Raw genomic sequence first — 56670 nt, forward strand, 5'->3', positions numbered from 1 at the left:
TGTCCGCCGGGCCGGGGCGCGGCGGCCGGGCCCGCCGCGCCCTCCCCTGAGGTCCGGTCGGGCCACCACTTCGGGTGCGATCCGCTGCTCGGCGTCCGCAGAGTGCTCCCGAGGACCCGGGACGGCCGGTCGAATGGCCGGTATTGCGGTGGGCTGTGCGCATCCTGCCGGGGGCTGGTCCGTACCGAGTTCCGTCCCGGGGAGGGGAAGCGCCTCGGAACATGGCAGGCTTGGCACATGGCCGTTCAGATCAATCCCAGCATCCTCTCCGCCGACTTCTCGCGACTGGCGGAGGAGGCCGAGGCCGTCGCCGGCGCCGACTGGCTCCACGTCGACGTGATGGACAACCACTTCGTGCCCAATCTGACCCTGGGCGTGCCGGTCGTGGAGTCGCTCGCCAAGGCGACGGACACCCCGCTGGACTGCCACCTGATGATCGAGGACCCCGACCGCTGGGCTCCGCAGTACGTCGAGGCCGGCGCCGGCTCGGTCACCTTCCACGTCGAGGCCGCCGCCGCTCCCGTGCGTCTCGCCCGTGAGATCCGCGCCAAGGGCGCGCGCGCCTCCATGGCGCTCAAGCCCGCGACGCCGATCGAGCCGTACGAGGACCTGCTCCCCGAGCTCGACATGCTGCTGATCATGACCGTGGAGCCGGGCTTCGGCGGGCAGGCGTTCCTGGACATCATGCTGCCGAAGATCCGCCGCACGCGGGAGCTGATCGCCAAGCACGGTCTCGAGCTGTGGCTCCAGGTCGACGGCGGGGTGTCGGCGTCGACGATCGAACGGTGCGCGGAGGCGGGCGCCGACGTCTTCGTGGCCGGCTCCGCGGTCTACAACGCGGACGACCCGGCCGCGGCTGTGCGAATGCTCCGCGACCAGGCGTCGGCGGCCACCGCCTCGGCCGCCTGGGCGTGCGGCCACTGAGGAAGCGCTCCGTGGCCGGGCTTGTTCAACCGATGTTGGCCCATCAGGGCTGATCAAGGACCGGCGGATCTGACAGGATGGCCGGACCCGGGAGTATGTGTACGTGTGTACAGCAGTGAGGAGATCGCGGTGACTGCTAGGCCGGCGGGACGGTCCGCCCTGCGGATGGGGCCCGCTGAGCTGGTGCAGGCGGCGGCCATGGCGCGTCGCTTCTATCTCGAGGGCAAGTCCAAGATCCAGATCGCGGAGGAGTTCGGCGTCAGCCGCTTCAAGGTCGCGCGGGTCCTCGAGACCGCCCTCGAACGTGATCTGGTACGGATCGAGATCCGGGTGCCCGCCGAGCTCGACGCCGAGCGTTCGGACGCGCTGCGCGCCCACTTCGGACTGCGGCACGCGGTCGTCGTCGAGTCCCCGGCGGAAGCGGACGAGTCACCCGACCCGGAGAACCTGGGCGAGGTGGCCGCGGACCTGCTCGGCGAGCTGGTGAACGAGGGGGACGTACTGGGTCTGGCCTGGGGCCGTTCGACGATCCACATGGCGGCGGCCCTGGACCGGCTGCCGCCGTGCACGGTCGTGCAGCTGACGGGCGTCTACGACGCGGGTACCGCCGAGCGCGGCTCCGTCGAGGCGGTACGGCGGGCGGCCCAGGTCTCCGGCGGCGAGGCCCACCCCATCTACGCGCCGATGCTGCTGCCGGACCCGGCGACCGCGGCGGCGCTGCGGCACCAGACGGGGATCGCCCGTGCCTTCGACTACTTCGACAAGGTGACCGTCGCCTGCGTCTCCATCGGCTCCTGGGAGCCGGGCATCTCGACGGTCCACGACATGCTCTCCGACGAGGAGCGCGCCCACTACGCCTCGCTCGGCGTGGCGGCGGAGATGTCCGCGCACCTCTTCGACACACAGGGCCGCCGCGTCGGGCGCGACCTGGGGGAGCGGTGCATCACGGTCGAGGCCGACCGGCTCCGGCGCATCCCCGAGGTCGTGGCGATCGCGGGCGGCCAGCGCAAGGCGGAGGCGATCGCGGCGGTGCTGCGCTCCGGTCTCGTGACCAGCCTGGTCACGGACACCGCGGCGGCCGACCAGCTGCTGACGTCGGAACCGGGCCAGCGGCCCGCGCTGGAGCGCGCGGACCCGGACGACTGACGGGGCGGTGGGCCGCGCGTCGCAGCGCGGTCCGCCGACCCCCGTGACCGGTGTTTGGAGGATCCGCTCGACGCACGGCGCCGTGACTGGAGCTTTCGCCGGGGCATGACAACGGACCCGGCATGGGAGAATGAAGTACGTGCGTTTTCCCCGGCTGCAATGCCCGGGGATCCTCCGATCGACTGGGATGTTCAGCACGTGCGTTTCCTCAATGACCAGAAGCCGCCGTACGACCTGACGTACGACGATGTGTTCATGGTGCCGAGCCGTTCGGCCGTGGGTTCCCGCCAGGGCGTGGACCTGTCCTCCCCCGACGGCACCGGTACGACCGTCCCGCTGGTCGTCGCCAACATGACGGCCATCGCCGGCCGCCGGATGGCCGAGACCGTCGCCCGCCGCGGCGGACTCGTCGTGATCCCCCAGGACATCCCGATCGACGTCGTCACCGACGTCATCTCCTGGGTCAAGACGCGCCACCACGTGCTCGACACCCCGATCGTCCTCGCGCCGCACCAGACCGTCGCCGACGCCCTGTCGCTGCTGTCCAAGCGGGCCCACGGCGCCGGTGTCGTCGTCGACGACGAGCACCGCCCCATCGGCATCGTGACCGACCACGACCTGGCCGGCGTGGACCGCTTCACCCAGCTGTCCGAGGTCATGTCCAAGGACCTCCTGCTGCTGGACGCGGACATCGACCCGCGCGAGGCGTTCAACCGGCTCGACGGCGCCAACCGCCGCTACGCCCCCGCGGTGGACGGCGACGGCAGGCTCGCCGGCGTCCTCACCCGCAAGGGCGCGCTGCGCGCCACGCTGTACACCCCGGCCGTCGACGCGCAGGGCAAGCTGCGCATCGCCGCCGCCGTCGGCATCAACGGCGATGTGGCCGGCAAGGCCAAGCAGCTGCTGGACGCCGGTGTCGACACGCTCGTCGTGGACACCGCACACGGCCACCAGGAATCGATGATCAGCGCGATCAGGGCCGTGCGGGGCCTCGACCCGCACGTGCCGATCGTCGCGGGCAACATCGTGGCGGCCGAGGGCGTGCGCGACCTCGTCGAGGCCGGCGCGGACATCGTCAAGGTCGGTGTCGGACCGGGCGCCATGTGCACCACCCGCATGATGACCGGCGTGGGCCGCCCGCAGTTCTCGGCCGTCCTCGAATGCGCCGCCGAGGCGAAGAAGTACGGCAAGCACGTCTGGGCCGACGGCGGTGTCCGTCACCCGCGCGACGTCGCCATGGCGCTGGCCGCCGGCGCGTCGAACGTGATGATCGGCTCCTGGTTCGCCGGGACGTACGAGTCCCCGGGCGACCTCCAGCAGACCGCCGACGGACGCCTGTACAAGGAGTCCTTCGGCATGGCGTCCAAGCGCGCCGTGCGCAACCGCACCAGCGAGGAGTCCGCGTACGACCGGGCCCGCAAGGCGCTGTTCGAGGAGGGCATCTCCCACTCGCGCATGTTCCTCGACCCGGCCCGCCCGGGCGTCGAGGACCTGATCGACTCGATCATCGCGGGTGTGCGCTCCTCCTGCACGTACGCCGGTGCCGGCTCCCTCGAGGAGTTCGCCGAGAAGGCGATCGTCGGCGTCCAGAGCGCCGCCGGTTACGCGGAGGGCAAGCCGCTGCACGCCAGCTGGAGTTGATGCGGCCGCGTGGCCGGCACGTCCGGCTTCCGCGCCAGTCGCGGGGGTCGGACGCCGTGTTCCCGCCCGGGTTTTTCGCTTCCTCCGAAATCCCGTGCATGGGTGGGGACATCGGGGGTAGGCGCGCCTTCGCACTGACATCGGAGCAGGGGAGGACGAAGTGTCCACGGCGAGCACGGTCCCGACCGAACTCACGCAGCCTGGAGTCCAGCGCCCGGATATGGCGGAGCTGAATCTTCCGGATGTGCGGAATCCGGGGGAGGTTGCACCCAAGGACGCCCGCGAGATCTCCAAGGTCTTCTTCGAGCGGCTCGACTCGCTCGAAGAAGGCACCCATGAGTACCAGTACGTCCGCAACACTCTGATCGAGCTCAACCTGGCCCTGGTCAAGTACGCGGCCGGCCGCTTCCGCAACCGCGCCGAACAGATGGAAGACATCGTCCAGGTCGGCACCATCGGCCTGATCAAGGCGATCGACCGCTTCGAACTCAGCCGCGAGGTCGAGTTCGCGACGTTCGCCGTCCCGTACATCGTCGGTGAGATCAAGCGGTTCTTCCGCGACACCAGCTGGGCCGTCCATGTGCCGCGCCGGCTCCAGGAGTTGCGGATCGACCTGGCGAAGGCCGTCGACGAGCTCTCCCAGAAGCTGGACCACACGCCGACCACCGCCGAACTCGCCGAGCACCTGGGGCTGGACGAGGAGGAGATCATCGAGGGCGTCGTCGCCAGCAACGGCTACACGGCCGGATCCATCGACATGCCCATGGACGACGCCTCCGACCACGGCGCGGCACCGCTGTCCGACCGCCTGGGCGCACCCGACGCCGACCTGGAGACGGCGGAGAACGTGCAGGCGCTCAAGCCGCTGATCGAGGAGCTCGACGACCGCGACCGGCGGATCCTGCGCATGCGCTTCGGCGAGGAGATGACGCAGTCGGAGATCGGCGCGGAGCTGGGCGTGTCCCAGATGCACGTGTCGCGGCTGCTGACCCGGATCACCGGGCGGCTGCGTGAGGGGCTGCTCGTGGTGGAGTGACACCACCGCAGGAAACGGGCGGCGGGACCACCGCCGCCCGTCCCGGAACCACATTCCCCCCACGGCAGAAACGGCGTCCTGGCAGACCAGGACGCCGTTTCTGTACGTGAGGGCGTCAGCAGGATGCCTTGTGTACGTGAGAGCGTCAGCAGGTTGCCGCCGACGGACGCATCCAGGTCGCCTGGACCGTCTTCCCGTACGGCTGCGGGCAGACCTCGACGCGGCCCGCGAGCCGCTGCACCATGTGCCAGCCGAATCCGCCCTCGCCCGAGAAGGAGGGCGGGCGCGCGACGGGCGGCAGCGGGCTGGAGTCCTCGATCTGCACGACGAGCGTGTCCGCACCCGCCGTCAGGTGCAGGCGCCACCAGCCGGCCGTATGCCTGACCGCGTTGGAGACCAGCTCGGAGACGACGAGCAGCACGGCGTCCGGGTCCGCCCAGGGGCAGTGGTGCAGCAGGAACTCCGCCGTGGCCGTACGGGCCCCCGCGGTGTGTCTGCTCTCCGGATGCGGCAATTCCTCGATCACCACATCGCGCTGTGCGTTCATCACCGGCTCGTCTACCCGGTCCGCGCGCGTCTATGGGAGTGTCTCGCCGCACACCCCCTGCGACGCCTCCCGTGATCTTCTCGTTCACCCGGGCGCAATGTTTCCCCGTGTGCCGCGTCAGCGCGCAATGATCGGCCGCCGATGCGCAACAACGGTGCATTACGGCTGTGAGCTGCGGACTCGTAGGCTCGGGCCCCGTACCAGGAGTGGCGGTGACCGTCTGCTCGGCGGTCCCTTCCCCCTGCGTGGTTCCACGCCTGCGGGCCGCCGGAGGTCCCCCTCGCCGATCCCCGCAGCGATGAAGGAGCCCCGACGTGCTGGACCACGGAGCAGCGCCGCCCGCGACCGAGTCACCGTCCTCCCCGAACCCCACTCGCGGCCCCGGCCTCGGCGCGCGGCTGATGCGCCGCAAGCCCGTCGAGCGGCTGGTCGCCGAGGGCGGTCAGGGGGAGGGCGGAGCGCTCCGCCGCTCGCTGACCATGTGGCAGCTGACGATGATCAGCATCGGCGCGACGCTCGGCACGGGCATCTTCGTCGTGCTCGGCGAGGCCACCCCGCTCGCCGGCCCCGCCGTCGCGGTCTCCTTCGTCCTCGCGGGCCTGACCGCGCTGTTCTCGGCCCTGTCGTACGCCGAGCTCGCCGGGTCCATCCCGGTCTCGGGCTCCTCGTACTCCTACTCGTACGCCACCATGGGTGAGCTCGTCGCCTGGATCTGCGGCTGGTGTCTGGTGCTGGAGTACGGCGTCTCGGTCGCGGCCGTCGCGGTCGGCTGGGGCGAGTACGTCAACGAACTGCTCGACGGCACGATCGGCGTCACGATCCCGGACGCGGTCGCCGCGCCCCTCGGCGAGGGCGGCTTCATCAACCTGCCCGCGCTGATCGTCGTCCTGCTCGCCATGGTCTTCCTGATGGGCGGCGCCAAGGAGAGCGCCCGCATCAACACGATCATGGTCGTCATCAAGATCGCGACGCTGCTGCTCTTCTGCGGCATCGGCTTCCTCGGTATCAAGGCCGGCAACTACACCCCGCTCGCCCCGCTCGGCGTCACCGGCATCAGCGCGGCGGCGGCGACGCTCTTCTTCTCGTACATCGGCTTCGACGCCGCGTCGACCGCCGGCGAGGAGGCGAAGAACCCCAAGCGGGACCTGCCGCGCGCGATCATGCTGTCGCTGCTCATCGTCACCGTCCTGTACTGCCTCGTCGCGCTGATCGCCGTCGGCGCCATGCCGTGGCAGGACTTCGAGGGCACCGAGGCCGCGCTCGCCCAGATCATGAAGGACGTCACCGGCCACAGCTTCTGGAGCGTGGTGCTCGCGGCGGGCGCCGTCGTCGCCATCGCGAGCGTCGTCTTCGCCGTGCTGTACGGCCAGACCCGCATCCTCTTCGCCATGTCCCGGGACGGCCTCGTGCCCAAGGCGTTCGCCAAGGTGGACGAACGCACCGGAACGCCCCGCGCCAACACCTTCATCGTCTCCGCCTTCTGCGCGGTGCTCGCCGCCACGATCCCGCTTGGCGAGCTCGCCAACGCCACCAGCATCGGCACGCTCTTCGCGTTCGCGCTGGTCAACGTGGCCGTCATCATCCTGCGCTACACCCGGCCCACCATGAACCGGACGTTCCGGGTGATGCTGTTCCCGCTCACACCGCTGCTCGGCTTCGGGTTCTGCCTCTGGATGATGATCAGCCTTCCGGGCGCGACCTGGGTGGTCTTCGGTGCCTGGATGGCCGCGGGCCTCGTGTTCTACTTCCTGTACGGCCTTCGCCGCTCCCGACTCGCCACAGCAGAGAAGTGATCCACCCGCAGTGCGACTGAACGATCTCGACGAACGCATCGTCCACGCCCTCGCCGAGGATGCCCGCCGCTCCTACGCCGACATCGGAGCGATGGTCGGCCTGTCCGCCCCCGCCGTGAAGCGCAGGGTGGACCGGCTGCGCGCGGAAGGCGCCATCACCGGATTCACCGTGCGGGTGGACCCGGCGGCGCTCGGCTGGGAGACCGAGGGCTTCATCGAGATCTACTGCAGTCGCAACACCTCGCCCGAGGCCATCGAGCGCGGGCTCAAGCGCTACCCGGAGATCGCGTCCGCCTCCACCGTCACCGGTGACGCGGACGCGATCGTCCAGGTCTTCGCCGCCGACATGCGCCACTTCGAACGGGTGCTGGAACGGATCGCGGGCGAGCCCTTCGTAGAGCGCACCAAGTCGGTGCTGGTGCTCTCGCCGCTGCTGCGGCGCTTCTCGTCGGGCGCGCCCGCGTAGCCTCGGCGGAGAACCGCGCAACGAATCGCCGCGGGAGGCACCGGCCACGCAACGGATCGTCCATCGGTCCGCAACGGTTGCGTCTTGTCCCCGCCGAGCGCGAAAACGTACCGTTTTTGACGTCTCACCGACACCTTCTCCTCCGCCCCCTTCACGACAGAGGTCTGCCGATGCCGTCGCTGCGCACCGCCCTGCTCCAGAGCTCCGGACGGCCCGGTGACGTCACCGAGAACCTGAAGGCGCTCGACGAGGCCGCGGGCCGCGCTGCCGCCGCCGGCGCGCGCCTGCTGGTGTGCCCCGAGATGTTCCTCACCGGGTACGCGATCGGCGACGACGTGCCGAAGCTGGCGGAGCCCGCAGACGGCCCCGGCGCCCGTGCCGTCGCCGAGATCGCGGTGCGCCACGGCATCGCCGTCCACTACGGCTACCCGGAGCGCGCCGGCGACCTGATCCACAACTCGGCGCAGCTGATCGGACCGGACGGCGAGAGCCTCGCGAACTACCGCAAGACCCACCTCTTCGGCTGCTTCGAGCAGCAGTGGTTCACCCCCGGTGACACCGCCGTCGTGCAGGCGGAGCTCGACGGCATCCGCATCGGACTGCTGATCTGTTACGACGTGGAGTTCCCCGAGAACGTGCGGGCCCACGCGCTGGCCGGCACCGACCTGCTCCTCGTGCCCACCGCCCAGATGCACCCCTTCCAGTTGGTCGCTGAATCGCTCGTGCCGGTCAGGGCGTTCGAGAGCCAGATGTACATCGCGTACGTCAACAGGACCGGGCCCGAGGGCGAGTTCGAGTTCGTCGGACTCAGCTCGCTCGCGAGCCCCGACGGCGCCGTCCGCACCCGCGCAGGACGAGGCGAGGAACTCGTCGTCGGCGACGTCGACCCCGCACTCCTCGCCGCCTCGCGCGAGAACAACCCCTACCTGCGCGACCGGCGGCCCGGCCTCTACCGCTCCCTGGTCTGACCGCCGCCCCCTCCCCGCCTCCCCCCGCTTCATCGTTTTCCGTGCAAGGAGTCCGTACCCCATGACGTCCACGGTGCCCACCACCGCCGTCCAGCACAGCGACGAGCAGCCGCCGATCACCATGTTCGGTCCGGATTTCCCGTACGCCTACGACGACTTCCTCGCCCACCCGGCGGGGCTCGGCCAGATACCCGCGACCGAGCATGGCGCCGAGGTCGCCGTCATCGGCGGCGGTCTGTCCGGCATCGTCGCCGCGTACGAGCTGATGAAGATGGGCCTCAAGCCCGTGGTCTACGAGGCGGACCGCATCGGCGGACGCCTGCGCACCGTGGGCTTCGAGGGCACCGGCACGGACGAGCTGAGCGCCGAGATGGGCGCCATGCGTTTCCCGCCCTCCTCCACGGCCCTGCAGCACTACATCGACCTGGTGGGCCTGACCACCAAGCCGTTCCCCAACCCGCTCGCGCCCTGCACCCCCTCCACCGTCGTGGACCTCAAGGGCGAGTCGCACTACGCCGAGACCATCGACGACCTGCCGCAGGTCTACCGCGACGTGATGGACGCCTGGAACGCCTGTCTGGAGGAGGGCGCCGACTTCTCCGACATGAACCGCGCCATGCGCGAGCGCGACGTACCGCGCATCCGCGAGATCTGGGCGAAGCTCGTCGAGAAGCTGGACAACCAGACCTTCTACGGCTTCCTGTGCGAGTCGGAGGCCTTCAAGTCCTTCCGCCACCGCGAGATCTTCGGCCAGGTCGGCTTCGGCACGGGTGGCTGGGACACCGACTTCCCGAACTCCATCCTGGAAATCCTGCGCGTCGTCTACTCCGAGGCCGACGACCACCACCGCGGCATCGTCGAGGGCAGCCAGCAGCTCCCGCTGCGCCTGTGGGACCGCGAGCCCGAGAAGATCGTCCACTGGCCGCTCGGGACCTCGCTGTCGTCGCTGCACGACGGCGAGCCGCGGCCCGCCGTCACCCGGCTGAACCGCACCGCGGGCAACCGGATCACGGTCACGGACGCCTCCGGCGACATCCGTACCTACCGGGCGGCCATCTTCACCGCGCAGTCGTGGATGCTGCTCTCCAAGATCGCGTGTGACGACTCGCTCTTCCCGATCGACCACTGGACGGCGATGGAGCGGACCCACTACATGGAGTCCTCCAAGCTGTTCGTCCCGGTGGACCGGCCGTTCTGGCTGGACAAGGACGAGATCACCGGGCGCGACACGATGTCGATGACGCTCACCGACCGCATGACCCGCGGCACGTACCTGCTCGACAACGGTCCCGACAAGCCGGCCGTGATCTGCCTGTCGTACACCTGGTGCGACGACAGCCTGAAGTGGCTGCCGCTGTCCGCGAACGAGCGGATGGAGGTCATGCTCAAGTCGCTCGGGGAGATCTACCCGAACGTCGACATCCGCAGCCACATCATCGGCAACCCGGTGACCGTGTCGTGGGAGAACGAGCCCTACTTCATGGGCGCGTTCAAGGCGAACCTGCCCGGCCACTACCGCTACCAGCGCCGCCTGTTCACCCACTTCATGCAGGACGGGCTGCCCGAGGACAAGCGCGGCATCTTCCTCGCCGGCGACGACATCTCGTGGACGGCCGGCTGGGCCGAGGGCGCCGTGCAGACCGCGCTGAACGCCGTCTGGGGCGTCATGACCCACCTCGGAGGGTCCACCGACCCGTCCAACCCCGGTCCCGGCGACCTCTACGACGAGATCGCGCCCGTCGAACTGCCGGAGGACTGAACCGCCGCCCCGGCTCCGCGTGCCCGTGGAGCCGGGGCGCGTCAACGCCAGGGGGTCAGCAGGCAGCGGCCCACCAGACCGACGCCCGCGTCGAGGCGCTCGGTGAACTCCTCGGCCAGGTCCGGCAGATCGCGCAGCCCCCACAGCAGCCGCGCCGCCGACCACGCGCCCTCCCTGGCGCGGTCCAGGCTCCACGAGCCGACGAGATGCGTCAGGGGGTCGGCGATCTGCAACAGGTCGGGCCCGGGCATCACGTCCTCGCGGATGCGTTCCTCCAGCAGCACGAGCACGTCGCCGACCCGGTCGAACGCGCCCTCCAGGTCGGCCGGTTCGCAGCCGAGCACATGGCAGGTGTCGACGACGGCGAGCGCCAGGTCGTGTCCGATGTGCGCGTTGATCCCGGCGAGCGCGAACTGGAGCGGCCGTACGCCGGGATGGCGGCGGTACTGGAACAGCGGCCGCCAGCAGGCCGGCGGGCGCAGCCCCTCCGACGCCGTGTCGACCGCCGACAGGTAGCGGCGGGCGAACAGCACGTCGAGCGTGACGGCGGCCCGCCGGTCCGCGAACAGGCCGTCGTCGATGTGCCGGCCGATCTCCCGGGTGACCGCGAGATAGACACGGTTGAACACCGCGAGGCCGTCCCCGGCCGGCCAGGCGGAGCCGTACGCGAGCATCCGCCGCACCACCGAGTCGACCGCCGCCGGGACGTCGCCCGGGAGCACTGCGAGCTGTTCACTCTGCGCCATGGAGGCAGGGTCCCAGGCCGCGGCCGGGCGGCGCGGTGACGGGCCGCGGCTTCCCCGGAAAGGAGGACGAGGCGCCTCCAGGAACCCGCTCCGGGCGCGCTCCGGGCGTCCTCGGCGTCCTTCGCGTCGTACGAGGAGGTCCCGGAGCCCAGCAGGGGCTCCTGCTCCTTCATCCGCTCCTTCATGTGCGCCGGGGCGAAGGCGCGCAGCACGTGGTAGCCCGTGATGACGACGATCGTGCCGAGCGCGATGCCGCCGAGCTCGAAGGTGTCGGTGATCTTCAGGCTGACGCCGCCGCCGCCGACGCCGACCCGAAGCCGCGCTCCTGAACCGGACCCGTGGCGAGCGACGCTCTGAGCGACCGCACGACGACGTACGCGCACGGCTCGCGGGTGCTCGTCCGGCTGGACGCCGGCAGCCCGCGGCCCGCGCCCGGGAGCGAGCGGTTCAGGGACGCCGGCCGGGCACTGGCGCGTCCTGCGGACTGACGACCTTCAGGCTCTCCCGGCCTGCCGTCCGCAGCACGCCCGCGCCCGGCACCAGCCCGAGCGCGAGCGCGGTCACCAGGCCGAAGGAGACGACGAGGCTGGTCGCGTCGGCGACGGCGCCGATGGCCGAGGGCGCGATGAGTCCGGACGTGTACGTGATGGTGGCGACGCCCGCGATCGCCTGGCTCGGGTTCGGCCCGCTGCGGCCCGCGGCCGCGAACGCCAGCGGCACGACGACCGCGACCCCCAGCCCGATCAGCCCGAACCCGCACAACGCCACCCCCGGACGGGCTGCGACGACCACCAGCAGCCCGCCCGCCGTCGCCAGCGCACCGCCGACGCGCACCGTGCGCACCGGCCCGAACCGGTCGACGATCCGGTCGCCGGCGAGCCGCGCCACCGCCATCGTCAGCGCGAAGGCCGTGGTCGACGCGGCGGCGAGCCCCGGCGACGTGTCCAGCACGTCGCGCAGGTACACCGCGGACCAGTCCAGGCTCGCGCCCTCCGCGAACACCGCGCAGAATCCGATCGCGCCGATGACCAGCGCCGACCTGGGCGGCAGCGCGAAGCGCGGCGGCGGCTCCTCGTCGGGGGTGCTGCGCAGGTCCAGTACGCCCTGACAGGCGATCAGCCCGAGCGCGGTGAGCGTCGCGGCCGCGAGCACGTGGTGGAGGCGGGCGTCGCTGCCCAGATGGGCGGCGAGTGTGCCGCCCGCCGAGCCGATCAGCGCGCCCGCACTCCACATGCCGTGCAGCCCGGACATGATCGAGCGGTCGAGGCGGTTCTCGATCTCCACGCCCAGGGCGTTCATCGCCACGTCCGACATGCCCGCGGTCGCGCCGAACGCGAACAGCGCGGCGCACAGGGTGAAGAGGTTCGGCGCGAGGGACGGGAGGACCAGGCTCAGGGTCCACAGCGCGAGGAGTCCGCGCAGCGCGGTCCGCGCCCCGAAGCGGTGACTGATCGCCCCGGCCAGCGGCATCGCCACGGACGCGCCGAGCGCCGGGAACGCCAGCGCCAGTCCCAACTGGCCCGCGCTGACGCCCGCGTGGTCCTGAATCCAGGGAATGCGGGTCGCGAAGCTGCCGGTCACGGCGCCGTGCACACAGAAGACGGCGGCGACGGCGACGCGGGCGCGCTTCAGCCGGCCCGGCTCCGTGGCCATTTCCCTCGACATGCGGATATCCCTCCCCGAGTACGTGAGCCGTAAACTATCAGGGACCCTTCCTGATAGTGATGGATTTCGTGCTCCTCGTCCCTGAGCGGCCGGGGCAGTCTGGAAGGATTCCGGCATGCCCGCATCCCCGAGCACCGCCCGGGCCATCAACGACCGGCTCGCCCTGGAACTCCTCCAGCAGGAGGGCCCGTTGACGGCAGGTCAGCTGAAGAGCCTCACCGGCCTGTCCAGGCCGACGGTCGCCGACCTGGTGGAGCGGCTCCAGGGCTCCGGCCTCGTCCGCGTGGTCGGCGAGGCGGGCGCGGACCGGCGCGGGCCCAACGCCCGCCTGTACGGCATCGTCGCCGACCGCGCGCATCTCGCCGCCCTCGACGTCCGCACGCAGAGCGTCTCCGTCGTGGTCGCCGACCTGCTCGGGACCACGCTGGCCGAGGCCACGCTGCCCATCGACGGTGACACCGGCACCGAACCCGCCGCCGAACAGGCCGCCGCGCTCCTGGAGGGCGCCGTCCGTGAAGCCGGTGCCGCCCGCCTGCACAGCGTGGGCATCGGGGCGCCGGGGCTGATCGACCCGGTCGCCGGAGAGCTGCGCGGGTCCAGCGGGCTGCCCGCCTGGCACCGGCGTCTGGTCACCGCGCTCCAGGAGCGGCTCCCCGCACAGGTGGTCGTCGAGAACGAGACGAACCTCGCGGCCCTGGCCGAGCAGCGCGCCGGTGCGGCCCGCGACCGGGAGACGTTCGCCTTCCTCTGGCTGGGCCACGGCGTCGGCGCGGCGCTGTTCCTCGACGGACGGCTGCGCAGGGGCGCGTCCGGGGGAGCGGGCGAGATCGGCTTCCTGCCCGTGCCGGGGACGGCGGGCCTGCCGTCGGCGGTCGACTGCGGCGGCGGTTTCCACTCGCTGGCCGGGTCGGCGGCGGTCTGCGCGCTGGGGGAGCGCCATGGGATCGCGGCGCCGGCCGGCGGTCCGGAACCACGGGCCGCGGCGGTGGTCGCGGCCGCCGTGGCCGAGGGCCGGGACGACTTCCTCGACGCCCTCGCCGACCGCCTCGCGGTGGGCGCGGCGGCGGTCGTGTCGGTGCTGGACCCGGGCTGCGTGGTCCTCGGCGGAGAGGTGGGCCACGCGGGCGGCGCGGCGCTGGCGTCGCGCGTGGAGGCGCGGCTCGCGAGGATGTCACCGCTGCGGACGGAGGTGCGTGCGGGGGAGCTGGGCGGGTCGGCGGTCCTGAGCGGCGCGCTGCGAGTGGCTCGCGAGGCGGCGCAACGGGAACTGTTCGCGGGGGCGTGACGCCGGCGCGGGGTTCTTTCCCCTCCGCGCCCTCCCCCTACGGCCTGGCGGCCGTGGGAGGGACCCCCAGACGGGCTGATTTCGCTCCGCGAGATCCAGCCTCGCCGGCGTTTGAGGCGCGGGGTTCGGGGCGGAGCCCCGACGAGGGCGCCGCGCCCACCAGTCCCGTCCGCCCGGGGCAGCGCCCCGGGAAGGCCCGGCGGCGGCAAGGGCCTGGGACCGCCGCCGGGCCGCATGGGAGGGGTCAGCAGGCGCCGAGGTCCTGCCAGACACCCCACTCACCCGTGGTACCGGGCTCCTCCCCCTTCGTCCACCACTTGGACTTCCACGTGCGCGACCGGTGGGAGACCGTCGTCCCCCCGCCGTACTCCGTCGACGCGGACCACGCCGGCGCGGTGCACGCCCCCGGCGTGGGCGTGGGGGTCGGCGACGGCGATGTACCGCTGCCCGGCTCCACCACCGTCGTCCCGCGCGCCAGGTCCCCGGCGAGCGCGTACGTCTTCCCCCCGAACGTCACCGTCCAGTTCGACGGCGTCGACGTCGGCAGGTAGTACACGAAGTCGAGCTCCACCGACGCCCCCGGCGCCAGCGTCTGCCACGCCGGCAGCTTCAGCGAGACCCGGTGGAAGTCGCCGTCGAGGCCGCCCACGTTGTTCCCGCTGTGGTCGCTGCGCACGACCGTCGTGCCGAAGCCGGACTGGTCCTTGGCGTTCGCCGGGGCCGAGGTGGCGTAGTCGAACTGGAACTCCGTCCCGCCCGGCAGTGTCGCCTTGGAGTTGTTGGTGATCTTCAACTTGGGGCTGATCGGGTAGTTGGAGTCGCCCAGCGGGAACTGCCCGAAGCCCACGTCCACCATGATCGCCTCGCCCGGCAGAGCGGTGTTCGACCGCTCGGCGCCGTAGGGCGAGGCCGCCTTGAACTTCTCGTACATGGTGGAGGTGAGGGTGTCACCGGCCTCGTACTGCCCCTTCGCCGCGTTCCAGCCGTAGTCGCCCGCCAGCTCCCACACCATCGTGCCGCCGATGCCGCGGTCGACGACGTAGTCCGCCTTGGCCGCCACCGACTGCTCGTCCTCCGTGGACAGGAAGACCTTCTTGTCGGCGTTCCACAGCCAGGGCGCGACCAGCGTCGCGTCGTACTTGCGCACATAGGCGCCGGTCAGCTTCGTGCCGGCGGGGAATCCGTAGCGGGTGACGTAGTCGCCGACGATCCCCTTCTCCAGGTTCTTGGCGTGCCACATCGGGTTGGAGCCCGCGGGGGACTCGTTGCCGCCTGTGTCCTTGTCGTGCCAGAGGTTGTCGATGCCGACGGCCCCGTCACCGCACTTGGTCAGTCCGCCGCCCGCCGGGCAGGTGGTCGACGGCGCCCTGCCCCACAGGCCGTCCGTTCCGCCCTGGACGTTCTTGAAGCCGCGGGTGTAGTACGGCAGCCCGATGTTGATCCGGCCGGCCGGCATCGAGCCGCGGAAGTAGTGGTACGCCCAGTCGGTGTTGAGGTAGCCGATGCCGCCGTACTGGGCCGTCGAGTACACCCCGGCCGCCGCGAGTTCGGCGTCCTTGCCGTCGTCGAACAGCGAGGCGTTCGGCCCGACGTACTCGTTCCACGCGCCGTGCAGGTCGTACGACATGATGTTGACGTAGTCCAGGTACCTCTGGACCTGGAACGTCTCCATCCCGCGCAGCAGGTAGCCCGACGAGGGCGCCGCCACCGTCAGCAGGTAGTGCCTGCCGTCCGCGGCGCCGGCGCGGTCGAGCTTCTCGCGCAGGGTCTTCATCAGCGCCGCGTAGCCCTTGACGAGCCCGGCCCGGCGGTCGTTGGAGATCGAGTGGTCGAGGGGATTGCCGGCGTCCTTCATGGTCGTCGGGTACTCGTAGTCGATGTCCACGCCGTTGAAGCCGTACTTCTTGACGAAGGCCACGGCCGAGTCGGCGAAGGTGCCGATCCCGGCATGGTTCACCGAGCCGTCCGGGTTGGTGGCCATCGAGTAGAAGCCGCCGGAGGCCACCCGCTCGCCGCTGTCGTCGAAGTACCCGCCGGTCTCCGCCCAACCGCCCACGGAGATCAGCGTCTTCACGTCCGGGTGCTGCTTCTTGTACTTCGTCAGCAGGTTGAAGTGACCCTTGTACGGCAAGGAAGGGTCCATCTCCGCACCGGCCACGCCCGGCCAGGTCATGCCGGTGGCGGCGTTCTTCTCGCCGTCCGCGCCGACGGAGAGCCTGCCCGCCCCGTCGATGTGCGCGAAGGCGTAGTTGATGTGGGTGACCTTGTCCCACGGGATGTCGGAGGCGAGGTACGCGGGGGCGCCGTCCTTGCCGGTGCGCCAGCCGGTGAAGTAGCCGATGACCCGGCGGCGGTGGTCCGCGCCCATCCTCTCGCGGCCGTCGGTGTCGTAGACGGAGCAGTACGGGACGTCGACGCCCGGGGTGGAGGAGAGCCCGTCGGGGCGACACGATTCTCCCCCTGACTGCGTCGGGGGGACTCCCGGGGACGCGGCTTGGGAGACGCCGGACGAGAGCGAGCCGGCCAGCAGTGCGGCGGCTGCGCCGGCTGCGAGCAGCGATGCTCGTCTGTGGGTGGGGGACTGCACGGTCGGTTCCTCCTGGTGGGGGTCCCGAGACGCCCCGCCAGGGGCGCCCAAGGAAGAGTTCGGCTCGGCTCAACTGGCATGGGGATGACGTGCGTTGGCCCGCCGGTGTGCGCACAGCGGCGGGCCGGTCCGCGGAGGTGACGCAGAGATTAAGAGGACTAGACCAGTGAGTCAATAGGTCTGGACCTTTCCGTGCGACTGTGTCATCTGTGAGTCAGTCCACAGCGTTCACCCGCATGGCCGAGCGTCCGGCATGGCACACTGGCCCTGTATCAGCAGCAGCGCACTCCGGGGTCGGTGCAATTCCGAACCGGCGGTTACAGTCCGCGACCCGTCCGCATCCAGCGGCCGGTTGACCAGGTGAAATTCCTGGACCGACGGTTAAAGTCCGGATGGGAGGCAGTGCGCGGCGGGCGACCCTCACGGGTGTGCCGGCCGTACGGGTACGGATCGACGTTCGCGGCGATCCTGTGCCATCGGTCTCGGCGTTCCCCGTGCGGTGTTGTTTCCCGCTCTCTGTCGTCACCGACAGGCCCCGGAGTCCGTGCCCGAATGAGGCAGGAGGACCCGGTGGCCACAGCCGACACGGACGCCATGCGGCAGGCGATCACGCTCGCCGCCCGCGGTCTCGGCTCCACCAGCCCCAACCCGGTCGTCGGGTGCGTCGTCACCGACGCCGCCGGACGGGTCGTCGGCGAGGGCTTCCACCAGCGCGCCGGCGGGCCGCACGCCGAGGTCCATGCCCTGCGCGCCGCCGGTGACCTGGCCCGCGGCGGCACTGCGTACGTCACCCTCGAACCCTGCAACCACACCGGACGCACCGGCCCCTGCGCACAGGCCCTGATCGAGGCCGGTGTCGGCCGTGTCGTGTACGCGGTCGCCGACCCGACCCCGCAGGCCACCGGCGGGGCCGACACCCTGCGCGCCGCCGGGGTCCGGGTCGAGCAGGGGCTCCTGGAGGACGAGGCCGAGGCGGGCAACGCCGCCTGGCTCACCTCCGTACGCCTCGGCCGCCCCCACGTCACCTGGAAGTACGCGGCCACCCTCGACGGCCGCATCGCCGCGGCCGACGGCACCAGCCGCTGGATCAGCTCGCCCGAGTCCCGGGCCGATGTGCACCGCCTGCGTGCCGAGTCCGACGCGGTCGTCGTCGGCTCGGGCACCATGCGGACCGACGACCCCCACCTCGCGGTGCGCGGCGTCGAGGGCGCGACCCAGCCCCTGCGGGTCGTCGTCGACAGCGACGCCGCGGCGGTGCTGCCCGGCGCGCGTGTGCTCGACGACGCGGCGCCCACGCTCGTCGCGATCGCCGAGGACGCCGAGAGCGACCTGCCCGACGTCCTGCGCCTGCCGCGCACCGAGCGCGGGCTGTCCGTGCCTGCGCTGCTCGCCGGGCTGCACGAGCGCGGCGTCCGCTCCGTCCTCCTCGAAGGCGGGCCGACCCTCGCCGGAAGCTTCGTCACCGCGAACGCCGTCGACCGCGTCGTCGGCTATCTCGCGCCCGCACTCCTCGGCGCGGGCCCCGCGGCCCTCGCCGACGCCGGAATCACCACCATCGCCGAAGCGTTGCGGCTCGACGTCACCGAGACCGTGCGCATCGGGCCCGATCTGCGCATCACCGCGACCGTCACCAAGGGAGCTTGAGTGTTCACCGGAATCGTCGAAGAGCTGGGTGAGGTCACCGCCGTCGAGAACCTCGGCGACGCCTCCCGCTTCCGCCTGCGCGGACCCGTCGTCACCGAAGGGGCCAAGCACGGCGACTCGATCGCCGTCAACGGTGTCTGCCTCACCGTCGTGGAGACCGGCGACGGCGAGTTCACCGCCGACGTGATGGCCGAGACGCTCAAGCGCTCCAGCCTCGGGGCCCTCACCACCGGCTCCCGCGTCAACCTGGAGCGCCCGATGGTGGCCGACGGACGCTTCGGCGGCCACATTGTCCAGGGGCACGTCGACGGCACCGGCACCATCGTCGAGCGCACCCCCTCGGAGCACTGGGAGATCGTGAAGATCTCCCTCCCCGCCGAGCTGGCCCGGTACGTCGTCGAGAAGGGCTCCATCACCGTCGACGGCGTGAGCCTCACCGTCGTCGAGGCGGGCCCCGACTACTTCACGATCAGCCTGATCCCCACGACGCTCGCCCTGACCACGCTCGGCGTCAAGCAGAGCGGCGACCCCGTCAACCTCGAGGTCGACGTCATCGCCAAGTACGTCGAGCGGCTGCTCGGCGCGGAGCCGAAGGAGAGCGCGAAGTGAGCGCTCTGAGCTGGCTCAACACGGAGGCGTTCACCCTCTTCGGGCAGCACATCATGTGGTCCGACATGATCGGTAACACCATCGGGCTCGTCGCGCTCGCCCTCGGCTGGCGCCGCTCCGTCCTCACCTGGCCCGCGCAGCTGCTGTCCGGAGTCATCCTCGTCGGGGCGTACGCCTCCGCCCATCTCAGCGGCGGCGTCGGCAAGCAGCTCCTGGTCATCGGCGTGGCCGCCTGGGGCTGGCACCAGTGGACCCGCGGCCGCCGGCAGGCCCAGGACGGCTCCATCGCCGTCCGGTTCGCCTCCTGGAAGGAGCGCGGCTGGCTCGCCGCCGGCGCGGTGCTCGGCACGCTCGCGGTAGGCGGCCTGTTCACCGCGTTCCCGTCGCTGTCCTGGAGCCCGTGGGCCGACGCCTACATCTTCGTCGGCACGCTGGTCGCGATGGTCGCCCAGGCCCGCGGCCTGGTCGAGTTCTGGTTCGCCTGGCTGCTGGTCGACCTCGTCGGCGTGCCGCTCGCCTTCAGCAGCGGCCTCGCCTTCTCCGGCCTCGTCTACGTGATCTACTTCGCCCTCGTCGTCTGGGGCGCCTACGACTGGTGGCAGCGCTCGCGCCGGAGTGCCGCGCCCGCTCTGGAAGGAGTCGCAGCATGACTGCCCTGCCCGCCTGGTACGCCGCCGACAGCTTCGAGGACCTCGCGCTCGACTCCGTCGAGCAGGCCATACGCGACATCGCCGCGGGCCGCCCGGTCGTCGTCGTCGACGACGAGGACCGCGAGAACGAGGGCGACCTCGTCATCGCCGCCGAGAAGGCCTCGCCCGAGATCATCGCCTTCATGATGAGCGAGTGCCGCGGCCTCATCTGCGCCCCGATGGAGAGCGACGAGCTGGAGCGCCTGGAACTGCCCCAGATGGTGGGCAACAACACCGAGTCGATGCAGACGGCCTTCACCGTCTCCGTCGACGCGGGCCCCGCCTACGGCGTCACCACCGGCATCTCCGCCTCCGACCGCGCCACCACGCTCCAGCTGCTGGCCGGCGGGCAGGCCGGCCCGTCCGACTTCGTGCGGCCCGGGCACATCTTCCCGCTGCGCGCCAAGCCCGGCGGCGTGCTGACCCGTCCCGGCCACACCGAGGCCGCCGTCGACCTCGCGCGGCTCGCGGGGCTGCGCCCGGCCGGCGCGATCGTCGAGATCGCCGGTGAGGACGGCGTCATGCTGCGGCTGCCCGAACTCGTCCCGTTCGCCCGCAAGCACGGCCTGACGATCATCTCCATCGAGGACCTGATCGCCTACCGCCGCAGCTCCGAGCCGACCGTCAAGCGCGAGGCGGAGGTCAACCTGCCCACCGCGCACGGACAGTTCACCGCCTACGGATACCGCTCCACCGTCGACGGCGTCGAGCACGTCGCCCTCGTCCACGGCGACCTCGGCGACGGCGAGGACGTGCTCGTGCGCGTCCACTCCGAGTGCCTGACCGGCGACATCTTCCACTCGCTGCGCTGCGACTGCGGGCCCCAGCTGGAGGCCTCCATGGACCGCATCACCGAGGCCGGCCGCGGCGTCGTCGTCTACCTGCGCGGTCACGAGGGCCGTGGCATCGGACTGCTGTCCAAGCTGCGGGCGTACGAGCTCCAGGAGCGCGGCCGCGACACCCTGGACGCCAATCTGGAGCTCGGACTGCCCGCCGACGCCCGCGACTACGCGGCCGGGGCGCAGATCCTCGCCGACCTCGGGGTGCGCAGCACACGGCTGATGACCAACAACCCCGACAAGACTGCCGCGCTCATCCGGCACGGCATCGCCGTCCTCGGACGCGAGCCGATGCCCGTGAAGGCCGGCGAGCACAACCTGCGGTACCTGCGCACCAAGCGGGACCGGATGGGCCACGACCTGCCCTGGCTCGACGCCGCCGGCACGTCCGCCTGCAACAACCAGTAAGACAGCCACAGAGCATCAAGGAGACACGTACGTGAGCGGCAAGGGCGCACCCGAACTGAGCGTGAAGAACTGCGGCGACCTCCGGGTCGCCGTGATCGCGGCGCAGTGGCACGAGAAGATCATGGACGGACTCGTCGACGGCGCCCTGCGCGCCCTCCACGAGCTCGGCATCGACGAGCCGACCCTCCTGCGGGTCCCCGGCAGCTTCGAGCTGCCGGTCGTCGCCAAGGTCCTCGCCGGCCGCGGCTACGACGCGATCGTGGCGCTCGGAGTCGTCATCCGCGGCGGCACTCCCCACTTCGAGTACGTGTGCCAGGGCGTCACCCAGGGCCTCACCCAGGTGTCCATCGACACGGGCGTCCCGGTCGGCTTCGGCGTACTGACCTGCGACACCGAGGAGCAGGCGCTCGACCGGGCCGGACTGGAAGGGTCGAACGAGGACAAGGGGCACGAAGCGGTCACCGCCGCGGTGGCCACCGCGACCATCCTGCGTTCAGTATCCGAACCCTGGCGCTGAGGGGAGCCCACTTCCGCGTAGGGTGGGAGCACCATGTCCAAGAAGACGTTCGAGGAGCTCTTCACCGAGCTCCAGCACAAGGCCGCCAACGGCGACCCCGCCACCTCCCGCACCGCCGAGCTGGTGGACAAGGGCGTGCACGCCATCGGCAAGAAGGTCGTCGAGGAGGCCGCCGAAGTGTGGATGGCCGCCGAGTACGAGGGCAAGGACGCCGCCGCCGAGGAGATCTCCCAGCTGCTGTACCACGTCCAGGTGATGATGGTCGCGCGCGGGATCTCCCTCGACGACGTCTACGCCCACCTCTGAGCCCGCCCCGCCCGTACGTACGTACACCCACGCGAACGAAGGAAGCCCGTCTCATGCTGCGCATCGCCGTCCCCAACAAGGGTTCACTGTCCGGACCTGCGTCGGCGATGCTCCATGAGGCCGGCTATCAGCAGCGCAAGGAGTCCAAGGAACTCGTCCTCGTCGACCCCGAGAACGAGGTCGAGTTCTTCTACCTGCGCCCCCGCGACATCGCGATCTACGTCAGCTCCGGCAAGCTCGACATCGGCATCACCGGCCGCGACCTGCTGCTGGACTCCGGTGCGAACGCCGAGGAGATCCTCCAGCTGGGCTTCGCCCGCTCCACCTTCCGCTACGCCACCAAGCCCGGCACCGCGAAGGGCGTCCAGGACTTCGGCGGCATGACGATCGCCACCTCCTACGAGGGCATCGTCGACAAGCACCTCGCCGACAACGGCGTCGACGCCTCCGTCGTCCACCTCGACGGCGCTGTCGAGACCGCGATCGAGCTGGGTGTCGCCGAGGTCATCGCGGACGTCGTCGAGACGGGCACCAGCCTGCGCAACGCGGGCCTCGAAGTGATCGGCGAACCGATCATGACCTCGGAGGCCGTCGTCATCCGGCGCACCGGAGCCGACGCCGAGGACCCGCAGGTGCAGCAGTTCCTGCGGCGTCTCCAGGGCGTCCTCGTCGCCCGCAGCTACGTGATGATGGACTACGACTGCCGCGTCGAGAACCTGGAGCAGGCCGTCGCGCTCACCCCCGGGCTCGAGTCGCCGACCATCTCCCCGCTCCACCACGAGGGCTGGGTCGCCGTCCGCTCGATGGTCGCCGCCAAGGAGGCCCAGCGGATCATGGACGACCTGTACGCGCTCGGCGCGCGGGCCATCCTCACCACGGCCATCCACGCCTGCCGGCTCTGAGGGACGGCCCGACAGATGCCCACCGCGACACCCCGCGTCCCCGCGCTCCCGGTCACCTTCAGGCCGACCCGCACCCGGATCGTCCTGCTCACCGTGGGCGCGGTGATGTGCACCGTTCTCATCGCCGTCACCCTCCTCCTCGAACGCCTCAGCGGTCCCGAGCGGGTGAGCTTCATCTTCACCGCGCTGCTCTTCTTCGGCGTACTGGCGCTGCTCAGCAGGCCGAAGGTGGTCGCCGACGAGGACGGCGTGACCGTCGTCAACCTCACCCGGACGCGCCGGCTCGCCTGGCCCGAGATCCTGCGCGTCAACCTGCGTCCCGGTGACCCCTGGGTCTTCCTCGACCTCAGCGACGGCACGAGCCTGCCGGCCCTCGGCATCCAGCCGGGCATCGCCAAGGCACAGGCCATCGACGACGCCCGCGCCCTGCGTGCCCTCGCCGAAACCCACGGCACCCGCCCGGACACCCCCTAGCCACACAACTGCCCCCGCCGCCCCCGGCTTGATTACTCTGGTGGGCGGCGGCGCCAGGTGCGCCCCGCCCCGCACGTGCGGCCCCAAGCGGCCGGCGGGGCTTTCCTACGACCCGAGGAGTGACTCCCTCCGGCAATGGACGGATCGTCCGGTAGTACCTGCGCCGCCCCCTCACAGGAGGCGGCGGCATGATCATCCCGTTTCTGCTGCTCGCCGCAGCGTTCCTTCTCATCCTCGCCAACGGCTTCTTCGTGGCGGCCGAGTTCGGCCTCGTCACCGTGGAGCGACCCGACGCCGAGCGTGCCGCCGCCGAAGGCGACAAGCGCGCCCGCCGGGTCGTCGCCGCTCTGCGGCAGCTGTCGTTCCAGCTCTCCGGCACCCAGCTCGGCATCACCATCACCTCTCTGGTCGTCGGCATGCTCGCGCAGCCGGCGCTCGCCCAGCTGCTCGACGGACCGCTCACCGCCACCGGACTGCCCGACGGCGTCGTCCCCGGCGTCGCCGTGGTGATCGGCATGCTGCTCGCCTCGGCCCTCCAGATGGTCATCGGCGAACTCGTCCCCAAGAACTGGGCGGTGTCGCGGCCCCTGCAGGTCGCGCGCTTCGTCGCAGGCCCGCAGACGCTGTTCTCGGCCGTCTTCCGGCCCGTGATCACCCTGCTCAACGCCGCGGCGAACCGACTCGTACGGCTCTTCGGCGTCGAGCCCGCCGAGGAGCTGGCCTCCGCCCGCACCCCGGGCGAACTGGTGTCCCTCGCCCGTCACTCGGCTCGGGCCGGCGCGCTGGAGCAGGACACCGCGGACCTGTTCGTACGGACCCTGTCCCTGGGCCACCTGACGGCCCAGCACGTCATGACCCCGCGGGTGAAGGTGAGCGCGCTCCAGTCGGACGCCACCGCCGCCGACGTCCTCAACCTCACGCGTGCCACGGGCCTTTCCCGGTTCCCCGTCTACCACGAGCGCATCGACGAGATCGTGGGAATGGTGCACCTCAAGGACGCGCTCGCGGTCCGGGCCGAGGAGCGCCGGCGCGTGCGGGTGTCCCGCATCGCCGTACCGCCGCTGCTCGTTCCCGAGACGCTGCCCGTGCAGCACCTCCTCGAACGGCTGCGCAGCGAACAGCCGATGGCCGTCGTCGTCGACGAGTACGGCGGCACGGCCGGCGTGGTCACCCTCGAGGACATCGTCGAGGAACTGGTCGGCGAGGTCCGCGACGAGCACGACGCCGAGGCCGACGCCCGGCCCGAGCTCGTGCCCGTCGCTCCCGAGGACGGCAGGCCGGCCTGGGAGGCCGACGGAAGCTGCCGGGTCCTCACCCTGCGCCGGATAGGTCTCGACGTGCCCGACGGCCCGTACGAGACCGTCGCCGGCCTCGTCGCCGACCTGCTGGGCCGCATCCCCGTCCCCGGCGACCGGGCCGAACTGCCCGGCTGGCGCCTCGCGGTGCGTCAGGTCGACCGCTACCGCGCCGAGCGCGTGCGCCTCGTGCGCACCGCCGACGTACCGGCGCTGACGGAGGCCGCCCGATGAGCGCCGTCCAACTGCTGTTCGCCCTGCTCCTGGTCCTGGCGAACGGTTTCTTCGTCGGGGCCGAGTTCGCCCTCGTCTCCGTACGCCGCAGCCAGATCGAACCGCTCGCCGCCGACGGCTCGGGGCGGGCCCGGCAGGTCCTGCACGGGCTGGAGAACCTGCCGCAGATGATGGCGGCCGCCCAGTTCGGCATCACGGTCTGCTCGCTCACCCTCGGCGCCGTCGCCGAACCGACCGTCGCGCACCTCCTGGAGCCCGTCTTCCACGCGGCCCGTGTCCCCGAGGGGCTGATCCACCCTCTCGGCTACGTGATCGCGCTGGCGGTCGTCGTCTTCCTGCACCTCGTCATCGGCGAGATGCTGCCGAAGAACCTGGCCATGGCCGCGCCCGAGCGGACGGCGCTGTGGCTCAGCCCCGGCCTCGTCGGTTTCGCCCGGCTGTGCCGTCCGGTGACGGCGGGGCTCGGCGCCTGCGCCAAGCTGGTGCTGCGCGCCTTCCGGGTCGAGCCGAAGGACGAGGTGGAGGCCGTCTTCACCAGCGACCAGCTGGGACAGCTCGTCGAGGACGCCGGCCAGGCCGGACTGCTGGCGCCCGCGGAACAGGAGCGTCTGGAGGACGCGCTGGAGCTGGGCAGCAGGCCGGTGAGCGAGGTGCTCATCGCCCGGTCCGCACTCGTGACCGTGCCGCCGTCGGTGACGGCGCGGCAGGTGGAGGAGCTGACCGTCCGCACGGGCTACTCCCGGTTCCCGGTGTCCGCCGGGGGCACCGGGCCCTTCATGGGCTATCTGCACGTCAAGGACGTGCTGGACCTGGAGGACGGCGAGCGGCCCGTGCCCCAGCACATCTGGCGGCCGATGGCGACGCTCCGCGCCGAGCTGCCGCTCGACGACGCGCTCACCGTGATGCGCCGCGCGGCGACGCACCTGGCGCAGGTCGCCGACGAGTCCGGGCGGGTGCTCGGCCTCGTCGCCCTGGAGGACGTGCTGGAGATGCTGGTGGGCGAGGTCCGCGACCCGGCCCACCGCGTCACGGTGCCGGCACGGGCGCCGAGGACGTCCGCCAGCCCGGACTCGGCCCTCGTGAGCTGAGCCGGGCGCCCCGGCACGACCGGGAGGCAGTGCCCTAGCCGAGGGGAGGCTCCTGCGGGCCGCGGCCCGCAGGACCGCGGCCCGACAGGACCTCCCCGTAGGCCTGCATCAGATCCGGGAGCCGCAGCGTCGACAGGTCCTCGCGGTTCGGGGTGCCCGGATACGTGGACAGCCGCAGGTCCCGGTACGCGCAGCTCTTCTCGTAGAGCGTGCGCAGGAACCGGCCGTTGCCCAGCTCGTCGATCCAGCCCTGCTCGACGACATGGCCGCTGATCGAGCACAGCTCGTCACGAGCCTCCTCGTCCCACACGTCGCCGTTCTCCGCGGCCAGCACCTCGCCGATGGCGGTCAGCTCGAGCGGGCGGTAGGACGGGAAGTCGACCCGGGTGGTGAAACGCGAGGAGAGGCCGGGGTTGGTCGCGAGCAGGCGGTCCATGCCCTCGGGGTAGCCCGCCAGGATGACCACCAGATGGTCGCGGTTGTCCTCGGCGCGCTTGAGCAGCACCTGCAGCGCCTCGTCGCCGTACGCGTCGCCCTTGCTGTAACCGGAATTGGAGAGGCTGTACGCCTCGTCCACGAAGAGCACCCCGCCGAGCGCCGAGTCGATCAGCTCATTGGCCTTCACCGCCGTCTGGCCGAGGAACTCGCCCACGAGATCGGCCCGTTGGGCCTCCACCAGGTGGTCGCCGCCGAGCAGCCCGAGCGCGTAGAACACCCGGCCGAGGATGCGGGCCACGGTGGTCTTGCCGGTGCCGGACGGGCCGGAGAAGACGAAGTGCCGCTTGGGCGGTCGTACGGGAAGGCTCTGACCGGCTCGCAACCGGGCCATCTCCAGCTGCGCCGACAGCGCTTTGACCTGCCGTTTCACCGGCTCCAGTCCCACCATGCGCTCCAGCTCCGCCAGCGCCTCGGCCAGGAGCACCGGGTCGGTGGGGCCCGACGGGAAGTGCGGGGGAGTGGCCTGCGGGGACACGGTCGTGCGCCGCCGGGGTCCGTCCGAGGGCGCCGGCCCGTTCCCCGGCAGCTGGCTCCCCGGGTCGCCGGGCAGGCGCTCGGTGGCGACCGGGCTCTCGCCCTCGGACTGGACGTCCGCGGCGTCGGCGCCGAAGCCGGTCAGCGACACGGCGGCCAGGCCCGCCGCCTCGTCGTAGCCGTCGATGCCGTCGATGCCGTCGTACTCCGCTATGGCCGCGAGCCGTGCCGAGGTGTCCATGAAGGCCGGGTCGATCCGGTGCACGGCCCGGTACAGCGGCATGGCAGCGGCGCTGCGTCCGGTGCCCTCGTGGGCACGTGCCAGCCAGTACCTCAGCTCCTTGCGCTGCGGCTGCTCGCTGCGGCAGCGCATCAGCGCGGCGGACAGCATGGGCTCCGCCTGGCGGAACATCTCCAGCCGCACCCGGGCCATCCCGCCGAACAGGCCGGCCTCGATGCCCAGCAGCGGATCGTCGACCAGCGGCTCGGTGTGGCGTACCAGCTCTTCCCAGTCCTTGACCAGGTAGGCACGGCAGGCGTGCAGGAAGCGCACCTGGGGGTCGGTGTCCACGGGCGGAAGCCCGGCCAGCGCCCGGTCGAGCTCGGGCACGTGGCGGCCGTCGAGCCAGTGGGAGGCGTGCGCCAGCAGGAGATCGCGCCGGCTCTCCAGCACGGGCTGCACCCACCAGCCCAGCCAGTACCAGGAGTTGAGCGTGCGTCGGTGGCGGGCGCGCTGTTCGCCGAACCGTTCGCGGTGGCGGTACATGCGCAGCAGGGCGGTGGTGGTGTCGACGCGCAGGGCGTGGAGCCCCAGCCACGCGTCCGCCATCCCCGGGTCGAGCCGCACAGCGGCGCGGAACTCCTCCTCCGCCTGCGGGTAGGCGCCCATGGTGCAGGCGTCCACGCCGCGCAGCCAGGCGAGCTCGGCCGGAGTCCGTGCCCCCTGCGTGCCGTCGTCCATAGGGTCCCCCACACTCCCCCCCACAAACTGTGCACCAGTGTTGTCGCGCCAGGGGGCGCCCACCGGCAGCGTACGCAACGACCATGCCGCGGACGGGAATTGAGCCCACCGGGGTGCATCGTACCGGCGCGGGGGAGCTGCGCTAAGAGCGCCGTAAGGACCAGGCGCCGGTGACCCACTGTGAGCGAAAGGGCCGGAAGAGTGCCGACGGGGAGGGGGAAGGGTAGAACGAAGCCCCCGATCACGGGGGAACAACCGGGGGCTTCGTGTCCGCGGCGGCTCCGGAAAGCCGCACATTGAGAACGTAAGACCTGTACGCCTCGTCGGTCAAGCAGAGTTGAGGCCCTCTTGCGCGGGAGGCCCGACTGCTCAGTATGCCTGGCCAGGGCGATCACCCTCGGTGATCGCGCCGTCCGTTCGTGGTGTCCCGTCAGGTACCACCGACCACTCGTAACCCTCGGAGCACTCGCGCACCAGGATGTCTGCGTGCGGACGGGACGGGTCCACGGAGAAATGGCGCATCTCCGCCGCCGTCCACCCGTCCCAGAAGGCGCTGAGCCCGGCGCCGTCGCGCTGCCTGCCGCGTGCCCAGGAGTCCTCCGCCGCACGGTCCATCCACAGGAGACGGGCCAGGTGGGGCCGCAGGGCCCGCCTCCCCGCGCCGACGCCCTCGACCAGGACGACGGGTGCCGCCGGCAGCGGACGCGGCTGAAGAAAACGCCTCAGATTCCAGTCGTACGGGTGATAAAGCGCCGTCCGTCCACGGGACAGCGGGGCGATCACCTCGTCCAACATCCGGCCGGTCCACGCGAACAGCTCCTCGTGCGTGGCGAGGTCGTCCAGGTGCAGCACCGGCACGTCGTCCCCGCCGAACGCGGCGGCGAGCCGGGCCGAGAACGTGCTCTTGCCCGAACCGGCGTGGCCGTCCACCGCGATCAGGCGCACCGGACCGCACGAAGGGGTCAGTGCGCGCAGCCGCGCGGCGAGCCGGTCGAGATCGTCCATGAGGCAAGGGTAGAAGCCGCCACGGCGCGGCCGGGACGCCCCCGCAGGTCATGCCAGTGGACCAGACCAATATTGCCCCGGCCGACGCGGTCCGAAGTGCTGGCCGAAGCCCCGCCCGAGCCGGGATAGTTGGCCCACTGTCGCGCACCGGACTTGGGGGTCCCATGGCCAGACCTACTTCGCGCAGAACCGTCCTGGGCGCCGCGATCGCGGCTGCCGCCAGTGCCGGAACGCTGTCCGCCGCCGGGCCGGCGGCCGCCTCACCCATGGCCGGCCCGGCCGGCGTCGCCCCTTCCTCCGGCCGGAACGCCGCCGCGGCCCCGCTCGTCGACAACCGCTTCTGGTCCACCTACACCGACTGGCGCTGCGGCGACCTGGCCGGCACCGCCGCGGTCTCCGGCCGACGCCCCGGCGTCGTGATCACCACGCCCGCGGGCACCGTCGACTACACCGATCCGCACACCGGGCGCGGCGCTCGATGGGAGTACGCGACCTGGACCTCGCCGGTGCACCGCTCGGCGGTGCCCGCGACCGAGGTCATCGCCTCCTGGAACGCGCACACCCCCACTGGGACCTGGCTCCAGGTGGAGCTCGCGGGCACCTACTCGGACGGCACGGACACGCCCTGGTTCGTGATGGGCCGCTGGTCCGCGGGCGACGGGGACATCCGCCGCACCTCCGTCGACGACCAGAGCGACGGCAAGGCGAGCATCTGGACCGACACCTTCGCCGTCGACGACGCGGCGAGCGGGCTGCGCCTGACCTCGTACCGGCTGCGGCTGACGCTCTACCGCAGGCCCGGCACCCGCCTCACCCCGACCGTGTGGCGCCTCGGCGCGATGGCCTCGGACATCCCGGACCGCTTCGGCGTGCCGGCCTCGGAGCCGGGCCTCGCCCGCGAGCTCGTGGTCCCGCGCTACTCGCAGAACACGCACGTCGGCCAGTACCCGGAGTACGACAACGGCGGCGAGGCCTGGTGCAGCCCCACCTCGTCCCAGATGATCACCGAGTACTGGGGGCGCAGGCCGACCGCCGACGACCTGGCCTGGGTGAACCCGGACTTCGCGGATCCGCAGGTCTGCCACGCGGCCCGCTTCACCTACGACTACCAGTACGAGGGCTGCGGCAACTGGCCCTTCAACGCGGCCTACGCGGCGACCTACCGCGACATGAGCGCGGTGGTCACCCGGCTCTCCTCGCTCACCGACCTGGAGACCCTGATCCGTGCCGGCATCCCGGCCATAACGTCGCAGTCGTTCCTCGAGGAGGAACTGACAGGAGCCGGCTACGGGACCGCGGGGCACCTGATGACGGTGATCGGCTTCACCGCCGACGGCGACGTGATCGCAGGCGATCCGGCGTCGCCGAGCAACGAGGCCGTGCGGCGTGTCTACCGGCGCGCCGAGTGGGAGAAGATCTGGCTCCGCACGAAGCGCTACAACGCGAGCGGGAAGGTCGTGTCCGGAACCGGCGGCGTCTGCTACGTGTACTGGCCGGCCGCCGCCACACCCGCCCAGCGCCGGGCTCTCGAGGCGGTCGGCATCCACTGAGGCGGCCGACCGGGCCCCGGGGGCGTGACGAACGTCTCTACCCCGGGGCCCGGAGGGGCTGGCACTGTGGTGGGGTCACGGGGGACGCCACCTGCACACCGACCGAACGAGACCGCCATGACTTCGACCGCCGCCACTGCCCACAGCGCCCGGCTCGGCACCCGCACCGGAGGCCCCGACGACGAGTCGTCGGTGCTGGAGCACGTCCTCGGCTGGACGCTCGTGGTCGTGCTCGCCATGCTGATCACCCAGCTCGGCCTGCTCTAGGTCCTCTCTTTCGGATCTTGCCGGGCTCGCGTGCCCTGGCACCGCACCTCTCCCCCGTAGCCCTTCGGGCACGGGAGGCGCGCCCCCAGCGTTGTCGTCAGTCGCCGACGTCCCCCAGCTACCGCTGGGAGGTGCCCCCACCGCGTGGACTCTCCCCCGGCCTTCGGCCGGGAGGTGCCCCCGTCCTCCGCCTTGCGATGCGCTCCCCAGGCCCCTGCGGGCCTGGGGAGACCCCATGCACCAGACCCTCCCCCTACGCCCTGCGGGCGTGGGGGACCCCCACTCACTGATCCGGCCTGATCCGAAAAGAGAGGACCTAGGCCCGCGGGCCGCGGGCCACGCAGTCGGCGAGGTGGTCGTCGACCAGGCCGCACGCCTGCATGAGGGCGTAGGCGGTCGTCGGTCCGATGAAGCGCAGGCCGCGCTTCTTGAGGGCCTTGGACAGCGCGGTCGACTCGTCGCTGACGGGCGGGACGTCGGCCAGGGTCCGCGGGGCAGCGCGCCGGGCGGGATCGGGGGCGTAGGACCAGATCAGTGCGTCGAGCTCGCCGGCGGGCCAGTCGGCGAGCACGCGCGCGTTGGCCATGGTCGCCTCGATCTTGGCGCGGTTGCGGATGATGCCGGCGTCGGCGAGGAGGCGCTCCTTGTCGGCGTCGGTGAACGCGGCGACCGAGGCGATCTTGAAGCCGTCGAAGGCGCTGCGGAAGCCCTCCCGGCGGCGCAGGATCGTGATCCAGGACAGACCGGACTGGAAGGCCTCCAGGCAGAGCCGCTCGAACAGGGCGTCGTCGCCGTGGACGGGGCGGCCCCACTCCTCGTCGTGGTAGGCCACGTAGTCCTCGGTGGACAGCCCCCAGGGGCAGCGGAGAGCGCCGTCGGGGCCGGGCACGGCGCCGCCGGTCATCGGTCCGTCTCCTCGTCCGGCTTGCCGAACAGGTCGCGGCGGCCGGCCGCCGTCGCCTGTGCGCCGGCCAGCGCCGACTCCAGGTCAGCGATACGCGCGTCCCGCTCGGCGAGCTCGGCGCCGAGCCGGTCGAGGACCTCGTCGACGTCGTCCATCCGGTAGCCCCGCGGGGACACGGGCAGGCGCAGGGCCTCCAGGTCCGCGCGACCCAGCGGGCGGTTCAGCGGGAGGAGGTCGGTCAGCTGCTCGGGCGCCACCTCGGGCAGGGCCGCGCTGTCGCCGCCGCCGACAACGGCGAGCGTGACCGCGGCGACGACCACGACCATCGCGATCAGCAAGAACAAGAACACGAGCGACCCTCTCCCCTGACGACCTGGGAACTCCCCGAGCGGAAACACTCCCGTGCCGATCGTGCCACGGGACACTGACAGTAGGGTCGCAGGGCGGACGATCTGAGGAGGAAACTGCGGATGCTGCGGCTGGGACGGCGCGAGTTCGACGCGCACGAGCCGGTGATCATGGCGATTGTGAACCGGACGCCCGACTCCTTCTACGACCAGGGCGCCACGTTCCGCGACGAGCCCGCGCTGTCCCGGGTCGAGCAGGCGGTGGCCGAGGGCGCGGCGATCATCGACATCGGCGGGGTGAAGGCGGGCCCCGGCGAGGAGGTGAGCGCCGAGGAGGAGGCGCGGCGCACGGTGGGGTTCGTGGCGGAGGTCCGCCGACGGCACCCGGACGTGGTGATCAGCGTCGACACCTGGCGGCACGACGTGGGCGAGGCCGTGTGCGAGGCGGGCGCCGACGTGCTGAACGACGCCTGGGGCGGGGTGGACCCCGGGCTGGCCGAGGTCGCGGCGCGGTACGGCGCCGGCCTGGTGTGCACGCACGCGGGCGGCTCCGAGCCCCGTACGCGCCCGCACCGGGTGGCGTACGACGACGTGATGGCGGACATCCTGCGGGTCACGGCCGGGCTCGCCGAGCGGGCCGTCGAGCTGGGCGTACGCCGGGACGGGATCATGATCGACCCCGGTCACGACTTCGGGAAGAACACCCGGCACAGTCTGGAGGCGACCCGCAGGCTGGGTGAGATGACGGCGACCGGCTGGCCGGTGCTGGTCTCGCTGTCCAACAAGGACTTCGTCGGCGAGACGCTCGACAAGCCGGTCAAGGAGCGGGTGCTCGGCACGCTGGCGACGACCGCCGTCTCGGCCTGGCTCGGGGCGCAGGTGTACCGGGTGCACGAGGTGGCCGAGACCAAGCAGGTGCTGGACATGGTGGCGTCGATCGCGGGCCACCGCCCTCCGGCGGTCGCCCGGCGGGGACTGGCCTGACGGCAGGCCGCCGGTGCGCTCCGGGAACGTCCGGGGCACACCGGCGACGTGCGGGGGGCTACCTGCCGGTCTCCTTGGTGACCATGGCGACGGCCTCCTCCACGTCGTCCGTGACGTGGAAGAGCAGCAGGTCACGCTCCGACGCCTTGCCCTGGGCGACCACGGTGCCGCGCAGCCAGTCGACCAGGCCGCCCCAGTACTCGCTGCCGAACAGGACGATCGGGAAGCGGGTCACCTTGCGGGTCTGGACGAGGGTGAGCGCCTCGAACAGCTCGTCCAGGGTGCCGAGACCGCCAGGCAGTACGACGAAGCCCTGCGCGTACTTCACGAACATCGTCTTGCGGACGAAGAAGTAGCGGAAGTTCACGCCGATGTCGACGTGCTGGTTGATGCCCTGCTCGAAGGGCAGCTCGATGCCGAGGCCGACGGAGATGCCCTTGGCCTCCCGCGCGCCCTTGTTGGCGGCCTCCATGGCGCCCGGGCCGCCGCCGGTGATCACGGCGAAACCGGCGTCGACCAGCGCCCGGCCGAGCTGCACCCCGACCTCGTACTCCGCGGTGCCGGGGCGGGTACGGGCGGAGCCGAAGACGCTGATGGCGCTGGGCAGTTCGGCGAGCGCGCCGAAGCCCTCGACGAACTCCGACTGGATGCGCATGACCCGCCAGGGGTCGGTGTGCACCCACTGGGAGTCGCCTTCGGTGTCCAGCAGCCGCTGGTCGGTGGTCGTCGGCTGGACCTGCTCCCTGCGGCGCAGTACCGGTCCCAGTCGCTGCTCCTCCAGCGCGCGCAAACCCTCGGAGTTGCTGCTCATGACCTGCTCCCTCCGCCGAACATCATTTTTCTTCGGGCCAGGGTAGGTCGGCGGACGTTACGAAGGGCGAAATGAGAGCGATCCGCCGGCCTTCGATGTCGGGAAGCACGGCCGCCACGCAGGGCCGACGGCTGCCGCGCAGAGCCACGGACGGCCGCCGGGGCGGTCAGGCGGTGAGCCACTCCCGCAGCCGCTCCTCGCAGTGCGTGATCTTGGCGACGGCCACATGCTCGTCCCGCTTGTGGGCGAGGAGCGCGTTGCCCGGGCCGTAGTTGACGGCCGGGACACCGAGAGCGCTGAACCGTGAGACGTCGGTCCAGCCGAACTTGGGCTGCGCGGTACCGCCCACGGCGGCCATGAACGCGGCCGCGGCGGGATGCGAGAGTCCGGGCAGCGCACCGCCTGTGTGGTCGTCCACCACGAATTCGCTCACTCCGCAGTCGGCGAACACCTCACGGACGTGGGCTTCGGCCTCCTCCATGCTGCGGTCGGGGGCGTAGCGGTAGTTGACGACCACGGTGCACGCGTCGGGAATGACATTGGTGGCCACACCGCCCTCGATGCCGACGGCGTTGAGGCCCTCGCGGTACTCGAGCCCGTCGATCACCGGCCGGCGGGGCTCGTACGCGGCGAGGCGGGCGAGGATCGGGGCGACGGCGTGAATGGCGTTGGACCCCATCCAGCTGCGCGCGGAGTGGGCGCGCTCGCCCTCCGTGCGCAGGTGGACCCGCAGGGTGCCCTGGCAGCCGCCCTCGACCTGGGCGTCGGAGGGCTCCAGCAGGACCGCGAAGTCACCCGTGAGCCAGTCGGGATGGGCGTCTGCCACATGCCCCAGGCCGTTCAGGTGTGCTGCGACCTCCTCGTTGTCGTAGAAGACGAACGTGAGGTCACGGTTGGGCTCGGGGACGGTGGCCGCGATACGGAGCTGGACGGCGACGCCCGACTTCATGTCGCTGGTGCCGCAGCCCCACAGGATGCCGTTCTCGTCGAGACGCGAGGGCAGGTTCTCCGCGACCGGAACCGTGTCGATGTGCCCGGCGAGCACCACGCGCTCGGCCCGCCCCAGGTGCGTACGGGCCACGATGTTGTTGCCGTGCCGGTCGACGGTGAGGTGCGGCAGCAGGCGCAGGGCCTGCTCGATGGCGTCGGCGAGGGGCTTCTCCTCCCCGCTGACCGAGCGGTGGTCGACCAGCGCGGCGGTGAGCGCCGGGCCGTCCAGGGTGAGGTCAAGCACGGTTTCAGGCATGGCTCAGACCCTAACGCCACCTCCAGTACCGTGGGCGTCGTGTCCGAGACCGCCTCCCCCGTCCGGCGCGGCCGCCTCCTTCGCTTCGCGGCCGCGCTCCTCGTGCTGCTGGCTCTCATCGGCTACGTCGTCGTGCAGTACGTCAACGGCGGCGGCCCGCCGCGCTGCGTCGTGCGCACGGCGGAGGACGGCGGCACGTCGTACGAACTCTCGGCGGAGCAGGCGGACAACGCGGCGACGATCTCCGCGGTCGGCACCACGCGGGGCATGCCCCAGCGCGCTGTCACGATCGCGCTGGCCACCGCGCTCCAGGAGTCGGCGCTGCGCAACATCGAGCACGGCGACCGGGACTCGCTCGGCCTGTTCCAGCAGCGTCCCTCGCAGGGCTGGGGCACACCGGAGCAGATCCTCGACCCGGTGTACGCGGCCGGGAAGTTCTACGACCACCTCGCCGAGGTGCCCGGATACTCGCGTCTGCCGCTGACCGTGGCCGCTCAGCGCGTCCAGCGCAGCGGCTTCCCGCAGGCGTACGCGAAGCACGAGCCGGACGCCACGCTGCTGGCGGCGGCGCTCACGGGGCGTGCGGCGGCCACGCTGACCTGCGAGTCCCGGGAGGGCGGGCGGTCCGGCGATCCGGCGAAGCTGCGGTCGGAGCTGGTGCGCGCCTTCGGGTCCGACGTGCTGCCGCGCGGTGGTGCGGGGCGTGGGAGCGCCGGCGCGCAGGACATGACGGAGCTTGCCGTTCCGGTGCCGTCCACGGCGGCGGACGACGACGGCGCGTCCCGGCGGGGCTGGGAGCTGGCGCACTGGGCGGTGGCCCGTGCGGACGCGCTGCGCATCGCGGAGGTCTCGTACGGGGGCCGGGTGTGGAGCACGGCGCAGTCCGGGAAGGGCTGGCGCGAGGAGCCGTCCCGCGCGGGCGGCAGGGCCGGCGCGGGCGCGTCCGGCGGCGGCACCGCCGATCAGGGCACGGGTGACGTCCGCATTCGGCTCGCACAGTAGTCCGTCGCCTCCCTCGAACGAGGCATTCCATTCCCTTCGCGCGGAGGGCTCACAGCCCCCGTCGCGCCTCACCGGGAATATGCGTGAAATCCCTTTGGCGCCAAGGGAAGTGACGGTTCGCCAGCGTACCGGACATGGCAATGTTTGCCCGTTTTCCCGCGAAACCGATTATGCGACGCGTTACCAATTCTTTACCCGGGGGCACCGCAACTTCCCCCGCCCTCCCTGCGGTTGTCAGGACGTCCGTACGCCGGACAGCACCATCACGCACCACGCACAGTCCGAACGTCCTCTCGCTTCAAGGAGCATCATGTCCCTCCCCCTGACCCGTCGGATCGCCCGTGCCGCGCTGCTCATCGCGGCGGGAGCAGCTCCCGTGGTCGGTGCGGCCGGCTCCGCAGGCGCCGTGGAACTCCCCCAGGCCCCGGTCGGCGGCCTGACGGCCCTCGACTCGGACAACGTCGACGGCACGGTCGGCGGCGTCTCGAAGGAGACCACCAAGGTGGCCCGCCAGGTCGGCAGCAAGCCGGTCGAGAAGGCCGCCCCCGCCGCGACGAAGACCGTCGCCAAGGCCGTCACCAAGACCGCCAAGACGGCCGCTCCGGTCGCCAGGAAGGCCGCCGCCGACACCGCCGGCGAGGCGGGCGGCCTGATCGGCGGCGCCACCAAGGGCGGTCTGCCGACCGACTCGCTGGGCGGTGGCGGGCTGCCCACCGGCACGCTCGGCGGTCTGCCGCTGGGCGGCTGATCCGCCGCCGGCCGGTCGACGCGTCGGCGCATCGCAGCGCCGGCCTGCCGGCAGGCCGGCGCTGCGGCAGGCCGGCAGGTGAACGCGAAGGCCCGGGAGCCACTGCTCCCGGGCCCTTCCGCAGATCCGGTGCGCCGGCGGCGCACCGGCACGGTGAGGGCTCAGCCCAGACGCTTCACGGCCGCCTCGACCCGCTCGTCGGTCGCCGTGAACGCCACCCGTACGAACCGCTCGCCCGCCTCTCCGTAGAAGTCGCCGGGCGCGACCAGGATGCCGAGGTCCGCCAGGTATCCGACGGTCTCCCAGCACGGCTCGTCGCGCGTCGCCCACAGGTACAGGCTGGCCTCGCTGTGCTCGATGCGGAAGCCGTGCGCCTCGAGCGCCGAGCGCAGCGCCGTGCGGCGGGCCGCGTACCTGGCGCGCTGTTCGAAGACGTGCGCGTCGTCGCCGAGGGCGGCGACGGTCGCCGCCTGCACGGGGGCCGGGGTCATCATCCCGCCGTGCTTGCGGATCCGGAGCAGTTCGCCGAGCACGTCCGCGTCACCGGCGATGAACGCGGCACGGTACCCGGCCAGGTTGGAGCGCTTGGAGAGCGAGTGGACCGCGACGACGCCCTCGTACGTGCCGCCGCAGACGTCCGGGTGCAGCACGGACACCGGCTCGGCCTCCCAGCCGAGCTCCAGGTAGCACTCGTCGCTGAACACCAGCACGCCGTTCTCGCGCGCCCAGGCAACGATCCGGGTCAGCTCGTCCTTGGCCAGCACCTTGCCCGTGGGGTTGGACGGCGAGTTCAGCCACAACAGCTTGAGGCCGGCGGGGTCGAGCTCCGTAGGGTCGTCGTAGACGACGGGCTCCGCGCCGCACAGGCGCGCGCCCACCTCGTACGTCGGGTAGGCGAGCCGCGGGTAGGCGACCGTGTCCCCCGCGCCGAGGCCGAGCTGTGTGGGCAGCCAGGCCACCAGCTCCTTGGAGCCGACGACGGGCAGGACGTTGGTGTGCTCGACGTTCACCGCACCTAGCCGGCGCTCCACCCAGCCCACCAGCGCGTCCCGCAGCGCGGCCGTGCCCCACACCGTGGGGTAGCCGGGTGAGTCGGCGGCGGCCACGAGGGCCTGCCGGATCAGCGGGGGCACCGGGTCGACGGGCGTGCCGACGGAGAGGTCGACGATCCCGTCGGGGTGGCCGGCGGCCGTCGCCTTGTACGGCTCGAGCTTGTCCCAGGGGAAGACGGGGAGGCGCGAAGAGACTGAGGCCACGACGGCGCTCGCTTTCTGGTACGTGGGCGTCAAACGCCTCGGCCCCGTACGGACGACGAGCCGTACGGGACCGAGGATGCGGATCGGATCTGCCGTCCCGCGGCGGATCAGCGGCTCAGTGGCCGATCCGCCGACGGGGCGGATCAGTCCTGGCGGCTGATCAGCCGTTCTGCGGGGGCAGCGCGGCGATGAAGGGGTGGTCGCGCTCGATCAGGCCGAGCTTGGAGGCACCACCGGGCGAACCGAGCTCGTCGAAGAACTCGACGTTCGCCTTGTAGTAGTCCTTCCACTCCTCCGGTGTGTCGTCCTCGTAGAAGATGGCCTCCACGGGGCAGACCGGCTCACAAGCACCGCAGTCGACGCATTCGTCCGGGTGGATGTACAAGGACCGGGAGCCCTCGTAGATGCAGTCGACGGGGCACTCCTCGATGCACGCCTTGTCCTTGACGTCGACACAAGGCTGCGCGATGACGTAGGTCACGCTGTCGTTCCTCCTCGGTAAGGGCTGGCTTGCGCGGGAGCGCGGCGTCGTCGATGCCCGCCCCTAGTATCTCCGTTCTTGGCAACGATCCGAACAGGAGGGGCTCGCAGAGCTGTGGAATTCACTGCCGGCGGACGACTTGAGGTCCGTATTACACCCGATGACGTGGGGAAACGAGTCTCCGTCCGGACCGTGGACGCGCCCGGCGGCCCGGGACACGAGTTCACCGACACGGTAGGTGTTCTCACATCATGGACCGGCGGTGTGCTGGTGATCACACGGCGGACCGGCGAGACCGTCCACATCGCGGAATCGTCCCTGGTCGCGGGCAAGGTCGTGCCCCCGGCTCCGGCCCGGCGGCGGGGTCCGGCGGCCCGCTTCGAGGAGCTCGCGCGGGTGATGGCCAGGGCCTGGCAGCCGGTGGAGAGCGAGCGGCTCGGCGACTGGGAGCTGCGGGCGTCGTCCGGCTTCACGCGGCGCGCCAATTCGGTGCTGCCCCTCGGTGACCCCGGGATGGAGCTCGACGCGGCGCTGGAGCGGGTGCGCGACTGGTACGGACGGCGCGGCCTCCCGGCGTACGTGCAGACCGCGACCGGCGCGGCGGGCACACAGGAGGAGCTGTGCGCCGAGCTGGAGGCGCGCGGGTGGCGGCGCGAGGTGTCGGCACAGGTGCAGGTCGGCGGCCTCGCGCCGGTCGGCGACCTGGACGCGGACGTCACGCGAGTGGAGCTGGCCCGCACCGTCGACGAGACCTGGCTGCGGCGCTACCAGCGGTCCGGTGTACCGGGCCCCCATGTGCTCCAGGTCCTGGGCAGCGGCCCTTCGGTGTGGTTCGCCACCGTACCCGGCACCGGGGAGGTGCCCGCGGCGATCGGCCGGTGTGTGGTCGACGGACGCTGGGCGGGCTTCATGGCGGTGGAGGTCGACCCCGAGTACCGCCGTCAGGGGCTCGCCAGGGCGGTCATGGCGGCCCTGGCCCGCCGGGCGCTGGAGGAGGGCGCGTCGGCCGCCTGGCTGCAGGTGGAGACGGACAACGGGGCGGCCCGCGCGCTGTACGGAGGCATGGGTTTCGCGGTCCACCACCACTACCACCACTTCCGAGCGGCGTAGAACGGGTACGAGAGGCGTATGCAGCACGATTCCCGGCGGCAGTCCTGGCGGGAGCGGTTCGCCGAGGAGGCCCGCGCCGCACGCCCCGACCTGGCCCTGCTGTGCCTGCTCATCGGCACGCAGGCGGACCCCGCGCTGGACGAGGCGGGCATCGACGAGGCCCAGATCGAGCTGGACCGTCTCGCGGGGATGCTGCCGTACGGGCTCACCACGCCCCACGCCTGGGCGCGGGCGCTGGCGGACCTGCTCGGCGGCCGCGAGGGCTTCCACGGCAGCCCGGCGGACTACGAGAACCTGGAGTCCTCTCTGCTGCACGAGGTGCTGCGGCGCCGCCGTGGCCTGCCGATCCTGCTCTCGATCGTCTGGACGGAGGTCGCCCGACGGGCGGGCGGGCACGTGTACGGCGTGGCCCTGCCCGGCCATTTCGTGGTCGGCTTCGGCGAGGCCGACGCGCAGGTCCTCGCGGACCCGTTCGCCGCGGGCCGGCTGCTGACGGCACAGGACGCGGAACTCCTCGTCACGAGCACGACGGGCGCGCCACTGACCCCGTCGATGCTGACGCCCGCGGACCCGCTCTCGGTGGTGTCGCGCGTCCTGAACAACATCCGCGCCTGGGCGGCGCCCCGCCCGGAACGCTCGGAGGTGGCCCTCTGGGCGCTCGATCTGCTCCTGCTTCTCCCCGCCCACCCGGCCCGGCTCCGTTACGAACGGGCCCGTCTGCTGGTCCAGCGCGGCGAGTTCACGACGGGCGCGGCGGAGCTGGAGGCGTACGCGGACGTGGTGTCCGCGGTGGACCCCACGACCGCGGAGGCGGTCAGGGCCCGGGCCCGGGCGGCACGGGCGATGCTGAACTGACGGGGCGGCCCGTCTTCCGGGGCGCAGAACCGCCCTTCCGGCCGGCCCGGTCGTGGTGGGCCGGGCCGGCCGGGGAGCGGTTTGCGGTCAGAGGGTGTTCTTGTAGAGCAGCAGGTTCGGGGTGCCCGCCGGGTTGTTCTTGATCACGCCCTTGGTGGCGTTGGTGGTGATCCAGCTGTTCACCGTGGAGGAGGCGGCGTCGCCCATGGCGCCCTTGTAGAGCGCTCCGACACCGGCGACGTGCGGGCTGGCCATCGAGGTGCCGCTGATGGTGTTGCTGGCGCCGAGGAGCCAGGCGGAGGTGATGCCCACACCGGGTGCGTAGGTCTCGACGCAGGAGCCGTGGTTGGTGAAGGAGGCCGCCGTGTCCGTCTTGTCGGATGCCGCGACCGTCATCACGCCGGAGGCGCTCGCCGGCGAGGTCGCGCAGGCGTCCTCCCCGTCGTTGCCCGCCGCGACGGCGAGGAAGACGCCCGCGTTGTTGAGGCTGGTGGCGGCGCTGTTGACGGTGGCGGAGAAGCCGCCGCCGAGCGACATGTTGGCGACGGCCGGCTTGACCGCGTGCGTGCGGACCCAGTCCATGCCCTCGATCACGTCGGCGTTGGTGCCGATGCCGGCGCAGTTGAGAACGCGTACGCCGCGCAGCTTGACGCCCTTGGCCACGCCGTAGGCGGAGCCGCCGATGGTGCCGGCGACGTGGGTGCCGTGGCCGTTGCAGTCCAGGCCGGTGCCTTCGAGGGTGGCGTCGTAGGCGCTCGCGGCCCGGCCGCCGAAGTCCGGGTGGCCCGGGTCGATGCCGGTGTCGATGACGTACGCCGTCACGTTCGAGGCGGTGGTGGTGTAGCCGTAAGTGGTGGACAGCGGCAGGGTGCGCTGGTCGATGCGGTCCAGCCCCCAGGTGGCGTTGTTCTGGGTGGCGCCGGCACGGACCTCCTGGTCCTCCTCGATGCGCGTCACCGACGGGTGCTTGCGCAGGGCGGTCAGCTGACCGGGGGTGAGTGCGGCGGCGAAGCCGTCGATCACGGCGTCGTAGGTGTGCTGTGGCCGCACACCCGCGAGGCGGGCCAGACCGGCGGCGCTCGTGCCGGACTCGAGGGTGACGATGTAGTGGCCGGGTACGGCCTTGCCGGTGGCCCGGACCACCTCGACCAGCGGGCCGTCCGAGGGGGTCGCGGCCTCCGCGGTAGCGGGCAGGGCGGCCACGGCGAGGGGGATCGCCATCAGGGCGGCGGCAGTTCGTGTCTTCACGGGGTGCCAGTCCTCCTTGTCGACGTCCGCCGAGGGGTCACCACGGCGGACGTTCCGTGTGGGGGGCGCGACAGGGAACGTATGAGCGAGGAATACCGGCGGCAAGGGGTGGAACAAGGTTTTCTTCACGAGTGGAGGGCTACGCCTCACTTCGCTGCCCCTCTCACCGCACGCCGGTCGACTGCCGTTCCGATGCGGGGAGTTCACAACGGCGTCGACTGAGGCGCGGTCCCCCGCGAGTGACGGTCGCTCAGCACGACAAAGCCCCTGCCCGACTTGGGCAGGGGCTTTGACCGGCGGTTTCGCTCAGGTCGCTCAGCTCGGGTCGAGCGAGATCACGGCCGTGCGCTCCGCGGGGGTCCTGCCGCGCAGGGCCGGCCCCATCGCCTGGGCCACGTCGTCTGCGGACACCTGGTGCTGCTTGCCGTCGCCCTTGGTGATCATGATCCCGTCGAAGACACCGTCCAGCAGCTCCTCGATGGCCCGCTTGTCGTAGACCTCGACCAGCTTCCCGTCGATCGGCTTCATGGAGAGGATCTTCGGCAGGGACTTCGCCGGCCCGAACTGGATCGACTTGTCACCTGCCTTGATGGTGATCAGGCCGGACATCGCGGGCTGGGCGAACTCCTTCATCGCCCGGTCCAGTTCCGCCTTCGTGATCGTCGGCTCGCGGGTGGTCACCGGGACTTCGACCACGTTCGGCTTGCCGGTCTCCACCTGGGCGCGGTACGCGTCCTTCACCGAGATCATCGAGCGGCCGACGTCCAGGGACTGGCCCGCCTTGCCCGGTACGGCGACCGCCTTGCCCGGCTCGAAACGGATCGTGCCGTCGGTGGCCGAACCGGACGTGCCCGCCAGGTCCGCGAGCGCCACGCTCAGCTTCTCCTCGTCGACGAGGATCACCGGCTCGGCGACGCGCTCGCCGCCGAAGAGGGATCCGATCACCGAGACCGGGTTGTAGTCGCTGCCCGCGGCGGCGCGCACCGTCGCCTGGCTGTCCAGGGAGAGGCCTGCCTTGTCCGGGGCGAGTTCGGCCTTCTTGCCGCCGACCGAGAGCTGGAGCGGCGTGCCGGCCCGCTCGCCGAGCGCCGCGTCGAGCTTGTTGACGGCCTCGTCCCGCGTGCCGCCGCCGATGTCGACCCCGAGGACCGTGGTGCTCTTCGGCACGTCCGAGTGGTTGAGCAGCAGACCGGCGCCGTACGCGACGCCGAGCAGGGCGATCACGCCGACGCCCGCGAGCATCAGCTTGGAGCGGCCCTTCTTCGCGGGCGCGGGCGCGGGCCGGGGCGCCGGCCGCGGCTCCGCGGTGGACACGGGTCCGGCCGGGCCCGCCGGGCCGCCGCCGGGGCCGGCCGGGAACTCCGGCGCGGAGAACTCGGGCTCCGGCCCGTGCGGGCCGCCCAGCATCGGGAACGGGGAGCGGTGCTCCTCGGGGACGACGGGAATGCCGCTGGTCAGCGTGTCGCCGGAGACGTGGCCGCCACCCGGTCCGGGCGCGGGCTTCTGGGGGGTGAGCACCGCGGTGTCGTCGGACATGCGGGGCGCGACGCCGGGGCCGCTGGGCATTCCGCCGGGCGTCATCGCGCCGGTGGCGGGGCCGGACGTGGGGCCCGCAGGGCCGGAACGACCCGGTCCGCCCGGCGGACGCACGCCCAGCGGGGGCGTGTTGCGGCCGGGGGCGAAGCTGTTGCCGCCCTGGCCGGGGCCCTCCTGACCGGGGCCTGCCTGGCCGCGACCGCCGCTGAGACCGTCCGGGCCGGGCGCGCCGCCGGGGCCGGGCCGGGGGCCGTCGGAGAAGTACGGGGTGCCCGTGCCGGGAGGCGTGCCCGTGCCGGGAGGCGTGCCGGTGCCGCCGCGCGGGCGCGTGGGGAGGGGAGGCGCACCGGCGTCCTCGGCGAGTGCCGCGAGTCCCGACTTGCGGGGTGCGCCGTCACCCGCGCCCGGCCCCTGGGGCCCGCCGTCGGCGGAACCCGGACCGCCGGCCGCCGGACCACCCTGCGGTGCCGGACCACCCTGCGGTGCCGGTGCCGCGGACTTGCGCGGCGCGAACCAGTCGCTCGCCGCCGGCTTCTCCTCGGCCGCCGGAGCCTCCGCCGTCTCCTGGGAGGCGGCGGGCCGCGGGACGCTCCCGGTGCGCTCGCTCTCGCGCTCGCCGGTGCCGGCATCGGCGTCGGCCGCCGCTCCGTTCCGCGCGGCGGCGTCGGTGTCGCCCATCGGCGTACGCATCACGACGGGCGGGATCGGCCGCGACCCCGGGATGTTGATCCGGATCCGCGTCGTCAGCGTGGTCTCGGTCTTCTTCTCCTCCGGCTGCCGCGAGGAAGCGGCACCCTCGTCCGGAGCGTCCTGCGTCGGATGCAGCGACGGATACTGGCGGGATCCGTACGGCGGTGTTCCCGAGGGGTACGCGGCTCCACCGCGCCCCTGGGGGCCGGAGGACGAACTGTCAGTTTCACGACTCAAAGCAGGTTCTCCCGGTTGGCTTCGCCGCCCGTTCTTACTGGATAGCTACTGCTGCGGGCGGCTCGGCGGCGCGCACCACCATACTGGCCACCGCCGACGCACACCCGGGGACTGCGGGAAGCGGCCCCCGGCGGCCCTTGGGCGGGCCATACGGGCATGGCCGGTTCAGGGGCTCCCCGGCCCGTCGGTCGACCTACCCTAGGGGGCCGCCGAACCGGCTGCGTGCTGGGGGTACGGGCTACGGCTGCCCGCCAAGTCGGCCCGGACCGCCGCCCGGTTGCGGCAGCCGCGACATGGTGGCGCAGATCACAGCCGTGGCCATACCACCGAGCATGTAGACGAGCGGCCCGATCCCCGAGGTGAACATGGCGTCGCCCTCGGGTCGTCCGACGCTGAGGACGACGATGGACAGCAGCCAGCCGACAGCGGACGCGGCCACCCCGAGCTGGCCCCCGGTCGCGCGCAGCGAGCCGTAGAACAAGGCGGCCGTGGCGGCCAGCGCGAGCGCCAAACCGCCCGGGAACCAGGCGCCTTGGAGGAGCGAGCCCGCGATGCCGACGGCCGCGCCGAGGAGCGCGAGACCGAGGTACACGACGGCACGGCCGGGCCGCGGGGGGCGGGCGAGGAAGGAGCCGGCGGCGCCACCGCCCGGCCCGTGCGCACCGCCCTGACCGGTCGCACCGCCGGAACCGGCCCTCCCGCTCTGTCCCTTGGTTCCGCTTTTTCCGGTCGTGTCGGCGCGCCCGCGCGTTCCGCCCTTTCCGGTCGTTCCGCTCATGTGGTCACCCCCGAAGTCCCCTCTGGATCCTCACCTCGTGAGACCTTCCCAAATGCCGCGTTCTTCGCGACCCCTTCCTGCCCACCGGACTCTTCGATGCCCGCGAAGAGGTCGTGCTCGCGCTCGCCGGCCGGCGCTCCGGAAGTGCCGGCGGCCAACTGGTAGTACTCGGTGGTGAACAACGGCTGCCCCAGATCGTTGGAGAGCGCGAAGAACGTGCCGTCCACGGCGATCTGGGTGGCGTGTGCGCGCATCGCGGCCGCCTTGCGCTCCGCGTACGCGGTGCCGTCGATCTCCGTGGTGATCTCGGAGTCCTCCACCACGCCCGGAATGTCGCCGATCTCCGCGATGCCGGGGAAGTCCGCCCCCGCGGCGCGCAGCCGGGCGAAGCCCTCCTCGGCGGCCGACCTCGGCACCCGGTTCCAGTAGATCTTGGCGAGGGTGTGCGGGGCTCCGAGGTCGCGCCGGTAGGCGGGCTCGGCGGCCAGCTCGGCGGCGCGCATCGCGACGCGGTGGGTCTGGATGTGGTCGGGGTGGCCGTATCCTCCGTCGGGGTCGTACGTCACCATCACCTGGGGGCGCACGGAACGGATGATCTCCACGAGGTGTGCGGCGGCCTCGTCGACCTCGGTGTTCCAGAACGCGCCCTCGCGGTGGTTCTGCTCGACACCCATCATTCCCGAGTCGCGGAACCGGCCCTGTCCCCCGAGGAAGCGGTGGTCGGTGACGCCCAGCTCCTTCATCGCGGCGGCCAGTTCGCCGACGCGGTAGGGGCCCAGCCGGTCCTCCCGGTCGGGCGCGAGATGGGCGAGATCGGCCGGGATGACCTCGCCCTCCTCGCCGAGGGTGCAGGTCACCAGGGTGACCTGGGCGCCGGCGGCCGCGTACAGGGCCATCGTGGCGCCGTTGTTGATCGACTCGTCGTCCGGGTGCGCGTGCACCAGGAGCAGACGACGGGCGGGAAGATCCTTCATACCGAACAGACTAGGCCCCCGCCGTCGAAGGCCCTGCTCAGAACTTGATGCCCCCGATCATGCCCGCCACGTTCGTGGTCAGCTCCGTGATCGTCGGAGCCACCGAGGAGCTGGCGAGGTAGAACCCGAGCAACACGCAGATCGCCGCATGTCCGCCCTTCAACCCGGCTTTCCGGATCAGCAGGAAGACGACGATCGCCAGCAGCACCACCGCCGAAATCGAGAGTGCCACGGCGGTTCACCTCCACAGATATTCGGTCGGGACGGGCCAGTTGCATGTGCCGGGGAGTTCATACCCACCTTGCGCTCCGGATCATAACTATCCGTGCCCACGCATCGATCGGTGCACGGCAGCACACGGGGGCGCACACGCGCGGCCCCGGTGCCATAGGTTCGGTGCCATGACAGCGACGCAGCAGCTCTCCTTTCCGCGTCAGTCGGCGCGGACCCAGCGCTTCACGCTCGGCGCTCCCCGGTCCTTCACCGTTTCGCCGGACGGCTCGCGGGTGGTCTTCCTGCGGTCGGCGTCCGGCACGGACCGGACCGGCCTGCTCTGGGTGCTCGACCTCGACGGCGCCGCCCCCGCGGAACGGCCGGCCGCCGACCCGCGCGACCTTCTCGGCGGCTCCGCGGAGCATCTGTCGCCCGAGGAGCGGGCGCGGCGTGAACGCAGCCGTGAGGGGTCGGCGGGCATCGTCGGTTACGCGGTGGACCAAGCGGTCGAGTTGGCGGCGTTCGCCCTGTCCGGGCGGCTGTTCACGGCAGAGCTGCGCGCCGGGACCGCGCGCGAACTGACCGGCCCGGGGCCGGTGATCGACCCTCGGCCCTCCCCCGACGGACGGCACATCGCCTACGTCGCGCGGGGCGCGCTGCGGGTGACGGGCGCCGAGGGCGAGGGGGACCGCGCGCTGGCCGAACCGGAGGACCGGAATGTCACCTGGGGTCTGGCCGAGTTCATCGCCGCCGAGGAGATGGGGCGTTCACGCGGCTTCTGGTGGTCGCCCGAGTCCGACCGGCTGCTCGTGGCCCGCGCCGACGACCGGGAGGTGCGGCGCTGGTGGATCGCGGACCCGGCGCATCCGGACCGGGAACCGGCGAAGGTCGCGTACCCGGCGGCCGGGACGCCCAACGCCGAGGTCCGGCTGTACTTCGTCACCTTGGACGGCCTGCGCACCGAGGTCTCGTGGGACCGGGTCCGCTATCCGTACCTCGCGCGCGTGCACTGGTCGGCCTCCGGCCCGCCGCTGCTGCTCGTGCAGTCGCGCGACCAGTGCACGCAGCTGCACCTGGCGGTCGACCCGGAGACGGGAGGCACGCGGACGGTGCACGTGGACGAGGATCCGGCGTGGCTGGAACTGTTCCCCGGCGTGCCCGCGTGGGCGCCCGAGTCGTCGTACGCGCACGGTTTCGGCGGCGGAAGGCTGGTGCGGATCGCCGACGAGGGCGGCGCGCGGGTGCTCGCGGTGGGCGACCGGGTGCTGACGGGGGCCCAGTTGCAGCTGCGCGCCGTGCTCGACATCGACGAGAACGATGTCCTCGTGTCGGCGGCGGCGGGCGAGGAGGCCGCGGATCCGGAGATCGGCGAGATCCACGTGTACCGGGTCAACGAGTTGGGGGTGGAGCGCGTCTCGGACGGGCCGGGCGTGCATGCGGCCGTCCGCTCCGGCGGGGTCACGGTCCTCGCGTCCTCGGTCACCGGGGCGAGCGGCACGAGCGTGCGCGTGCTGCGGGACGGCAAGCAGGTCGCGGAGGTCGTGTCGTACGCGGAGCGGCCGGTGCTCACGGCCCGCCCGCGGCTCGTCGAGGCGGGCGAGCACCGGATTCCGTGCGCGGTGCTGCTGCCGTCCGGTTACCGGGAGTCGGACGGTCCGCTGCCGGTGCTGCTCGATCCGTACGGCGGGCCGCACGGCCAGCGGGTGCTGGCCGCGCACAACCCGCACCTGACCTCGCAGTGGTTCGCCGATCACGGCTTCGCGGTGATCGTCGCGGACGGGCGGGGCGCGCCGGGCCGCTCCCCCGCCTGGGAGAAGGCGGTCAAGAACGCGTTCACACTGACGCTCGACGACCAGATCGAGGCGCTGCACGCGCTGGCCGGATCGCATCCGCTGGACCTGGACCGGGTGGCCATCCGCGGCTGGTCGTACGGCGGTTACCTGGCGGCCATGGCGGTGCTGCGCCGCCCGGACGTCTTCCACGCGGCGGTGTCGGGCGCGCCGGTGACGGACCTGCGGCTGTACGACACGCACTACACGGAGCGCTACCTGGGCGACCCGGCCGCACAGCCCGAGGTGTACGGCGCCAACTCCCTGGTCGGCGACGACGGTCTGACGGTGGCCGAGACGCCGCACCGCCCGCTGATGATCATCCATGGTCTGGCGGACGACAACGTGGTGGTGGCCCACAGCCTGCGGTTGTCGTCGGCGCTGCTGGCCGCGGGCCGCCCGCACGAGGTGCTGCCCCTCACGGGAGTGACGCACATGACCCCGCAGGAGCAGATCGCGGAGAACCTGCTGCTGCTCCAGGTGGACTTCCTGAAGCGGTCGCTGGGCCTCGCCTGACGGCGTTCTGCCCGGCCGCCGTCCCCGTCTACCGGTCCCGGGGCGTGGACGGCGGCCGGGTCGGCGCGTGCGGTCCGGCGGGACCGGGAGGGGCGCCGCCGGGGTGCGGGTAGCCGTAGCCGCCGGGAGGTGGCGGCGGGTACGCGGGCGGCGCGGCGGGGCCCGCGAACGCCTCCTCCTCGCCGCGCCGCAGCAGCGCCACGAGCAGCGCTATGCCCGCTGCCGACTCGAACAGCCAGGTGGCGACGAGCAGTTGGTTCTCGAGACCAAGGGCGCCGAACCGGTCGAACAGCTCCTGCCGCAGGATGAACTCCAGCCCCACCGCGCCGTCGGCCGCGAGCAGGGCGGCCGCGACCGCACCCAGCGTCCTGGTGTGCACGGCCTGGACGAGCCCGCCCGCGCCCGCGACCAGCGCGAGGGCGGCGACCAGAACGGCCAGCCATGCCGACGGTGTCTCCAGCAGCCGTACCGGCGTCCCTTCACCACCGGTGAAGCGGTCGAGGTAGGCGTCGGCACCCGCCGTGTACGCCCAGCGGACCTGCCATGCGGCCGTCACCGCGCCGGCCGTGCCCAGCAGCAGGAAGGCGAGAACGGCGACCGTCCGCGTGGGCCTGGCGGGCGTGCGCGGATGCGCGGCGCCCGGGGCGCGCCGTGGCGAGTGGGCCTGGTCGTCGGCGTGGGCGCCGGCGGGCCTGCGTCCGGCGGCGGCCGTGATGAGGAGTCCGACGCCGAGCCCCAGCGCTGCGAGGGCGCTGCACAGCGCCCGGGTGCGCAGTTCGTCGGCGGCCGGGGGGTCCGTGGAGGAGGCGGTGAGCACCCACAGGGACGGCAGCCGGACGCCCAGGGTGACGACTGCGGTGGCCACGAGTGCGGAGGCCGCGACCGTCGAGCGCGGTACGGACACGGCCACCGCCGCGTACACCAGCAGCAGCGCCGGATCGACGATCGTGGTGGTCAGAGGGGCGGCGGCCCCGCCGCGTACCTCTCCCGTCCAGAACCGCCACAGGTCGACGGGGTCCCCGGCGGTCGTCAGATCTCGCAGGATCCACGCTCCGACGATCAGCGCGAGCAGGGCGACGAGCACCGCTCCCGTGATCCGAGCCCCCCTCGTAAGCGTCACGTCCACGATCCTGCAGCGGCCCCGGAAGGCGGACAAGGGCACGCGGGGCCCACGCGGGACATGGCCGGAAACGGGCGGGTGGCCGGCCGGGGCCACATGACGAGGCCCCGGCCGGCCCAACGGCACCCGCACGGCCGTACGCTGTTCAGCGTGACGCGTTCGTATATCGGAGTTGCGACAGTCAAGTTGCCTGTGTGTTAACGAATTTAGTGGGCATTCCTCATGCTTTGCGCCCCGCTCTGACGGCCTGTCAAGAACTGCGGCGGGAGCTGGAGAGAGGTCAGGGGGACGTGTGGAGCGTCGCCCCGCCACCGTCCGGCTGGTCCCCGCCCGGCACCACATGCCGTTCCTCCGCGAAGTGGCACGCCGACGGATGCTGTACGGGCCCCTTGGCGGTCCGCAGGTGGGCGGGCACGGCGAGCAGCGGCACCTCCCGTGCGCAGCGCTCCTGTGCCTTCCAGCACCGGGTGCGGAACCGGCAGCCCGAGGGGATGTTGGTCGGTGACGGCACGTCCCCGGTCAGGATGATCCTCTCCCGGTGCTCGCGCGCCTCGGGGTCGGGGACGGGGACGGCCGAGAGCAACGCCTGGGTGTACGGGTGGGTGGGGTGGTCGTAGATCTCGGCGTCCTTGCCGATCTCCACCACGCGCCCGAGGTACATCACGCCGACCCGGTCGGAGATGTGGCGCACGATCGACAGGTCGTGGGCGATGAAGACGTAGCTCAGCGAGAACTCGCTCTGCAGCCTGTCCAGCAGGTTGACGACCTGCGCCTGCACCGACACGTCCAGGGCGGAGACCGGCTCGTCGGCCACGATGATCTCGGGCCGGAGCGCGAGCCCGCGTGCGATGCCGATGCGCTGGCGCTGGCCGCCGGAGAACTGGTGCGGATAGCGGTTGACGAACTCCGGGTTGAGCCCGACGACGTCCAGCAGTTCCTGCACCTTCTGCCGGCGGGAGCCCTTCGGCGCGACCTCGGGGTGGATCTCGTACGGCTCGCCGATGATGTCACCGACGGTCATGCGCGGGTTGAGCGAGGTGTACGGGTCCTGGAAGACCATCTGGATGTTGCGGCGCACGGCCTTGAGCGCGCGCCCCGACAGCCTGGTGACGTCCTCGCCCCTGTACCGGATCGAGCCGGCCGTGGGCCGCTCCAGGTGGACGAGCATCCTGGCGAGCGTGGACTTGCCGCAGCCCGACTCCCCCACGATGCCGAGCGTCTCGCCCGCCAGCAGGTCGAGGTCGACGCCGTCGACCGCCTTGACCGCGCCGACCTGCTTCTTGAACAGGACGCCGCGCGTGAGCGGGTAGTGCTTGTACAGGTCGCGGACCTCCAGGATCGCCTCAGCCATGGAGGGCCTCCTCCCAGAAGTGGCACGCGCTCCCGCGTTCCTCGTTCACCTCGTACAGCGGCGGCTCGTCGGTGCGGCACACATCCCGGGCGAGCGGGCACCGCGGGTGGAAGGCGCAGCCGGGCGGGATGTGCATCAGGTTCGGCGGCAGACCCTTGATCGCGTAGAGCTCCTGGCCCTTCCGGTCCAGGCGCGGGATCGACTCCAGCAGACCCCTCGTGTACGGGTGGGCGGGCGCCTTGTAGATGTCGTGGACGGGGGCGGTCTCGACGATCCGGCCCGCGTACATCACGGCGATCCTGTCGGCGACGTCGGCGACGACGCCGAGGTCGTGGGTGATCAGTATCAGGCCCATGCCGAGCTCGCGCTGGAGCTCGGCGAGCAGGTCCATCACCTGCGCCTGCACGGTGACGTCGAGGGCGGTCGTCGGCTCGTCGGCGATGATCAGGTCCGGCTCCAGGGAGAGCGCCATCGCGATCATGATGCGCTGACGCATGCCGCCGGAGAACTGGTGGGGGTACTGGCCGACGCGTTCCTTCGCGGCCGGGATGCGCACCCGGTCCATCAGCTCGATCGCCTTGGCCTTCGCGTCCTTGCGGGACATGCCCCGGTGCACGACGAACATCTCGCCGAGTTGGTCGCCGACGCTGAGGACGGGATTCAGCGAGGAGAGCGCGTCCTGGAAGATCATGGCCATCTCGGCGCCCCTGACCGTCCGCCGCTCGTCCTCCCCCAGCTTCAGCAGGTCCCGCCCCTTGAAGAGGATCTCGCCGCCCGCGATCCTGCCGGGCGGCGTGTCGAGGATCCCCATGACGGCCTGGGCGGTGACCGACTTGCCGGAGCCGGACTCGCCGAGGACGGCGAGCGTCTCACCGGCAAAGACCGTGCAGTCGACGCCGTTGACGGCCTTGGCGACCCCGTCGCGGGTGCGGAACTCGACGTGCAGGCCCCGTACGTCGAGCAGCGGCCCCGACTCGGCCGGCGCGGCTGATGTGACGGACACGGCGGACACCTCCTAACGCAGCTTGGGGTCGAGGGCGTCGCGCACCGCGTCGCCGAGCATGATGAACGCCAGCACGGTGACCGCCAGCGCCCCGGCGGGCCAGAGCATCATGTGCGGGGCGTTGCGGATGTAGGGGGACGCCGAGGAGATGTCGATGCCCCAGGAGACGGTCGGCGGCTTCAGCCCGGCGCCGAGGTAGGAGAGCGTCGCCTCCAGTGCGATGTAGGTGCCGAGGGCGATCGTGGCGACGACGATCACGGGCGCGACGGCGTTGGGCGCGATGTGCCGCAGCAGCATGCGGGTGTTGGACGCGCCGAGCGCCCTCGCGGCCTGGACGTAGTCGTTCTGCTTGGCGGTGATGACGGAGCCGCGGGCGATACGCGAGATCTGCGGCCAGCCGAGCAGCACCATGAAGCCGACGACGGGCCACACGGTGGTCGAGCGGACGACGGACAGCAGGACGAGGCCGCCGAGCACGACGGGGATGCCGAAGAAGATGTCGGTGAGCCGGGACAGGATGGCGTCCCAGAACCCGCCGAAGAACCCGGCGAGCGCTCCCAGCACGGAGCCGAGCAGCGCGACCCCGAGCGTGGCGCAGACGCCGACGGTGACCGAGGTCCGCGCGCCGTAGACGGTCCGCGTGTACACGTCGCAGCCCTGCCCGTTGAAGCCGAAGGGGTGGCCGGGCTGGGAGCCCTCCTGGGCCTTGGCGAGATCGCATGTGAGCGGATTGCCGGAGGCGATCAGCGAGGGCCACAGGGAGATGACGATCAGGAAGAGGATCACCAGGGCGGAGACGACGAAGACCGGGTTGCGCCGCAGATCGCGCCAGGCGTCGGACCACAGGCTGCGCGGCTTGCCGGACGGCCCCGCGCCGAGCGGGCCGCCCGGTGTCCTCTCCAGGGTCTCGCCCTCGCTCATCGCGAGGTCGGTCCCGCCGCCCGCTCCGGTGGACGCGATGGCGTTGTCGTCGAAGGGCTGCTGCTCAGGCATACCGGATCCTCGGGTCGAGAACGGCGTACAGGAGGTCGACGAGCAGGTTCGCCAGCAGGAAGACGATGACGAGCACGGTCACGAAGCCGACGACGGTCTGCGTGTTCTGGCGGAGGATCCCCTGGTAGAGCTGGTAGCCGACGCCGTGGATGTTGAAGATGCGCTCGGTGACGATGGCACCGCCCATCAGGGCGCCGACGTCCGTGCCGATGAAGGTGACGACCGGGATCAGCGAGTTGCGCAGCAGATGACGGCGGATGACCCTCCCCCGGGGAAGGCCCTTCGCCTTGGCGGTACGGACGTAGTCGGAGCGCGAGTTCTCGGCGATCGAGGTCCGGGTGAGACGGGTGACGTACGCGAGGGAGACCGAGGCGAGCACCAGGCCGGGCACGATCAGTTCGTCGAGGCGTGCGTCGGAGGACACGGACGGGTCGATGACGGCCCATTTGATGCCGAGCACCAGCTGGACGATCAGACCGGTGACGAAGGTGGGCACGGCGATGACCACCAGGGTGGTCAGCAGGACGCCGGTGTCCACGGGGCGGCCTCGGCGCAGCCCGGTGACGACGCCGAGGGTGATGCCGATGAGGATCTCGAAGAAGATGGCCACGAGGGTCAGCCGGATGGTGACCGGGAAGGCGTCGCCCATCAGCTCGGTGACCTTCTGCCCGTTGAACGCGGTGCCGAAGTCGCCGGTGAAGACGTTGCCCATGTAGGTCAGGTATTGCTGCCACACGGGCTTGTCGAGACCGAACTCCTTGCGCAGCCGGGCGGCCGTGGCGGGGTCGCACTGACGGTCGCCGCAGAGGCCGGCGACGGGGTCGCCCATGATGTTGACCATCAGGAAGATCAGCAGCGTGGTGCCGAAGAAGACCGGGATCATCTGCAGCAGACGCCGGATCACATAGCGTCCCATGAGGCGCTCCTGGGGTCGTCGTGGGAAGGGGGACGGCCCGGCGCGCGCGGTGCGCCGGGCCGGATGGCTTCCGCCGTCAGTTGACCGTGATCTCTTCGTAGACGGGAACGCTGAACGGGTTCAGGGCGACATTGGCGAGCCGCTCCGAGTAGCCGGCGCTGCCGTTCTGGTACCAGAGCGGGATGGCGGCCATCTCGTCCCGCACGACCTTCTCGGCCTCCTTGAAGGTCTCGACGGCCTTGGCCTGGTCGCTCTCGGCGTTGGCCCGGTCGACGAGGTCGTCGAACTTCTCGTTGGTCCACTTGCCGTCGTTGGAGGAGGCGTTGGTGTAGTAGAGCGGCTGCAGGAAGTTCTGGATCAGCGGGTAGTCCATCTGCCAGCCGGCCCGGAAGGGGCCGGGCATCTTCCGGTCGCCGATCTGGTTGCGGAAGTCCGCGAAGGTGCCGACGGGTGCGCCGACGCAGGCCCTGTCGTTCCCGAGCGCGTTGTTGACGGAGTTGCACACGGCGTCGACCCAGTCCTTGTGGGAGCCGGTGTCCGCGTTGTACGTGATCTTCACCTGACCGCCGGGGATGCCGCCGCCCTCCTGGATCAGCCTCTTCGCCGCCGCGGGGTCGTACTCGCAGGCCTCGCCGCACAGGGTGTCGTCGTAGCCGCCCTCGGCGCCCAGCACCGGGGAGGTCCAGTCCTTGGCGGGGGTGCGGGTCTTCTGGAAGATCGTGTCGGTGATCTGCTCGCGGTTGATCGCCCTCGACAGGCCGGTGCGCACCTTGGCCCCGTCAGGGGTGTTCCACGCCTTGTCGTAGAAGGGGAAGGCGAGGGTCTGGAGGATGCCCGCCGGTGTGTTGATGTACCGGTCCCCGAGGTCGGCCCGGACGTTCTTGAGCTGGGCGGCCGGGACGTCGTCGACGAGGTCGATGTTGCCCGCGATCAGATCCGTGTAAGCGGTGTTGTTGTCGGTGTAGACCATGAGGTCGATGCCGCCGTTCCTCGCCTTGTCCGGACCCTTGTAGCCGTCCCAGCGGCGCAGCTGCGCCATCGACCCCTTCTTGTAGGAGTTCAGGGTGTACGGTCCGTTGCCGATCGGCTTGGAGACCCAGGCGTCGTGGTCGTCGAAGAAGGCGCGGGGCAGCGGGGCGAAGGCCGCGTAGCCGAGAGTGTCGGGCCAGGTGGAGAACTTCTGGCTCAGCTCGACCGTGAAGCGGAAGTCGTCGACGACCTTCAGTCCGGACATCGTCTCGGCGGTGGCCTCGCCCTTCTCCGGGTGGACCCGTTCGTAGCCCTCGATGTAGCCGAAGAAGTAGGCGTTCTTCTGGTTGTTCCTGATGTGGGCGCCGTAGTTCCAGGCGTCGACGTACGACCTGGCGGTGACCTTCTCGCCGTTGCTGAAGGTCCAGCCGTCCTTGAGGGTGACCGTGAAGTTCCTCGAGTCGGTGCTCTCGATCTTCTCGGCCATCATGTCCGTGGCCGCGCCGGTCTTCGGGTCGTACCTCTTGAGACCGCGGAAGATCATGTCGAGGACCTTGCCGCCCTGCACCTCGTTGGTGTTGGCGGGCTCCAGTGGGTTCTGCGGGTCGGTCCAGGAGGACTTCACGATCCCGTCGGCGCCGCTGCCTCCGCTGTCGCTCCCACCGCCGCAACCCGTCGCCGCCAGGGCGACGACGACCGCGCATGCGGCCCACTTGGCGTGCGTGGCTCGACGCATGGGGTTCCTCCCGTGTCCTCAGCATGGCTTAGGACCGAATATCACCCCATAGCGGATCTAACGCACTTTCAGGGCGTCCGGGTGGTCGGTGTGGTCATCGGGAGGGTGACCTCCCACGTGTCGACGGCGTAGTGCGGGGACATCCCGTGCGCCTCGCACAGGGAGAGCGCCCTCGACGAGGCCGACGGCGTTCATGAGTTCGGTTCTCCCCACGCGAAGACCCCGCCCGCCGCGGTGCGGCAGACGGGGCCTCGTGTGCGCGGATGACTAGTGCACCGCGTGGACGACGTCCTTCTCCTCGGCGAAGTGGCACGCCGACTCGTGCGCGGCCGGGGAGTCCGAGCCCTGGAAGCGCTCGGGGATCGCCAGCAGCGGCACCTCGGTGGCGCACTTGTCCTGGGCCTTCCAGCAGCGGGTGCGGAAGCGGCAGCCCGACGGCGGGTTGGCCGGCGAGGGGACGTCGCCGGTGAGGATGATCCGCTCGCGGCCCTCGCGGGCCTCGGGGTCGGGCACCGGGACGGCCGACAGCAGCGCCTGGGTGTAGGGGTGCGTCGGGTGGTCGTAGATCTGCACGTCGGTGCCGATCTCGGCCATCTTGCCGAGGTACATGACGCCGACGCGGTCCGAGATGTGACGGACGATCGACAGGTCGTGCGCGATGAAGAGGTAGGACAGGTTGAACTCGTCCTGCAGCTTCTCCATCAGGTTGACGACCTGCGCCTGCACCGACACGTCCAGCGCCGAGACCGGCTCGTCGCAGATGATGATCTCGGGGTTGAGCGCGAGACCGCGGGCGATGCCGATGCGCTGGCGCTGACCGCCGGAGAACTGGTGAGGGTAGCGGTTGATGTACTCGGGGTTGAGACCCACGACGTCCAGCAGCTCCTGCACCCTGCGGCGCCGGTCGCCCTTCGGGGCCACCTCGGGGTGGATCTCGAAGGGCTCACCGATGATGTCGCCGACCGTCATCCGCGGGTTCAGCGAGGTGTACGGGTCCTGGAACACCATCTGGATGTTGCGGCGCACGGCCTTGAGCGCGCGCCCCGACAGCCTGGTGATGTCCTGGCCCTTGTAGAACACCTCGCCCGCGGTGGCGGTCTCCAGCGTCATCAGCAGCTTGGCGACCGTGGACTTGCCGCAGCCGGACTCGCCGACGATGCCGAGCGTCTCACCCTGGTAGAGGTCGAAGGAGACCCCGTCCACGGCCTTGACCGCGCCGACCTGCTTCTTGAAGAGGATGCCCTGGGTCAGCGGGAAGTGCTTGACCAGGTTGCGCACCTGGAGGATCGGCTCGCCGCGCCCGACCGGGGCCTCGATCGCCGCCACCGCCTCCTGGGTGGTGCCGGCGTCGACCGTCTCGACCTCGGTGACGTTGGGAGTCGCGTCCACGGCCTCGTCCGTCTTCCTGAGCTCAGCCATGGATCGTCTCCTTCCAGAAGTGGCACGCGCTGCCGCGGCCGGGCAGCTCGGTGCCGTCCTGCTCGGTCACCGGCG

52 protein-coding genes, 1 pseudogene and 1 riboswitch (1 of these 54 only partly in view) are annotated in these 56670 nt (G+C 71.6%); of the genes and pseudogenes, 27 read left to right on the forward strand and 26 right to left on the reverse strand.

What is annotated here, in order from left to right; translation table 11 throughout:
* Window positions 1–237 precede the first annotated feature (237 nt).
* From rpe to ACWD0A_RS22320, 4 genes are all read left to right on the forward strand, one after another.
* Window positions 238–924 (forward strand): ribulose-phosphate 3-epimerase, encoded by a 687-nt coding sequence (rpe, locus tag ACWD0A_RS22305; RefSeq protein WP_307716457.1) that lies wholly within the window; start codon window positions 238–240, stop codon window positions 922–924.
* Between the two features lie 105 nt (window positions 925–1029).
* Window positions 1030–2070, forward strand: coding sequence for a sugar-binding transcriptional regulator (locus ACWD0A_RS22310; protein WP_451300626.1), 1041 nt, complete (start codon window positions 1030–1032; stop codon window positions 2068–2070).
* A 159-nt stretch (window positions 2071–2229) separates the two neighbouring features.
* Window positions 2230–3711: a GuaB1 family IMP dehydrogenase-related protein gene (locus tag ACWD0A_RS22315; protein WP_451300628.1), complete on the forward strand. Its 1482-nt coding sequence runs from the start codon at window positions 2230–2232 to the stop codon at window positions 3709–3711.
* 160 nt (window positions 3712–3871) lie between these two features.
* Window positions 3872–4747, forward strand: coding sequence for an RNA polymerase sigma factor SigF (locus ACWD0A_RS22320; RefSeq protein ID WP_451300630.1), 876 nt, complete (start codon window positions 3872–3874; stop codon window positions 4745–4747).
* Window positions 4748–4892: 145 nt separating this feature from the next.
* Here ACWD0A_RS22320 and ACWD0A_RS22325 read toward each other — a convergent pair whose 3' ends face one another.
* The gene (locus tag ACWD0A_RS22325; protein WP_451300632.1) at window positions 4893–5294 is read right to left on the reverse strand and encodes an ATP-binding protein; all 402 of its coding nucleotides are present in this window, start codon (window positions 5292–5294) and stop codon (window positions 4893–4895) included.
* A gap of 314 nt (window positions 5295–5608) precedes the next feature.
* Between ACWD0A_RS22325 and ACWD0A_RS22330 the strand changes: the two genes are divergently transcribed.
* From ACWD0A_RS22330 to ACWD0A_RS22345, 4 genes are all read left to right on the forward strand, one after another.
* Window positions 5609–7087, forward strand: coding sequence for an amino acid permease (locus tag ACWD0A_RS22330; protein ID WP_451300634.1), 1479 nt, complete (start codon window positions 5609–5611; stop codon window positions 7085–7087).
* Window positions 7088–7097: 10 nt separating this feature from the next.
* Complete coding sequence (locus ACWD0A_RS22335; protein ID WP_177153281.1) at window positions 7098–7553, forward strand: Lrp/AsnC family transcriptional regulator; 456 nt, start codon at window positions 7098–7100, stop codon at window positions 7551–7553.
* Between the two features lie 170 nt (window positions 7554–7723).
* A complete protein-coding gene (locus ACWD0A_RS22340; protein ID WP_451300636.1) occupies window positions 7724–8521 on the forward strand; it encodes a carbon-nitrogen hydrolase family protein in 798 nt (265 codons plus the stop codon).
* A gap of 61 nt (window positions 8522–8582) precedes the next feature.
* The gene (locus ACWD0A_RS22345) at window positions 8583–10280 is read left to right on the forward strand and encodes a flavin monoamine oxidase family protein (RefSeq protein WP_451300638.1); all 1698 of its coding nucleotides are present in this window, start codon (window positions 8583–8585) and stop codon (window positions 10278–10280) included.
* 41 nt (window positions 10281–10321) lie between these two features.
* Here the strand turns inward: ACWD0A_RS22345 and ACWD0A_RS22350 are convergent, their stop codons facing one another.
* The 3 genes and pseudogenes from ACWD0A_RS22350 to ACWD0A_RS22360 form a co-directional block, all read right to left on the reverse strand.
* Window positions 10322–11026 carry a DUF5995 family protein gene (locus tag ACWD0A_RS22350; RefSeq protein ID WP_451300640.1) on the reverse strand — a complete coding sequence of 235 codons (705 nt, stop codon included), beginning with the start codon at window positions 11024–11026 and terminating at the stop codon, window positions 10322–10324.
* Between the two features lie 95 nt (window positions 11027–11121).
* Window positions 11122–11331, reverse strand: a pseudogene (locus ACWD0A_RS22355) (nitrate reductase); the annotation flags it as partial.
* Window positions 11332–11473: 142 nt separating this feature from the next.
* Window positions 11474–12691 carry an MFS transporter gene (locus ACWD0A_RS22360; protein WP_451300642.1) on the reverse strand — a complete coding sequence of 406 codons (1218 nt, stop codon included), beginning with the start codon at window positions 12689–12691 and terminating at the stop codon, window positions 11474–11476.
* Window positions 12692–12806: 115 nt separating this feature from the next.
* Between ACWD0A_RS22360 and ACWD0A_RS22365 the strand changes: the two genes are divergently transcribed.
* Complete coding sequence (locus ACWD0A_RS22365; protein WP_451300644.1) at window positions 12807–13976, forward strand: ROK family transcriptional regulator; 1170 nt, start codon at window positions 12807–12809, stop codon at window positions 13974–13976.
* Between the two features lie 244 nt (window positions 13977–14220).
* Here the strand turns inward: ACWD0A_RS22365 and ACWD0A_RS22370 are convergent, their stop codons facing one another.
* A complete protein-coding gene (locus ACWD0A_RS22370; RefSeq protein WP_451300646.1) occupies window positions 14221–16563 on the reverse strand; it encodes a chitinase C-terminal domain-containing protein in 2343 nt (780 codons plus the stop codon).
* A gap of 279 nt (window positions 16564–16842) precedes the next feature.
* A riboswitch (FMN riboswitch) is annotated at window positions 16843–16973 on the forward strand.
* A 142-nt stretch (window positions 16974–17115) separates the two neighbouring features.
* Between ACWD0A_RS22370 and ribD the strand changes: the two genes are divergently transcribed.
* The 10 genes from ribD (at window position 17116) to ACWD0A_RS22420 (ending at window position 25568) form a co-directional block, all read left to right on the forward strand.
* Window positions 17116–18207: a bifunctional diaminohydroxyphosphoribosylaminopyrimidine deaminase/5-amino-6-(5-phosphoribosylamino)uracil reductase RibD gene (gene ribD, locus ACWD0A_RS22375; RefSeq protein ID WP_451300648.1), complete on the forward strand. Its 1092-nt coding sequence runs from the start codon at window positions 17116–17118 to the stop codon at window positions 18205–18207.
* Entirely contained in the window at window positions 18208–18816 is a 609-nt protein-coding gene (locus ACWD0A_RS22380; RefSeq protein WP_451300650.1) for a riboflavin synthase, read from the forward strand. It abuts the gene before it with no gap.
* On the forward strand, window positions 18813–19466 hold the full coding sequence (locus ACWD0A_RS22385) for a nicotinamide mononucleotide transporter family protein (RefSeq protein ID WP_177153273.1): 654 nt from the start codon (window positions 18813–18815) through the stop codon (window positions 19464–19466). Before ACWD0A_RS22380 ends, ACWD0A_RS22385 begins: the two co-directional genes overlap by 4 nt.
* Window positions 19463–20752: a bifunctional 3,4-dihydroxy-2-butanone-4-phosphate synthase/GTP cyclohydrolase II gene (locus ACWD0A_RS22390; protein ID WP_451300652.1), complete on the forward strand. Its 1290-nt coding sequence runs from the start codon at window positions 19463–19465 to the stop codon at window positions 20750–20752. Before ACWD0A_RS22385 ends, ACWD0A_RS22390 begins: the two co-directional genes overlap by 4 nt.
* A gap of 31 nt (window positions 20753–20783) precedes the next feature.
* Window positions 20784–21269, forward strand: a complete 486-nt coding sequence (ribH, locus tag ACWD0A_RS22395; protein WP_177153271.1) for a 6,7-dimethyl-8-ribityllumazine synthase — start codon at window positions 20784–20786, stop codon at window positions 21267–21269.
* A gap of 33 nt (window positions 21270–21302) precedes the next feature.
* A complete protein-coding gene (locus ACWD0A_RS22400; RefSeq protein WP_011027788.1) occupies window positions 21303–21575 on the forward strand; it encodes a phosphoribosyl-ATP diphosphatase in 273 nt (90 codons plus the stop codon).
* 53 nt (window positions 21576–21628) lie between these two features.
* Window positions 21629–22477: an ATP phosphoribosyltransferase gene (gene hisG / locus ACWD0A_RS22405; protein WP_451300654.1), complete on the forward strand. Its 849-nt coding sequence runs from the start codon at window positions 21629–21631 to the stop codon at window positions 22475–22477.
* Window positions 22478–22492: 15 nt separating this feature from the next.
* On the forward strand, window positions 22493–22951 hold the full coding sequence (locus tag ACWD0A_RS22410; RefSeq protein ID WP_451300656.1) for a PH domain-containing protein: 459 nt from the start codon (window positions 22493–22495) through the stop codon (window positions 22949–22951).
* 188 nt (window positions 22952–23139) lie between these two features.
* Window positions 23140–24480: a hemolysin family protein gene (locus ACWD0A_RS22415; protein ID WP_451300658.1), complete on the forward strand. Its 1341-nt coding sequence runs from the start codon at window positions 23140–23142 to the stop codon at window positions 24478–24480.
* Complete coding sequence (locus ACWD0A_RS22420) at window positions 24477–25568, forward strand: hemolysin family protein (protein WP_451300660.1); 1092 nt, start codon at window positions 24477–24479, stop codon at window positions 25566–25568. Before ACWD0A_RS22415 ends, ACWD0A_RS22420 begins: the two co-directional genes overlap by 4 nt.
* A gap of 34 nt (window positions 25569–25602) precedes the next feature.
* Here ACWD0A_RS22420 and ACWD0A_RS22425 read toward each other — a convergent pair whose 3' ends face one another.
* Window positions 25603–27501 (reverse strand): AAA family ATPase, encoded by a 1899-nt coding sequence (locus ACWD0A_RS22425; protein WP_451300662.1) that lies wholly within the window; start codon window positions 27499–27501, stop codon window positions 25603–25605.
* Window positions 27502–27870: 369 nt separating this feature from the next.
* Complete coding sequence (locus ACWD0A_RS22430; RefSeq protein ID WP_451300664.1) at window positions 27871–28506, reverse strand: uridine kinase family protein; 636 nt, start codon at window positions 28504–28506, stop codon at window positions 27871–27873.
* A gap of 164 nt (window positions 28507–28670) precedes the next feature.
* On the opposite strand from ACWD0A_RS22430, the gene ACWD0A_RS22435 reads away from it, so the two are divergent.
* Both ACWD0A_RS22435 and ACWD0A_RS22440 read left to right on the forward strand, forming a co-directional pair.
* Window positions 28671–30056: a peptidase C39 family protein gene (locus ACWD0A_RS22435; protein ID WP_451300666.1), complete on the forward strand. Its 1386-nt coding sequence runs from the start codon at window positions 28671–28673 to the stop codon at window positions 30054–30056.
* A gap of 117 nt (window positions 30057–30173) precedes the next feature.
* On the forward strand, window positions 30174–30323 hold the full coding sequence (locus ACWD0A_RS22440) for an SCO1431 family membrane protein (RefSeq protein WP_451300668.1): 150 nt from the start codon (window positions 30174–30176) through the stop codon (window positions 30321–30323).
* A 316-nt stretch (window positions 30324–30639) separates the two neighbouring features.
* Here ACWD0A_RS22440 and ACWD0A_RS22445 read toward each other — a convergent pair whose 3' ends face one another.
* Window positions 30640–31227: a DNA-3-methyladenine glycosylase I gene (locus ACWD0A_RS22445; RefSeq protein ID WP_451300670.1), complete on the reverse strand. Its 588-nt coding sequence runs from the start codon at window positions 31225–31227 to the stop codon at window positions 30640–30642.
* Complete coding sequence (locus ACWD0A_RS22450; RefSeq protein WP_451300672.1) at window positions 31224–31577, reverse strand: DivIVA domain-containing protein; 354 nt, start codon at window positions 31575–31577, stop codon at window positions 31224–31226. Before ACWD0A_RS22450 ends, ACWD0A_RS22445 begins: the two co-directional genes overlap by 4 nt.
* Before the next feature lie 120 nt (window positions 31578–31697).
* On the opposite strand from ACWD0A_RS22450, the gene folP reads away from it, so the two are divergent.
* Complete coding sequence (folP, locus tag ACWD0A_RS22455) at window positions 31698–32558, forward strand: dihydropteroate synthase (RefSeq protein WP_451300674.1); 861 nt, start codon at window positions 31698–31700, stop codon at window positions 32556–32558.
* Between the two features lie 58 nt (window positions 32559–32616).
* Here the strand turns inward: folP and ACWD0A_RS22460 are convergent, their stop codons facing one another.
* Together ACWD0A_RS22460 and dapE are read right to left on the reverse strand one after the other, a co-directional pair.
* Window positions 32617–33369: an LOG family protein gene (locus tag ACWD0A_RS22460; protein WP_451300676.1), complete on the reverse strand. Its 753-nt coding sequence runs from the start codon at window positions 33367–33369 to the stop codon at window positions 32617–32619.
* Window positions 33370–33535: 166 nt separating this feature from the next.
* Window positions 33536–34615, reverse strand: coding sequence for a succinyl-diaminopimelate desuccinylase (dapE, locus tag ACWD0A_RS22465; RefSeq protein ID WP_451300678.1), 1080 nt, complete (start codon window positions 34613–34615; stop codon window positions 33536–33538).
* 39 nt (window positions 34616–34654) lie between these two features.
* Between dapE and ACWD0A_RS22470 the strand changes: the two genes are divergently transcribed.
* Both ACWD0A_RS22470 and ACWD0A_RS22475 read left to right on the forward strand, forming a co-directional pair.
* A complete protein-coding gene (locus tag ACWD0A_RS22470) occupies window positions 34655–35617 on the forward strand; it encodes a hypothetical protein (RefSeq protein WP_451300680.1) in 963 nt (320 codons plus the stop codon).
* A gap of 310 nt (window positions 35618–35927) precedes the next feature.
* On the forward strand, window positions 35928–36365 hold the full coding sequence (locus tag ACWD0A_RS22475) for an ATP-binding protein (RefSeq protein WP_451300682.1): 438 nt from the start codon (window positions 35928–35930) through the stop codon (window positions 36363–36365).
* A 161-nt stretch (window positions 36366–36526) separates the two neighbouring features.
* Here ACWD0A_RS22475 and dapC read toward each other — a convergent pair whose 3' ends face one another.
* Both dapC and fdxA read right to left on the reverse strand, forming a co-directional pair.
* The gene (gene dapC, locus ACWD0A_RS22480) at window positions 36527–37621 is read right to left on the reverse strand and encodes a succinyldiaminopimelate transaminase (RefSeq protein WP_451300684.1); all 1095 of its coding nucleotides are present in this window, start codon (window positions 37619–37621) and stop codon (window positions 36527–36529) included.
* A 160-nt stretch (window positions 37622–37781) separates the two neighbouring features.
* Window positions 37782–38102, reverse strand: a complete 321-nt coding sequence (gene fdxA, locus ACWD0A_RS22485; protein ID WP_003985062.1) for a ferredoxin — start codon at window positions 38100–38102, stop codon at window positions 37782–37784.
* A 114-nt stretch (window positions 38103–38216) separates the two neighbouring features.
* Between fdxA and ACWD0A_RS22490 the strand changes: the two genes are divergently transcribed.
* Window positions 38217–39212: a GNAT family N-acetyltransferase gene (locus tag ACWD0A_RS22490; RefSeq protein ID WP_451300686.1), complete on the forward strand. Its 996-nt coding sequence runs from the start codon at window positions 38217–38219 to the stop codon at window positions 39210–39212.
* A gap of 18 nt (window positions 39213–39230) precedes the next feature.
* Entirely contained in the window at window positions 39231–40067 is an 837-nt protein-coding gene (locus ACWD0A_RS22495) for a transglutaminase-like domain-containing protein (protein WP_451300688.1), read from the forward strand.
* A gap of 87 nt (window positions 40068–40154) precedes the next feature.
* On the opposite strand, the gene ACWD0A_RS22500 is transcribed toward ACWD0A_RS22495, so the two are convergent.
* From ACWD0A_RS22500 to ACWD0A_RS22520, 5 genes are all read right to left on the reverse strand, one after another.
* Window positions 40155–41315, reverse strand: coding sequence for a S8 family peptidase (locus ACWD0A_RS22500; RefSeq protein WP_451300690.1), 1161 nt, complete (start codon window positions 41313–41315; stop codon window positions 40155–40157).
* A gap of 315 nt (window positions 41316–41630) precedes the next feature.
* On the reverse strand, window positions 41631–43778 hold the full coding sequence (locus ACWD0A_RS22505; protein ID WP_451300692.1) for a hypothetical protein: 2148 nt from the start codon (window positions 43776–43778) through the stop codon (window positions 41631–41633).
* A 238-nt stretch (window positions 43779–44016) separates the two neighbouring features.
* Window positions 44017–44556 carry a DUF6113 family protein gene (locus tag ACWD0A_RS22510; protein WP_451300694.1) on the reverse strand — a complete coding sequence of 180 codons (540 nt, stop codon included), beginning with the start codon at window positions 44554–44556 and terminating at the stop codon, window positions 44017–44019.
* Window positions 44553–45530 (reverse strand): N-acetyl-1-D-myo-inositol-2-amino-2-deoxy-alpha-D-glucopyranoside deacetylase, encoded by a 978-nt coding sequence (mshB, locus tag ACWD0A_RS22515; protein WP_451300696.1) that lies wholly within the window; start codon window positions 45528–45530, stop codon window positions 44553–44555. Before mshB ends, ACWD0A_RS22510 begins: the two co-directional genes overlap by 4 nt.
* Before the next feature lie 37 nt (window positions 45531–45567).
* On the reverse strand, window positions 45568–45762 hold the full coding sequence (locus tag ACWD0A_RS22520) for a hypothetical protein (protein ID WP_451300698.1): 195 nt from the start codon (window positions 45760–45762) through the stop codon (window positions 45568–45570).
* 169 nt (window positions 45763–45931) lie between these two features.
* Here ACWD0A_RS22520 and ACWD0A_RS22525 point away from each other — a divergent pair, with 169 nt between their 5' ends.
* Entirely contained in the window at window positions 45932–48088 is a 2157-nt protein-coding gene (locus ACWD0A_RS22525) for an alpha/beta fold hydrolase (RefSeq protein ID WP_451300700.1), read from the forward strand.
* 28 nt (window positions 48089–48116) lie between these two features.
* Here the strand turns inward: ACWD0A_RS22525 and ACWD0A_RS22530 are convergent, their stop codons facing one another.
* The 8 genes from ACWD0A_RS22530 to ACWD0A_RS22565 form a co-directional block, all read right to left on the reverse strand.
* The gene (locus tag ACWD0A_RS22530) at window positions 48117–49208 is read right to left on the reverse strand and encodes a hypothetical protein (protein WP_451300702.1); all 1092 of its coding nucleotides are present in this window, start codon (window positions 49206–49208) and stop codon (window positions 48117–48119) included.
* Between the two features lie 280 nt (window positions 49209–49488).
* The gene (locus ACWD0A_RS22535) at window positions 49489–50559 is read right to left on the reverse strand and encodes an ABC transporter ATP-binding protein (RefSeq protein ID WP_451300704.1); all 1071 of its coding nucleotides are present in this window, start codon (window positions 50557–50559) and stop codon (window positions 49489–49491) included.
* Window positions 50552–51523 carry an ABC transporter ATP-binding protein gene (locus tag ACWD0A_RS22540; protein ID WP_451300775.1) on the reverse strand — a complete coding sequence of 324 codons (972 nt, stop codon included), beginning with the start codon at window positions 51521–51523 and terminating at the stop codon, window positions 50552–50554. Before ACWD0A_RS22540 ends, ACWD0A_RS22535 begins: the two co-directional genes overlap by 8 nt.
* Window positions 51524–51574: 51 nt before the next feature.
* Window positions 51575–52555, reverse strand: a complete 981-nt coding sequence (locus ACWD0A_RS22545; protein WP_451300706.1) for an ABC transporter permease — start codon at window positions 52553–52555, stop codon at window positions 51575–51577.
* Window positions 52548–53471 (reverse strand): ABC transporter permease, encoded by a 924-nt coding sequence (locus tag ACWD0A_RS22550; protein WP_307713580.1) that lies wholly within the window; start codon window positions 53469–53471, stop codon window positions 52548–52550. Before ACWD0A_RS22550 ends, ACWD0A_RS22545 begins: the two co-directional genes overlap by 8 nt.
* Window positions 53472–53547: 76 nt before the next feature.
* Window positions 53548–55176: a peptide ABC transporter substrate-binding protein gene (locus ACWD0A_RS22555; RefSeq protein ID WP_451300708.1), complete on the reverse strand. Its 1629-nt coding sequence runs from the start codon at window positions 55174–55176 to the stop codon at window positions 53548–53550.
* Window positions 55177–55443: 267 nt separating this feature from the next.
* Complete coding sequence (locus ACWD0A_RS22560; protein WP_451300710.1) at window positions 55444–56595, reverse strand: ABC transporter ATP-binding protein; 1152 nt, start codon at window positions 56593–56595, stop codon at window positions 55444–55446.
* A protein-coding gene (locus ACWD0A_RS22565) for an ABC transporter ATP-binding protein (RefSeq protein ID WP_451300777.1) crosses the window boundary here: on the reverse strand, window positions 56588–56670 show its 3' end. It continues 967 nt past the right edge of the window; 83 of the gene's 1050 nt are visible here — the last part of the coding sequence; its start codon lies beyond the right edge, outside the window; the stop codon is at window positions 56588–56590. The genes ACWD0A_RS22560 and ACWD0A_RS22565 overlap by 8 nt, the downstream gene beginning before the upstream one ends.

The organism is Streptomyces sp. NPDC002867, assembly GCF_053591895.1.

Excerpts from the sequence above, each read along its gene's own strand:
- rpe (WP_307716457.1), top strand. The coding sequence starts at position 238 with ATGGCCGTTCAGATCAATCCCAGCATCCTCTCCGCCGACTTCTCGCGA.
- ACWD0A_RS22315 (WP_451300628.1), top strand. The coding sequence starts at position 2,230 with ATGCCCGGGGATCCTCCGATCGACTGGGATGTTCAGCACGTGCGTTTC.
- ACWD0A_RS22325 (WP_451300632.1), bottom strand. The coding sequence starts at position 5,294 with ATGAACGCACAGCGCGATGTGGTGATCGAGGAATTGCCGCATCCGGAG.
- ACWD0A_RS22340 (WP_451300636.1), top strand. The coding sequence starts at position 7,724 with ATGCCGTCGCTGCGCACCGCCCTGCTCCAGAGCTCCGGACGGCCCGGT.
- ACWD0A_RS22345 (WP_451300638.1), top strand. The coding sequence starts at position 8,583 with ATGACGTCCACGGTGCCCACCACCGCCGTCCAGCACAGCGACGAGCAG.
- ACWD0A_RS22350 (WP_451300640.1), bottom strand. The coding sequence starts at position 11,026 with ATGGCGCAGAGTGAACAGCTCGCAGTGCTCCCGGGCGACGTCCCGGCG.
- ACWD0A_RS22360 (WP_451300642.1), bottom strand. The coding sequence starts at position 12,691 with ATGTCGAGGGAAATGGCCACGGAGCCGGGCCGGCTGAAGCGCGCCCGC.
- ACWD0A_RS22365 (WP_451300644.1), top strand. The coding sequence starts at position 12,807 with ATGCCCGCATCCCCGAGCACCGCCCGGGCCATCAACGACCGGCTCGCC.
- ribD (WP_451300648.1), top strand. The coding sequence starts at position 17,116 with ATGAGGCAGGAGGACCCGGTGGCCACAGCCGACACGGACGCCATGCGG.
- ACWD0A_RS22390 (WP_451300652.1), top strand. The coding sequence starts at position 19,463 with ATGACTGCCCTGCCCGCCTGGTACGCCGCCGACAGCTTCGAGGACCTC.
- ACWD0A_RS22400 (WP_011027788.1), top strand. The coding sequence starts at position 21,303 with ATGTCCAAGAAGACGTTCGAGGAGCTCTTCACCGAGCTCCAGCACAAG.
- hisG (WP_451300654.1), top strand. The coding sequence starts at position 21,629 with ATGCTGCGCATCGCCGTCCCCAACAAGGGTTCACTGTCCGGACCTGCG.
- ACWD0A_RS22410 (WP_451300656.1), top strand. The coding sequence starts at position 22,493 with ATGCCCACCGCGACACCCCGCGTCCCCGCGCTCCCGGTCACCTTCAGG.
- ACWD0A_RS22415 (WP_451300658.1), top strand. The coding sequence starts at position 23,140 with ATGATCATCCCGTTTCTGCTGCTCGCCGCAGCGTTCCTTCTCATCCTC.
- ACWD0A_RS22420 (WP_451300660.1), top strand. The coding sequence starts at position 24,477 with ATGAGCGCCGTCCAACTGCTGTTCGCCCTGCTCCTGGTCCTGGCGAAC.
- ACWD0A_RS22425 (WP_451300662.1), bottom strand. The coding sequence starts at position 27,501 with ATGGACGACGGCACGCAGGGGGCACGGACTCCGGCCGAGCTCGCCTGG.
- ACWD0A_RS22430 (WP_451300664.1), bottom strand. The coding sequence starts at position 28,506 with ATGGACGATCTCGACCGGCTCGCCGCGCGGCTGCGCGCACTGACCCCT.
- ACWD0A_RS22435 (WP_451300666.1), top strand. The coding sequence starts at position 28,671 with ATGGCCAGACCTACTTCGCGCAGAACCGTCCTGGGCGCCGCGATCGCG.
- ACWD0A_RS22440 (WP_451300668.1), top strand. The coding sequence starts at position 30,174 with ATGACTTCGACCGCCGCCACTGCCCACAGCGCCCGGCTCGGCACCCGC.
- ACWD0A_RS22445 (WP_451300670.1), bottom strand. The coding sequence starts at position 31,227 with ATGACCGGCGGCGCCGTGCCCGGCCCCGACGGCGCTCTCCGCTGCCCC.
- folP (WP_451300674.1), top strand. The coding sequence starts at position 31,698 with ATGCTGCGGCTGGGACGGCGCGAGTTCGACGCGCACGAGCCGGTGATC.
- ACWD0A_RS22460 (WP_451300676.1), bottom strand. The coding sequence starts at position 33,369 with ATGAGCAGCAACTCCGAGGGTTTGCGCGCGCTGGAGGAGCAGCGACTG.
- dapE (WP_451300678.1), bottom strand. The coding sequence starts at position 34,615 with ATGCCTGAAACCGTGCTTGACCTCACCCTGGACGGCCCGGCGCTCACC.
- ACWD0A_RS22475 (WP_451300682.1), top strand. The coding sequence starts at position 35,928 with ATGTCCCTCCCCCTGACCCGTCGGATCGCCCGTGCCGCGCTGCTCATC.
- ACWD0A_RS22495 (WP_451300688.1), top strand. The coding sequence starts at position 39,231 with ATGCAGCACGATTCCCGGCGGCAGTCCTGGCGGGAGCGGTTCGCCGAG.
- ACWD0A_RS22510 (WP_451300694.1), bottom strand. The coding sequence starts at position 44,556 with ATGAGCGGAACGACCGGAAAGGGCGGAACGCGCGGGCGCGCCGACACG.
- mshB (WP_451300696.1), bottom strand. The coding sequence starts at position 45,530 with ATGAAGGATCTTCCCGCCCGTCGTCTGCTCCTGGTGCACGCGCACCCG.
- ACWD0A_RS22525 (WP_451300700.1), top strand. The coding sequence starts at position 45,932 with ATGACAGCGACGCAGCAGCTCTCCTTTCCGCGTCAGTCGGCGCGGACC.
- ACWD0A_RS22535 (WP_451300704.1), bottom strand. The coding sequence starts at position 50,559 with ATGGCTGAGGCGATCCTGGAGGTCCGCGACCTGTACAAGCACTACCCG.
- ACWD0A_RS22545 (WP_451300706.1), bottom strand. The coding sequence starts at position 52,555 with ATGCCTGAGCAGCAGCCCTTCGACGACAACGCCATCGCGTCCACCGGA.
- ACWD0A_RS22550 (WP_307713580.1), bottom strand. The coding sequence starts at position 53,471 with ATGGGACGCTATGTGATCCGGCGTCTGCTGCAGATGATCCCGGTCTTC.
- ACWD0A_RS22555 (WP_451300708.1), bottom strand. The coding sequence starts at position 55,176 with ATGCGTCGAGCCACGCACGCCAAGTGGGCCGCATGCGCGGTCGTCGTC.
- ACWD0A_RS22560 (WP_451300710.1), bottom strand. The coding sequence starts at position 56,595 with ATGGCTGAGCTCAGGAAGACGGACGAGGCCGTGGACGCGACTCCCAAC.